Consider the following 57671-nt stretch of genomic DNA (forward strand, 5'->3'; position numbering starts at 1 on the left):
TCGCTGGCCGCCGCCGCGCAGCGCGGCTTTGCCCGCGTTGCCTGGGGCTGCTTTTTCGGCAAACTGGTCAAGCTGGCGCAGGGACTGCCGCACACCCACGCCCACACTGCCCCGCTGGACCTGCCCCTGCTGGCCCAGTGGTCCGCCAAGGCGGGCGCGCAGTCGGAAACCTGTGCGGCGGTGGCTGCCGCCAACACCGCCGGGCAGGCTCTTGAACTGCTGCTGGCCGACCCGGTCCACCCCGCCGTGCTCCGCGCCGTGGCCGAGCGTGCCCGCGATGCCGCCCACGGCTGGACAGGCGGGGCGGAAAGCGTCACGGTGACGGTGCATCTTTTTCACATGGACGGCAGATGTCTGGTGACGGCATGACCCACGCAACGCCCCCCCACGCCACTTCCCATGCCGGGCAGGCCGACGCCGCGCCTGCCGCGAGGCATCCCGTCACCGTCATCGGTTGCGGGCTGCGCGGCTCTCCCCTGCCGCCCGGCCATGCAGCCGCCCTGGCGCAGGCCCAGGTGCTGGCGGGTGGGGCACGCCTGCTGGAATCCTTTCCGGAACATCCCGGCCAGCGCATCGTCATCGGCGCGGCGCTGGATGCGGCACTGCACGCCATGGACGCGTGCCGGGCGCGCGGGCTGCGGGTGGCCGTACTGGCCGACGGCGACCCGCTGTTCTTCGGCATCGGCGCGCGACTGGCGAACCATTTCGGCCCCGACGCGCTACGGGTGCTGCCCGCCGCATCCTGTCTGCAACAGGCCGCCGCCCGGCTGGCCCTGCCCTGGCAGGACGCACGCTGCGTATCCCTGCATGGCCGCAACGACTACCGCCCCCTTGCGTCAGCCCTGCGCCTTGCCCTGCACCGGGGCGATCCGGTCTGCGTGCTGACCGACGGCCACAACACGCCGGGGGCCATCGCCCGCTTCCTGATCGAGCGCGGGGTGACCGGCCTGCGGCTGCATGCCTTTGCCGACATGGGCAGCCCCGACGAACGCCACGCAACCCTTGCCCTGCCCTGCGACGGAAGCGGCACGGATGCCCGTGCCGCCGGAGCGGGGGAACGCGGAGAACCGGATCGACGAGACATGCCGGACGAATTGGCCCAACTGGACGCATTGGGCGGCAACTGTACTGTGCTGCTGGTGCCCCGCGCCGCCCCCGCCCGTTCTCTCCGCCCCGGTTCCCCGCAGGACACGAGCGGATACGCCACACTGCCCGTGCTGGGCATCCCCGACACCGATTTCGCCGTGCAGGCCCGACTGATCACCAAATGGCCGGTGCGCGCCGCCGGGCTTGCCGCCCTGCGCATCGCCCCCGGCGATACCGTGTGGGACCTGGGCGCGGGCAGCGGGGCCGTTTCCGTGGAGGCCGCAGCCCTGGCCCGCGACGGGCTGGTGGTGGCCGTGGAACGCGACCCGGCCCGCGTGGCCCTGATCGAACAGAACCGCCGCCGCTTCCGGGCCCCCAACCTGCAGGTGATCCACGCCGCGCTGCCGGACTGTCTGGACGACCTGCCCGATCCGGACCGGGTGTTCATAGGCGGCGGCCTGGGGGGAGAAAGACCGGAGGGCGGCGACCACTCGCCGCAGGCGGACCCGCTGCTGGATGCCGTGTGCCGCCGCCTGCCCCCCGGCGGTCGGCTGGTGGTGCATTGCGTGCTGCTGGGCACGCTGGAACGGGTGCGCGCCGCGCTGGTCCGGCACGGCTGGCCCGCCGAAGTTGCCTGCATCCAGGCCAGCGAGGCGGTTCCCCTGCTGGGCGACCTGCGCCTTGCGGCCCTGAACCCCGTCTTCATCGTGGCGGCCACCCGGCCCGGAGGTGACGCAGCATGACCCGGCGCCCCTTCCCTTCCCGTTCCGGCGGCAACACGGCGCAGCCCAGCCTGCGGCCAGTCCCCCCAATCCCCCCTGCCCTGCCGGTCCTGCCGGTCCTGCCAGCCCTGCCAGCCCTGCCAGCCCTGTCGGTCTCGCCACGTCTGCCCGCTCTGCCAACCCTGCTGCTGGCCCTGTTCATGCTGTTCATGCTGCTCATGCTGCTCATGCTGCCCGTGCCGGGAACAAACCGGGCGCAGGCCGCCGAAATCACCGTTTCCGGCGGCACGCCCGGCACGGCTGCCGCCAAGGGCGCCACCGCGCCATTGCGGGTGTTCATCCTGGACCAGCCGCCATGGAGCTACCTGCACGAGGGCCAGCCGTACGGCGCCGCCGTGGACGTGGCCCGCGCCGTGCTGCACCGCCTGGGGCGCGCCGTGGAGTTCGTGGTCACGCCCTTCAACCGAGGGCTCTCGCTGGTCCGTCAGGGCAAGCTGGACGCGGCTCTCGCCGTCTACCGCACCCCTGAGCGGGAACAGTACCTGCACTACACCACCGTGCCCCTGTACGACGAGGACGTCATCCTCATGGTGCACCCGGACGACAGGCATCTGGCCGCCGACACCAGCGGCACCGCGCGCGATGCCGTCCTGTACGGCGACAAGCCCGTGGCCCTGGCCCTGGGCTACAGCTACGGCCCCACGCTGGACGCCATCATCGCCCGCAAGGGGCTGATCCGTACCAGTTCCTTCTATTCGTTGCAGGAAGGAGTACAGGCCGTGCTGCGCCGCGAGGCGGCTGCCGTGCCCGGCACGGAACCCACCCTGCGCGCGCTGCTGCACCGCCTTGCCCCCGGCAGCGTGCCGGTGCTGCTGCGCCCACCCTACGACTACATTTCCGCGTACATGGCGTTTGCCCCGACCAACGCCAACGCCCTGCTGGCTGCGGATTTCGACGCCACGCTGGGGCGGATGCGCGCCAGCGGCGAATACACACGCATTCTGGACGAAGCCGACAGGACCCTGCATGCCCATCAAGGACAGTGATCATTCAGGCGGCGCAGCCGCCATGTCTCCTTCCGGCTCCCGCGCCGATTCATCCGCGCCAGCCTCCGCCAGCGCGGGGCATGTGTGGTTCGTGGGGGCTGGCCCCGGCGATCCGGAACTGCTCACCCTGAAGGCCCGGCGGATCATCGCCGAGGCCGACCTGGTGCTCTATGCGGGCTCGCTGGTGCCCCCGCAGGTGGTGGCCTGCGCCCGGTCCGACGCGCGGGTGATCGATTCCGCGCCGCTCACGCTGGAACAGACCCACGCCCTGCTGCGCGAAACGGCCCTGGCGGGCGGCACCGCCGCGCGGGTGCACACCGGCGATCCCTCGCTGTACGGCACCGTGCGCGAGCAGATGCGCCTGCTGCACGCGGAGGGCATCGCCTGCTCGGTGGTGCCGGGGGTGACGGCGGCCTTCGCCGCCGCTGCCGCCGCCGGGGTGTCGTTCACCGCGCCGGAGGTTACCCAGTCGCTGGTCATCACCCGACTGGAAGGACGCACCCCGGTGCCCGACGCGGAACAGCTGCGCGAACTGGCGCGCCATGGCAGCGCCATGGCGGTGTACCTTTCCGCCGCCGCCCCGGAACGCCTGCAAGAGGAGCTGGCGGCGGCGGGCGTGGCCCCGCTTACCCCGGTGCTGGCGGCCCACCGGGTGGGCTGGCCGGACGAGGCGCTGGCCTGGACCACGGCGGGCGAACTGGCAGAAACCGTGCGCACGCGCGGTTTTTCACGCCAGACGGTGTTCCTGGTGCTGCCCGGCGAGGCGGCGGGCGAAACCGCATCGCGCCTGTACGCGGCGGACTTCGCCCACGGCTGGCGCGACATCCCCCCCACGCATGAAGGCGGCGGCCGACATTCGGACGATTGAGCCCTCCCGTTGCGTGCCCTATCCGCGAACGTTGTGTGACAATGGCGCGCACGGTTGCATCGCCGTGCGGATGCAGGCATCATGACGGCAGTGTCCGGACACGACGGCAGCGTCCGGACTCCGCATCCCTGGAATCCCCCGCCCGCCAACGGGAGGACCCATGCGTCTCGCCAACATTCCCCGCTCGCTGTCCCGTGGTCTGCTCCGGCTGCTGCTGGCGCCGTTGCGCCCCTCGGCCCGCACCTTCTGGTGCGAGGCCCTCACCCGCCCGCACGGCAGCTTCATAGAGGCTCTGCACGGCTACATCTACCTGCGCTGGCCGCTGTTCTACATCGGCATGGGCACCGGGCGGCATCCGCTGTCCCGCTGGCTGGCCGGGCCGCTGGCCCGGCTGGGCGGACTGCTGGGCGTATGGGGCACGCGCGAGGAATTCGGACCGGAATTCGCCCAGAGCTACCACGGCAAGGTCATGCCGCCGGGCACCGTGCCCCGGCTCATCGCCGTGGAGCGCCCCGTGGCCACCACGGTGCCGGAAACGGTGCTGCCCTTCCGCATGGCGCGCGACATCATCCTCGACAATGCCGACGCCCTGGCCCTGCTGGACTGCCCCTGCCGCCTGACAAAGGAAGACCACTGCACCCCGGTGGACGTGTGCATCCTGGCGGGCGGCCCGGTGGTGGACTTCGTGCTGGAGCACCACCCGGACAAGGCCCGCCGCGTCACCCCGGACGAAGCCATCCATGTGGTGGAGGCGGAAAACCGACGCGGCCACGTCTCGCACGCGTTCTTCAAGGAAGCGGTGCTGGGCCGCTACTACGCCATCTGCAACTGCTGCACCTGCTGTTGCGGGGCCATGCAGGCCCACCGCGAAGGCACGCCCATGCTGGTTTCATCGGGCTACGTGGCCCGCGTGGATGCGGACGCCTGCACCGGCTGCGGCCAGTGCGCGCGCATCTGCCCCTTCGACGCGGTGCGCATGGCCGCAAGGACCACGCAAGGGTGTGCACCGCCGGATGGCGGATCGGGCAACGCTTCCCCGCCGCGCCCCCTTCAGGCTGTCCGGCGCGATGCGGGACAGGATGCGGCCTCCGGCGCACGCCCCGCCGCCCGGCATGCCGCCATCCCCGTCATCCCCATCATTGATGCCGCCGTGTGCATGGGGTGCGGGGTGTGCGAACTGCGGTGCCCCGGCAAGGCCCTGCGCCTGGAACTGGCCCCCGGCAAACCCGCACCGCTGGTGCTGCCGGGCGAAGCGGTCCCGGTGTCGCTGCATCACCCCGATCTGGCGGGGCAAAATCCGCCCGGCACGGGCGGCGGACAGGGGATGGGACAAAACGGGCACGGCGCAAACCGGAACGCCCCCGGCGGCGCGTCTGCTGCGGGGTAGCAGCCGTACGGTCCGATACCCCCGACAGCGGCCAGGGTGGGCAAAAGCAACGAGTGGCGCAACGGGCACACCGCAGCGCGATACCGCCCGCGCTTCACTTTCGCGAGCATCCGCGCTACCATCCGCATATCATTTCGGGACATTGCGCATCATGTCGGCGTCCGTGCGTCCGCAGGCCATGGCCGACGCCACGCGGAACGCTGCCAAAGCCGCCGACACATGCAACGCACCCACCGGAAACGCAGGAGCAACCATGCGGCGCATCGGCAGACGACGTTTCCTGAAGCTGGCCGGAATCACCGCGCTTGCCGGGGCAACCTGGGCACTGGCTTCGACAGGTCCCGCCTTGGCGGCGCAGGACGCCCCCGCCCCGCGCCCGCCTGCCGCGCTGCCGCCGCGCCCTCTGGTCGGGCTGCAATCCGCCGCCAGCTTCGATACCCCCCTGCCCCTGCCGGGCGACCATTCGTTCATGGGGCTGATGGACGGTGCGGCACGCATCGAGCTTTCCGCCACGTCCGAGCCGCGATTACCCGACGGCATCCCCCCTGCCCCGCCATTGTGCTTCCAGACCGAGCACGGCAGCCGCCCCTACTGGAACCCCACCCTGGCCATTCAGCACGGCGCCTCGCTGCGGGTGCGCCTGGTCAACCATCTGGACGCCCCCACCTTGCTGCGCTGGCACGGCCTGATCGCCGACTGGCGCATGGGCGGCCACCCGGTGATGATGCTGCTGCCTGGCGCCAGCCTTGAATACCGCGTACCCGTGCGCAATCGGGCGGGCGTCTACCCCTACCATGCTATCGCCCCGGGGTTTTCGGGCCGCCAGACCCATCAGGGCATGGTGGGGCTGTGCATCGTGGACGATGAGGAAGAACGCGCCGCCCTGGCCGCCATGGACATCGAACCGCTGGGGGCAGGCGGCACCGGAGCCTTCCGGGCCACCCTGCCCGCACCGGGCAGCGGCCCCTCGGACGTCCCCCTGCTGTTCCAGGACCACCGCCTGGACCGCAACGGCGTGCCGGTGTACGCGCCCGGCCTGGACGACCGGATATCGGGCCTCATCGGCGATGTGCTCGCCGTCAACGGCGTGGCCGGCGCCCGGCTGGACGTGGTCACCCGCATGTACCGTCTGCGCCTGGTGAACATGTGCAACGCGCGCATCCTGCATGTGGGGCTGGCCAGTCCCGACGGCGCGCCGCAACCCTTCACGCTGATGGGCACGGACGGCGGCATGCTGGAGCGCCCGCTGCCCTTGCAGCGCCTGTTCCTGGGCCCCGGAGAGCGGGCGGACGTGCTGGTGGACCTGCGCGCGGCAAACCCCGGTGACGAGTGGCATCTGATCAATCTGCCCTTCGATCCCATGCGCCGGGCCGAAGCGGCATCTGGCGGGACCGGAGCTCCCGGTGAAGGCGAGGCGACACGCCTGCTGCGGCTGCGCGTGATGCAGCGCGTGGACTATACCCAGCCCCTGCCCGTACGGTTGTGCGAATTCCCGGCAATGCCCCCCCTGCCGCAGGGACCGCCGCGCCGCCTGCACGTCTCGCGCGGCGAGGTGCTGGGCCGCCCGTCGTGGCTGCTGAACGGCCAGCCGTTCGCCCTGCGCCACGATACGAGGGCCGACCTGCCGGACGACTTTCCGGCGCCGCGCGTGCCCGAACGCACGACCGAGGTATGGGAGTTGTCCAACGACGCGGTGTCTATCCCCCATGCCCTGCACCTTTCGGGCTACCAGTTGCGGGTGCTGGAGCGGCGCGACAGTCCGCCCCAGGTGGCGGCCCTGGCCGTGACGCCCTCGGGGTGTTCGGCCACCGACACCGGCATCAAGGATACCGTGCTGGTCTGGCCCGGCGAGACGGTGCGGGTGCTGGTGGACTTTCGCGATGCCCCGCCCGAGACGCAGCGCGCCGCGCTGTATTCGCGCGTGCTGGAATGTCTGGATGACGGGATGGTGCAGGATGTCGCCGTGCCCTGAGGCTGCCGATGCCACCGCAGGCAGCAGCGCCGACGCCCCGGTGGCCGCTCCCGCCAAAGGCATCGGAGCGGGCGCCCGGCAGGAGCGCGATGCCCCGGCACGGGGAGAGGCCCGCCGAAGGCCCACCGGCGTGCTCCGCTGGCTTTTGCTGGCCGTGGCCCTGCCTGTGCTGGCCGCCGCACTGGCCCTTCCCCCCGGCGCACGGGCCGACGATGCCCCGGCTGCCGCCCACCCGGCAGGCGGCGCCGGATCAGCCCTTGCGCCCCGGCACACCCCGCCTGCCTCCCCACCGCTGCATGTGCTGTGCGATGAAGACCTGCCGCCCTACGCCTACAAGGAAAAGGGGCCGCTATCCGGGGCGCGCGGCATCTATCCGGAACTGGCCGCAGAGGCGTTCCGCCGCATGGGCCTTGCGGCAACCATGGTGCCCACGCCGTGGGCCAGGGCCATCGCGGAACTGAATCGCAAGGACTCCGAGGGGGATTCCGGAGGGAAAGCCGGGGAACGCGTTGCGGTGTGCGGCCTGTACGCCACAACCCAGCGCCGGGCGATGCACGACTTTTCCGCACCACTGTTCGAAGAACGCCTGCACCTGCTGCTTCCGGCAAGCGCGGCGGTACCCCAAGCCCCTGCGGGATATGGCGAAGCGGCCCCTGCGGGATATGGCGGAGCGGCCCCTGCGGGGCTGGGCGGGACGCCCCTGGCCGCGTTGCGGGGCATGCGGCTGGGCGTGGTGCGCGGGTGGAGCTACGGCGACACGCTGGACGCCGCGCGCGCGACGGGCGATCTCATCACCGAGGAAGCGGGCAGCGAGGCCCAGAATCTGCTGAAGGTGGCCGGGGGGCGGCTGGACGGCGCCATCATCACCCGCGAAGGGGGCCTGTGGCTGCGGGAACGGCTGGGGCTGACCCGTCTGGTCATCATGGCCCCGCAACCGCTGGCGGTCATGCCGGTGCACCTGGCCTTCCGCAGGCAGGACGGGCAGCGCCACCTGCTGCGCGCCTTCGACGCGGCCATCCGGGACATGAAGGCCGACGGCAGCTATGCCCGCATCGTGGAACGCGCCCTGAACAGCCAATAACGGCAGACACGGCTGCAGCCGTGGGCGGCGCCAGCCGCGCAACGGCCTTGGCCCTGCCACCGGCCACCCCCAATGCGGCCACGCCGCACCGGAGCATGCGGACAAACGCCGTGCCTCCACGCCGTAAAGCCCGGACCGGCAACGCAGGCAGTGGCCCCGCTCCGGCACGGACATCCATCGGCACGGCCCACACGGGTGCGCACTGGCCCATACCCGTCCACACGGCCCACCCAGGTCCGTACTGGTGCGCACTGGTCCGTATCGGCAACCGCGGCAGGGCGGCCTGACGCCCTATCTGCGCAGCGTGGCCACCAGCCGCAACGGGTGCAGCAAAAGATCCAGCCCGTCGCAAATATGGCGCACGGCCACGTCGGCGGCGCACAGCGTCTGCACCGAGGCGCCCTCGTCCCCCAGCACCGCCACGGAAAGCCCCGCTTCCAGCAGCATGAGCAGGTCGTTGCGCCCGTTGCCCATGGCCACGGTGCGCAGCGAACCAAGGTCTGCCACGTAGCGCCGCTTGGCCTCGTCCTGCATGCCGGGCGGCAGCACGTGCAGCCGCACCGGCAGCCCGGCCAGCGCCGATGCCACGGAACCGAAGGTGTCCGCCGTGACCACGTGCACGGCCAGTTCACCGGCCAGCCGGGTGATGCGGTCGGCCACGCCGTCCACCAGCGCGCCGGATGCGGCGATGGTGCCGTTGTAGTCCAGAACCAGATGGTCCAGTTCAAGGGCCTCGCGGCCCGGAATCTCCAGTCTGAGCATTCGTCTACCCCGGTTGCGCGTCCCTTTCCGGCGGGCACAAGGGCACACTCACGGTCCCTCCCCGTTGGTGCCACCCGCGCGGTGCGCGCTCCGTCCCTGTAGCCGGTTGCGCCGGGTGTGGCAACGCGTGCGGACCCGCCCGCCGGAATGCCCCCGCGCCCGGCGCATCCGGTCCGCCCGAAGCACGCCGCACGCCCGCGCCCGCCCGGTTGGCGCGCTCCCGCATGCGGGCCATTTCCCGCTCCTTCCCACTGGACAGCCCCCGCACTGGGGGCTAGAAACCGGACGACGCGCCGCCTCCCGGCGCGCATCCCCGAAAAACACCCCTTCGTGACGGAGGAACCATGGCGTCCATCACCGGCGCTCTCATACTGGCAGCGGGCAAGGGCACCCGCATGCATTCCGACAAGCCCAAGGTATTGCAGTCCATTCTTGGCGAACCCATGCTGCGCTTCGTGTACGATGCGCTGGAGCCGCTGTTCGGCGGCAACCTGTGGACCGTCATCGGCCACAAGGCCGACATGGTGCGCGCAGCGTTCAAGGGCGAGGACCACCGCTTCGTGGTGCAGGAAAAACAGCTGGGCACCGGGCACGCCCTGCAGGCCGCGTGGGAAGAACTGAAGGCCGCGGGCCTTGAGCGCGTGGTGGTCGTCAACGGCGACACCCCGCTGCTGCCCACCTCCACCGTGGCCACCTTCCTGAAGGAGGCCATGGACGCGGACGTGGCCTTCATGACCCTGACCCTGCCCGACCCCGGCGCGTATGGCCGCGTGGTGCGCCACAACCGCCGCGTGGTGGCCATCGTCGAGGCCAAGGACTACGACGAAACCCTGTACGGCCCGGAACCGGACGAAATCAACGCGGGCATTTACTGCCTGCGCATGGACGCGGTGGAAAAGCTGCTGCCCCGCCTGACCAACGCCAACAAGAGCGGCGAATACTACATCACCGACCTTGTGGGCCTGGCCGTGGCGGAACGCATGGACGTCATCGGCGTGGAATGCGGGCAGGATCCCAACCTGCTGGGCGTCAACGACCCGGCGGAGCTGATCCGGTCGGAAGCGTTGGTGCGCGCGCGCATCGCCCTGAACTGGATAGAAAAGCGCGTGCTCATCCACGCGCCGGAAACCGTGCGCATCAGCCCGCGCGCGGTGCTTGAGCCGGGGGCGGAAATCTATGGCCCCTGCGAAATCTACGGGGCGTCGCGCATCGCGCGCGCGGCCGTCGTCCATTCGCACTGCTGGCTGCGCGACGCCGTGGTGGCCGAAGGCGCCGCCGTGCACCCCTTCAGCCACGTGGAACAGGCCGAAATCGGCCCGGACTGCGTGGTGGGCCCCTACGCCCGCCTGCGCCCCGGCGCGGTGATGGAGGAAGGCGCGCGCGTGGGCAATTTCGTGGAAATGAAAAAGGCCCGCCTGGGCAAGGGGGCCAAGGCCAACCACCTGACCTACCTTGGCGATGCGGAAGTGGGCCCCGGCGCCAACATCGGCGCGGGCACCATCACCTGCAACTATGACGGGGTGCACAAGCACAAGACCGTCATTGGCGAAGGGGCGTTCATCGGCAGCAACAGCGCGCTGGTGGCCCCGGTGACCATCGGCGCGGGCAGCCTGGTGGGGGCCGGTTCCGTCATAACCAAGGACGTTCCGGACGATTCGCTGGCCATCGCGCGGGGCCGCCAGACGACCCTGCCGCGCCGCAGGAACTCTTGATTTCACGCCGTGAAACGGCTAGTTAACGGACATGGAACTGATTGACCTGCTTGAAACCCGCGTCACGGCGCTCCTGTCGCAGCTCGAAACCCTGCGCGAGGAGAACAGCCGCCTTCGGGAAGAGGTAGAAGGCGGACTTTCGGCGCTGGCGGAAGAGAACCGGATACTCAAGGAAGCCCTTGACGAGGAGCGCACCGTGAAAGATGCGGTGTTGACGCGCATCGACGCGCTGCTGCTTCGCCTCAAGGACCAAACCGGCGACGCCTAGGCGCGTCGAGGCCCCATGCGTACTTACAACCTCACCGTCCTGGGGCTTGAGGTTTCCTTCAAGGCCGAGGCCGACCCCGCAAGGGTCGAAACCGCCAAGGCCCTGGTGGAAGAACGGTTCAACAGACTGAAGTTCCACGGAAGACAGCTCAGCAAGGAGAAGCTGCTGACCTTTCTGGTTCTGGGACTGGCGGACGACCTGTTGCAGTCTACCCAGCAAAAGGACGAAATGCGCACCCGCATGGAAGCCCTGCTGGCGAAAATAGAGGAATCCGCGTAACTCCCGTTGCGCGGATGCATAACGACCCCTGGAGTGTGCGTGATTGATTTGCCATCGCTGACCTCACAAGAAACAAACAGGGAACCTGTACGGCGGACCGGTGTGCATACCCGGCCCCGCGCCGGGAAGCCTGAAGGCCCGCCCGAGGTTCCCACCCTGACATAGTCAGGTCCTGCTTTGGCACGTCACACGGCGCTCCGGGGCTCGCTCATGCCCCCTCGCCCCCAACATGGCCCGCCCGTCGGGGAATCCGCGTTTAGCACAAGAGTGCGCGGACCCCGGCGACGCGACCGTCCGTCCCCTCCTTGCCCGAGCTCCCGTCTTCCCCGTGCTCATGGAATCGGCACGGTGACCTGGTGCGTCCTGACGCCGCGGCACTGACCGCCGTCCCCACCCCCGAAGGGAGAGGGCGGCCCGCGCGGCCCCAACGGCGCGCCCGGCCCGATTGCCGGACGCTACATCGGACGCTGGTCCGACACCATAACGGGAGTTGCAGTATGGGGCTCATCGAAATCATCTACGTCGTCGTGGGAGCGATCATCGGCGCGGCATCAGGCTATGCCCTGCACCGCTACGTAAGCTCCAAGCGCATCGCCGATGCCAACGAACTCGCCAAGCGCATCGTCGAGGAAGCCCGCAAGGAAGCGCAGGCCCAGAAGAAGGAGATTCTGCTTCAGGGCCAGGACGAAATCTTTCACCAGAAACGCGAACTGGAACACGAGTTCAAGGAACGCGAACGCGAACTGAAGGCGCGTGACCGCAAGATGCAGGAACAGGGCGAACGCCTGGAGGAAAAGCTCGAAAAGGCCACCGAAAAGGAGCACGAGGTGCTGGCCGCCGAAAAGGAGCTGACCCGCCGCGAACGTCACCTGGCCGGCATGGAGGAACAGATTTCCTCCCGCATCGATGAACAGGAACGCCGCCTGCAGGAAATATCCGGCCTGACCGCCGAAGAAGCGAAATCGCGTCTTTTCGAAGACATCGAATCGCGCACCCGTCACGAAGCCGCCAAGATGATCCGGCTCATCGAAACCGAGTCGAAGGAAACCGCCGACCGCAAGGCCAAGGAAATCATCGCCAACGCCATCCAGCGCTACGCGGGCGACTACGTGGGCGAGCAGACGGTGACCGCCGTCACCCTGCCCAGCGAAGACATGAAGGGCCGCATCATCGGTCGCGAAGGGCGCAACATCCGCGCGCTGGAAGCGGCCACCGGCGTGGACCTGATCATCGACGACACCCCCGAGACGGTCATCCTTTCCGCCTACAGTCCGCTGCGCCGCCAGGTGGCCAAGATGGCCCTGGAACGGCTGATCCAGGACGGGCGCATCCACCCCGCGCGCATCGAGGACATCGTGCGCAAGTGCGAGCAGGAGCTTGAGGTGCAGATCCGCGAGGTGGGCGAACAGGCCACCTTCGACGCGGGCGTGCACGGCATCCATCCGGACATCGTGCGCCTGCTGGGCCAGCTGAAATACCGCACCAGCTTCTCGCAGAACGTGCTGCAACACTCGCTGGAAGTGGCCGCCCTGTGTGGCATGATGGCCGCCGAGCTCGGCATGGACATCAAGAAGGCCAAGCGCGCGGGCCTGCTGCACGACATCGGCAAGGCCGTGGACCACGAGGTGGAAGGGCCGCACGCCATCATCGGCTCGGACATCGCCAAGAAGTACAACGAGAGCAAGGAAATCATCCACGCCATCGCCGCCCACCACGAAGACACCCCGCCCAAGTCGGCCCTGGCCGTGCTGGTGCAGGCCGCAGACGGCCTGTCCGGCGCTCGCCCCGGCGCCCGCAAGGAACTGCTGGAAAACTACGTGAAGCGGCTGGAAGACCTGGAGAACATCGCCACCGGCTTCGACGGCGTGGCCAAGGCCTACGCCATCCAGGCGGGCCGCGAGATCCGGGTCATGGTCAACTCCGACAACGTGGACGACGACCAGACCTACATGCTGTGCAAGGACATTGCGGGCAAGATCGAAAAGAACCTGACCTACCCCGGCCAGATCCGGGTCACGGTCATCCGCGAACGCCGCGCCGTGGGCTTCGCCAAGTAGCCCGCGCGGCCTTGCCGCCCCCCGTTCCCCTTCGCAGACACGATGAAAGCCCGGCCAATGGCCGGGCTTTTTCGCGTCTTGCCTGTTGACGGGGCAGGCGGCCCGGAGCTCGTCAGCGCAATACTCCTTATCCTATATTTATTCTGGTTGCGCCTTCCTGAATCCTGACCGCCGCAGGGATTCATTGTCGCATCGTGCGGCGACGGGAACCGCCCCTGGCAGGCACAGGCCGCGCCGGGGGCGGTTCCCACCATTTTCGGGGACAGCAGGCCGTTGCCCGATCATAAGCTATCCCTCGCCGCGCGCCACCGACAAGGATGCTCCGGCGAACGTATCGTCCTGCACGTTGCCGCCCGACAAAACACCGCCAATGTCCTGCAGACATCGGCGGCGACATGGCGCGGAGGCAGCCCCTCCGCAGCCCGAAAAATGGCCGTCACGGTTCCAGATAGCGCTGCACGATGCGGCGCAGGGTGCCGTCCTCGTCCATGTGGCGCAGGGCCCCGTCCACGCGGCGCACCGTCTCGTCCGGCACGGTGAGCGGCCAGAACACGTGCACCGGCAGTTCCAGCCCCACGCGGACCGTGCGTGTGCGCGTCGGCACGGCGGGGTCCGGCAGGCGCAGGGCGCCGGCCTCGCCCACCAGCGCCACCTGCACCCGGCCCGCTTCCAGCTTGCGCAGGCACAGCGCCTCGCTGGGCGCGGGGTCCAGGTTCCAGCCGCCGTCCACCAGGGCCCCATCCAGCGGCGGCCCGTAGTTCCACCCCTCCACGATGCAGGTACGATACGGCTTCAGCTCGGCCACCCGGGTGGCATGGAACGTGGCGTCCTGCGGCAGCACGGCCACGATGCGTTCCAGATGCAGGGGCAGGCTGACCCGCCACTGCCCGCGCGCGCGGGTGGTGGAAAAGACGCCCCCAAGGGCCGCCTCGCCCATTTCCAGGGCGCGCAGGGCCCGCGTCCACGGGACAACGCGAACATCCAGTTGCACGCCGGATCGGCGCGCGGCCTCGCGCAGGATTTCCGGATACATCCCGGCGGGCTGTCCGGCGTCATCGCGGTAGGAAAGGGGAAAGTGCTCGTCGTTGCACAGCACCACTGAGGGCGCGGCACTGCCCGCCGCCGGATGCATCAGCAGCGTCAGCACCATGACCACGACCATGCGCAAGGCCGTCATGAATCGGTGCGGCAGCAAATCCCATGGCAGCATCATGGGTTCCCCCGACGGTATGAAAACGCCCCGGCACTTGCCCCGCCGTGCGCGTTTTCGGTGGCAGGCGCCCGTCACGCCCTTCCCCCCGGCGGAGTGACATGCCGGATCCCCTTGGGTGCTCCCGGCGGCGTGCCGCTGAGTGTTCGCCCAGTATTATACTGAGCTATGATGCACCGGAGTTATTGTCAATGCTGCGCCCCTCAGGCGAACAGGGGCAGGTCGGGCAGGTTCTTGCCTGGCCCGTCTGCCTCATCAGGCTCATCAGGCCCATCTGATCCACCCGGTCTTCCTGACATGGCAACGGCCTTTTCCAGCAGCGCGCGGATGGCGGCGCGCCCCTCGTCACGCAGGTCCAGGCTGAAGTCGTTCACGAAGGTGCGGATGTGGCTGTCGGTCACCTCATCCGACATTTCCTGGGCATGTTCGCGTATCCACGCGCGCGAGGCCGCCGGATTGGCGTTGGCGTATTCCAGGCTGCGCCGGATGGCGTCCTGCACGGCAAGTATGGTGGCCTCGCCCAGGTCCCGCCGCGCGGCAATGGCCCCCAGCGGCAAGGGCAGCCCGTAGGCGGATTCCCACCACTGCCCCAGGTCCAGCACGCAATGCAGGCCGTAGCCGCCGTAGGTGAAGCGGCCCTCGTGGATGACCAGCCCGCAATCGGCCTTTCCTGCGGCCACGGCGGGCATGACCTGGTCGAACACCATTTCCTCGCGCGGGCCTTGCAGCATGCCGTGCAGGGAAAGCAACAGGTTGGCCGTGGTCATGCGGCCCGGGATGGCCACCCGCGCCCCGGCCAGATCGGCGGGCGACAGCGGCTCGCGCGCCACCAGCAGCGGTCCGCAGCCGCGCCCCAGCGCCGCCCCGGCATTGAGCAGCACGTAGTCGTCCAGCACATGGGCCATGGCCGCCAGCGACAGCTTGGTCACGTCCAGCGTGCCCGCGCGGGCGCGGCCGTTCAGCACCTCCACGTCGGCCATGAACAGGTCGAACCCGCAGGGCAGCGGAATGCATCCCCTGGCCAGGGCGTGAAAGATGTAGGTGTCGTTGGGGCAGGGGGAAATGCCCAGCGACAGGGTGCGCGCCGGGGACAGGGAAACTGCCGGAGTGTGCTGGTTCTGCGAAGACATGGAAGCGACCTTGCGGGGCCGCCCGGATGGCCGGGCGGGTGGGAATGGACGAGGGAATGATGGGCAGTAATGCCAGATGAAATGGTCAGGCCCGAAGCCCGGTGCAATGCACGAAAAATGGACAGGCCCGGTGCGCCGGGCAGTCGCCCCGGCGTGCCCACGGTGTTGACACGGGGCCACGGCGGGTCGATACTCCGCCTTCCGTCAGCGGGATGCAAGCCCCTGACCGGCAAGATCGGACCCGATCAGGCCACTCGGTTCGGGTTGGCCCCGGACAGGAACCGCTGCCTCGCTCACCATCCGCAAGACATTTCAGTCCCGCCACACCGGAGGACACATGCTCGACGCTGCCCATTACGCCCGCCTGGGCCTTGGGACCGCCTTCGAAAAGGTGATGGAAGGCGCGCGCCTTTCGCCCGAAGAGGGTCTGGCGCTGTTCCACTGCCCGGACATCACCGCCGTGGGGGCTCTTGCCCACCACGCGCGCACCCGCCTGCACGGCGACAGAACCTATTACGTGCTCAACCGGCACGTCAATTACACCAACATCTGCGTCAACGGCTGCCTGTTCTGCGCCTTTCAGCGAGAACGCGGGCAGGCCGGTTCCTTCGCCCTGACGCCGGACGACATCCTGCACCGCGTGCTGGACGACCGGGGCACCCCGTTTTCCGAGGTGCACATCGTGGGCGGCTGCCACCCGGACCTGGGCCTTGCCTGGTTCGAGGACGTCATCCGCCGCATCCGTGCAGCACGCCCCCAGAGCATCGTCAAGGCCTTCACCGGCGTGGAGATCGCCCACTTCGCCAGCATGGAAGGCATCAGCACGCTGGACGTGCTGCGCCGCCTGCAGGACGCGGGCCTGGCCATGATGCCCGGCGGCGGTGCCGAAATCTTCGCGCCGGAAGTGCGCACCAGAATATGCCCGCGCAAGGCCACGGCGGACGAATGGCTGCGCGTGGCGGGCGAGGCGCATTCCCTCGGCATCCGCACCAACTGTTCCATGCTCTACGGGCACATTGAAACCTTCGAGCACCGCGTGGACCATCTGTGCCGCCTGCGCGAACAGCAGGACACATCCGGCGGGTTCACCTGCTTCATCCCCCTGCCCTTCCTGACGGAAAACAGCCTGCTCAAGCTGCCGCCCGAACGGGTGGGCGAACACGTGGGCCTCGACCGGCTGCGCACCGTGGCCGTAAGCCGCCTGATGCTGGACAACATCCCCCATGTGAAGGCCTACTGGGTGATGATGGGCGTCAAGATGGCCCAGACCGCCCTGTACTTCGGGGCTGACGACCTGGACGGCACCATCGTCGAGGAACGCATCGGCCACGACGCCGGGGCCGATTCCGCCCAGTCGCTCACCGTGCCCGAACTGGAACTGATGATCCGCCGTTCCGGCTTCACCCCGGTGCGCCGCGATTCGCACTTCAACCCCGTGGCCGACCCGGACGCCATCCGCAACGATACCGGGCACGCCGATACGCCGGAGGTCCGGGCATGAGCGCCGCCACTACCGCCGCCACCGCCACCAACAGGCCCATCATGCCGGGCGGCTCGTCCATCAATGAGCCGACCGGGGTCCGCGCCGTGGCCGAACGGGTACTGGACGGCCAGCGCCTTACCCGCGCCGACGCCGACCTGCTGTACGACCACGCCGGGCTGCACACCCTGGGGCATCTGGCCCACGCCGTGCGCCTGCGCAAGCATCCGCAGCCCGTGGTCACCTACGTGGCCGACCGCAACATCAACTATTCCAACATCTGCGTGTGCGCCTGCCGCTTCTGCGCCTTTTTCCGCGCCCCCGGCCACCCCGAAGGGTACGTGCTGACGCGCGAGGAACTGGGCAGGAAGATTGAGGAAACCCTGGCCCTCGGCGGCACCCAGATCCTGCTGCAAGGCGGCCACCACCCCGATCTGCCCCTGTCGTTCTACGAGGGCATGATCGGCTGGATTCGCGACACCTATCCCGCCATCCACATCCACGCCTTTTCGCCGCCCGAAATCGTCTTTTTCGCGGAGTTCGAAAAGATCACCGTGGCCGAGGTCATCGCGCGGCTGCGTGCCGCCGGGCTGCACTCCATCCCCGGCGGCGGCGCGGAAATCCTGGTGGACGAGGTGCGCACCCAGGTTTCGCCCAACAAGTGTTCCGCCGGGCGCTGGCTGGGCGTGATGGAAGAAGCCCACACCCAGGGGCTGCGTACCACCGCCACCATGATGTTCGGGCACGAGGAAGAGCCCCGCCACCGCCTGGACCACCTGTTTGCCGTGCGCGAGGTGCAGGACCGCACCGGCGGGTTCACCGCATTCATCCCGTGGACCTTCCAGCCCGCGCACACCAATATCCACCGCGACCCGGAACCCGCGCCCGCCTACCTGCGACTGCTGGCCCTGTCGCGCCTGGTGCTGGACAACGTGGACAACGTGCAGGCCTCGTGGGTGACCATGGGGCCGCAGGTGGCCCAACTGGCCCTGTACTTCGGCGCCAACGACTTCGGCTCGCTCATGATCGAGGAAAACGTGGTGGCCGCCGCAGGCGTCAGCTTCAGCCTCTCGCGCCGCGAAATCCACAACTGCATCCGCGCCGCCGGGTTCACCCCCGTGCAACGCACCATGAACTATACCCCCGTTTCGCCCCAACCCGTGGTGGAAGGGGAGATACAGGAGTTGTAAAGGCAACAACCGGGGAAGGGACCCTTTGCGGCAGCCGTTAGGTGAGCGCGAAGCGTGAACCTTACGGATGGCGACCGCAACGCGTAAAAGGGTCTCCTTCCCCCGTACCCCGCTCTGCTGTCTTCATCCGTAATGCTCGAAGACTCGCATAACGGCTGAAGCTCCCCCCAAAACTTTTTAATTGGGGGGATACGGAACATCAGGCTTCCTCTTCTTTATCAAAAAACGCCCCAAGCCCCCCAATATGGGGGTGCAGGGGGCAAAGCCCCCTGCCCGCCGGAGGCGTAACAAACAGCCAAACCGGCAGGGGATACAAACGCGATACATGCCATGAACAAAGCTACCACCACGCCGTCGTCATGCGCGCGCCCGCTGCGCCTGGGCCGCATCGGGTACCTGAACGTGCTGCCCATCTACCATCCGCTGGAGTCGGGCATCATCCCGCACGAGTACGAACTGGTGGCCGGGCCGCCTGCGGTGCTGAACAACATGATGGCCCGGGGCGACCTGCACGTGTCGTCCAACTCGTCGGTGGAGTACGCGCACCGGTGGAGGAACTACCTGCTGGTGCCCGATCTCGCCATCGGCAGCCGGGGGCCGGTGCAGAGCGTGCTGCTGCTGTCGCGCCGCCCGGTGGAGGACCTGGCCGACCAGCCGGTGCTGATCAGCGCCGAGACGCACACCTCTGCCGCGCTGCTGCGCCTGCTGTTCCGCGATTACTACAAGTTCCCGGTACGCTACGAGGTGGGTTCGGCCACCGGACGCATCGCGTCGGGCAACCCGCCGGAGGCGTTCCTGGCCATCGGCGACGAGGCCCTGCGCCTGCGCAACCACCCGGAGTTCCCGTACCGGCTGGACCTTGGCGAGGCCTGGCGGCAGTGGACCGGCCTGCCCTTCGTGTTCGGGGTATGGGTGGTCAGCCGCGCCGCCGCGACAGCAGGCTGTTTCGCCAATGACCCGTGCGAACTGTTGCAGCGCGCCCGCAACTGGGGCGAACTGCACATGGACGTGATCCTCGACCTGACCTTACAGGGCTGCCCCCTGACGCGCGAAGAACTGCGCCAGTACTACCACGGCCTGGTCTTCCACATGGGCTTTCCGGAAATGGAAGGACTGCGCCTGTTCTACCACCGGCTGGCCGAGGCGGGCGAAATACCCGTGGCGCCGGAACTGGAATTCTTCAGCATGTAGCGCATGGCGGCCCCGCGAACAGGACGCGGGGCCGTTTTGCGTTTGCGACCCGCCATGCATACCAGCGGAAACCCCACGCAACTCGCCAGTCAGGATACGCCCGTCGCGTCGCACCCCGCCCACACCCTGCCCGTGCGGATTCTGGGCCTTGACGTTACGGCCACCCCCGGCCCACGCAAACCGCTGACCCTGGCGGTGTGCGACCTTGCGCCGGGGAGCGGGAACGCGCCGGATAACGGAATGCCGGACAGGCCAGGCTTGCCAGACTGGCCGGACTGGCCGGACTGGCCGGGCCTGCTCGGCGCACCCCCCGTGCTTACCCTGCACGAACTGCGCGAACTGCACGCGCTGGGCGACCTGGACCGGCTGTTCGGTGGGTTGTTGGATGCGGGCTTCGCGGGGGGCGATGTTCCGCCCGACGCGGGCTGGGTGCTGGGCATCGACGCCGCGCTGGCGCAACCGCTGGAACTGGTGGAACAACTGGACTGGCCACGCGACTGGGCCGGATATGCCGCCCTGTGCGGAACCATGGACCGCGCCACGTTCCGCGATCTGTTGCGCGGGGTGTCCGCCGCCCGGCCCGCCGGGCAGAAGTACCTGTACCGCGCCTGCTGCCGCCGCGCCGGGGCCGCCAGCCCCATGAACACGGTGCGGCCGCCCGTGGCCCTGATGTTCCACGCCGTGGCTCCGCGTCTGGCCGCGCACCAGGTTCACGTGCCCCTGCTGCGCCCCCTGCCCGATCTGTCGGCTTCGCCCCGTGCGGCGCTGGAAACCTACCCCGGCTGGCTGGCCCGCCAGTTGATAGGCCGTACCCCGTACAAGGGTGGCGAGAGTTCAGACCGGGCAGCCCGGCGCAAGGCCCGTACGGACCTGCTCGGGAGCCTGGCGGGGCTGGCCGGATCGACGAACGCCACCGGCCTTCCCTTTCTGACCATCCGTTGGAACGCGGACCATGCCGCCCGCATGCTGGACGACCCGGAAGCGGACCTGCTGGATGCCCTGCTCTGCGCCGTGCTGGCCGCAGCGTCCACCCTGCGGCCCGGCTATGGCCTGCCAACACGATCGGCCCCGCCGCGCGGCATCACCGCCGCCCAACTGGGCGTGGAAGGCTGGATCGCCGGACTGCCGCCTGTGGCATAGTCTCGCCCCCTGCATCCCCTCCGCAGATACTGCGGCGCACCCATGCAAAAAAACGGCGCGTGACGATCATCCGCCACGCGCCGTATCTGCGCAAAGTTCGGGGTGCCCTCGCGGGGTCAGCCCCGTGTGTTGCCCGCCTCAGTCTGCGGCCATTGTCCTGACGGCAACCTGTGTCCGCCTACCAGCCCGCTCCGCCGCTGAACAGATAGGACAGCATGGACCAGGTAGCCCCCAGCAGCCCAAGCAGCAACAGCCCCAGAAACAGGCGCAGAACGCATCCTGCGGCGGCCAGCAGTCCGCGCACCAGCAGCCAGCCGAGCACCAATGCCACGGCGGTCACGAATATCAGGCTCAATATCTGCACCGTCATCCCTCCGTCCGTTAACGGCGCAGCGCGCCCTGATTGTCATGCATCCTCATGCGCCGCCGCATCGGAATCTTCAGCCATCTCGCCCGGACGGCATACCCGCGCGCCCGAACCGCCAGTTCCGCCAGTTCCGCCAGTTCCGCCAGACGCACCCGAGGCACCGGACAGGCCCAGCCAGATGGCGAACAGGGCGATGCCCGCCCCGGCCATACCCCATCCGTCGGTGGGCCGTTTGAACAGCACGATGTCCCACATGAACGACAACGCGGGCTGCACCAGCATCACCAGCCCCGCCAGCGAGGCGGGCAGGCGCGGCAGCCCGGTGGACAGCAGCACCCAGCCAACGCCCTGGCACAGCACGCCGTAGGCCACCAGGTAGCCGCCGCTGGCCGCATCTGCAATGGCAAAGCTGTCGCCGCGCACCAGAATGCCCGCGCCGCTCACCGCGGCGCAGGCCAGTGAAATGACCGCCATGTTGGCCACCGGCGAAAGCATGCCCGCCATGCCGCGCGACTGGCGCAGCAGCAGGATGAACCCGGTGTAGAACAACGCCGTGGCAAAACCGTAGCCCACCCCGGCCAGCGAATCGCCCACCACCAGCCCGCCATCCGTCGATGTGGGCAACAGGTCCGCCGGGCTGACGCCCAGCAGCAGCCACAGCCCGGCCAGGGCCAGCGGAATGGCCGCCATGTGCCGCCCGGACAGCTTTTCGCCCAGCAGCAGCGCCCCGGCAATGGCGATGAAGAATACCTGGAAATTGCCGATGATGGTGGCCAGCCCCGGCCCGATGAGCAGGATGCCCCGGTGCCAGCACTCCAGGTCCAGCGCGAACAGCACGGCGGCTCCCACCATCACGCCCCACACGCCGGGCCGCGCGCGCAGCCGTTCGCGCCGGGCCAGGGCCACGCACAGCAGGGCCAGCCCGCCGAAGAACATGCGGTAGAAGGCAGACTGGCTGGGCCCCACCTGCACCAGCTTCACGAACACGGCGGAAAAGCTGATCAGCACGCCGCCCCCGGCAACGCGCAGCAGCCCGCCCGCATCAAGGCAGGGGGAACGGTGTGTACTCATGCGGCCCCCCATACTGCGAAGCCGGGTGAAGCGCAAATGGTGTCGGTGCCCCAACTGGCATCAGGCAGACGCCGGGCTGACCCCGGGCAGACGCCGGACAGGTGACCGGCAGCCCCACGGCCCGTTTTCCGGGTTCCTTCCCGGCGGAAACGCGAAGGCGGCACGTCCCGCCGGGGGACGTGCCGCCTGATGTCCGCATTGCGTGCCCTTTGCTATCCGGGCGCCTATTCCGGACGCCTATTCCGTACGGCTTACGGTGACCTTGGCGGGCCGCAGCAGGCGTTCCTTCAGTCGATAGCCGCGCTGCATCAGCGCACACACGGTGTTTTCCGGCAGGTCGGGGCGCACTTCGGCCCCGATGGCCTCGTGAATTTCCGGGCTGAACGGTTCGCCCGCCTCGCCCACGGGTTCCAGGCCGTGGCGCTTCAGCGCGTCCAGCAAGAGCTTCTGGGTCATCTCCACGCCGATCAGCATGTCCTTGCAGGCCGCGTTGCCGCGCCCGTACTGCAGGGCCAGGTCCAGGTTGTCCAGGGTGGGCAGCAGGTCCGCCAGCACCACTTCTGCGGCGTAGCGCACCTGGTCGTCCTTTTCGCGCTGCAAGCGCTTCTTGAAATTGTCCATTTCCGCCAAGGCGCGCAGGCGCTGCTCGTCGGCCTCGGCCCGCTCGGGACATTCCGGACACAGACGGGCGGCGCACTGTTCGCGCAGGCCGTCATCGTCGATCACCACGGCGGAACCCGCAGCGGCCTGATTCCGCGAGGAGGCATCGGCCTCGGTACGCAGGGCCTCGGCCTCGGGGCTGATCTCCACATTGTCCTTGAACACATTGCTGGGGGGCATGTTCCTGAATCTCCTTGAAATCCTGAAGCGTGACGTCGTCGTTGAAATATCCCGCCGGGGCGGGTCGCATGTATCGGGCGCTGTCCGGAAAATGGCCGGGATTACGGCAGTCGGGAAGGGGCTGCGGCAAACCGTTCGCTGAACAGTTGGGTGAGCGCCCGCGAAACGCACTGCACCACCGGAACGATCTTGGCGTAGTCCATGCGCAGCGGCCCCACCACGCTGACCACGCCGCGCGGCGCGTCCCCACCGTACGGGGCGCTGATCACGCTGCACCCGCGCAGCCCGTCGGGCGCGCCGTTGGCCACGTCCTGACAGAAGGTGATGCGCACGTCGCGTTCGGACAGGGTGCGGTCCAGAAGTTCCAGCAGGCGAGAGCGTTCCTCGATGGCGGCCAAAAGGTCGCGCATGCGGCCCACATCGGTGAATTCCGCGTGCTCCAGCATGTTCAGCGTGCCGTTGACGATGAGTTCGCGGTCGTCACCCATGTGTTCGACGGCGCGGCGCGACAGGGCCAGGGCGCGCACGCACATTTCTTCCAGCCGCGACCCCGCGCGGGCCAGTTCGTGGCCGATGCGATCACGCGCTTCGGACAGGGACAGCCCCCGGAAATGGTCGTTGAGATAGTTGCCGAAGCGCACCAGTTCATCCTGCCCGTAGCGCTCGTCCACGCGCACGGTGCGGGTGCGCACAAGGCCGCCTTCCAGCATCAGCACGGCCAGCACCAGCCCTTCGGCTGCCGGGGCGAATTCGATGCTGCGCCAGCGGGCCTCGTCCTCGCTGGGGGCCACCACCATGCCCAGTTGCCGGGCATGCCCGGACAACAGGTTGGCGGCGCGGCGCAGGATGCCGGAAATCTCCAGTTCCTGCCGCGAAAGCTCGTCGGCTATGGCCTCCCGCTCGACACTGCCCAGCGGCAACGGTCGCAGCAGGCTGTCCACATACAACCTGAAGGCGCGCGCGGTAGGCACCCTTCCTGCGGACGTGTGCGGCTGCTCCAGATACCCGAGGTCGGTCAGGTCGGACATGGTGGCGCGCATGCTGGCCGGGGAAAGATGCAGACCGGAGTGCTCGGCCACGGCGCGAGACCCCACGGGCGAGGCCGAGGCGATGTAGCTTTCGATGATGGTGGCGAGCACCTGGGTTTCGCGCTGTCCGAGGCTGGGCATGAAGGCTCCGGCATCATGAGGATGCAGTTCTTGCAGTAGCACAAACGGGTAACAACGGGGGTGGGGGCTGTCAAGGTTGGCAGGGGTATGCCCGCCCCGTTCCGCCAGACCGACACGCCGGAACAAGGCGGCGCCGGCGTGCCGGACGCGCCGCACACGACGTATCGGACCGAACCGGTCCACCAATTGTGACATATTTCACAATGACTTTGCCAAGAAGACCTGAATGCACCGTAATACACTGTTATTTCAGACTGATAACAAAAACGAACCCACCACTGCCATTTTCAGCCTTCGCAAAGGTACCCCACTGTATGCGGCATGTTGTGCCCACTCACGACTAGTGCATTATTTCACATACATTGACACAGTTCCGACAACACACTACAGTGCCACCTGTCACCGGGGAGTGGAAATGCATCATGGCATGCATCACTTACCCTGCCCCACATAGCAAACCCCATACGGCCCGTAATGCGCCCATCCTGCCGGGCATGTTGCGGCTGGTGAGCAACTGTTTACACGCTCACCTGTAGGGGGCTGTAATGCTTGCCGAAAAAACACCCACGCCTGCCTTGAATTTTTCATGACATTGTGGCATCTTGTGCCTCGTCCGCATGTCTGGAACCCGGAAAAACCCGCGCGATTCGGTTCTCCGGTACCCGTGTTTGCGTCCCCCTTCGGGGTACGTTGCGGGTTCACCAGCGAAGCGCCCGCATGGGAGCCTCGTTGACACGCCGGGTGGCTGCGGTTTATCCAGCGGGCAGAGTCTGCCCATGGGCGACCATCATTCGGATAGAGGCAGCGGATCGCTGCTTATCATCGGCCGGCGCATCGCCGCACGATGCGAAGGTCAGGCGTTTGTCGTGCATCCCTTTCACTGCCAAGAACCTGTCCAAGGAGGACACGCATGGCTGAAGTCACTTACAAGGGCAAGAGCTTCGAAGTCGATGAAGACGGCTTCCTTCTTCGCTTTGATGACTGGAGCACCGAGTGGGTTGAATTCGTGAAGGAATCCGAAGGTATCGCGGACATCACCCCCGATCACCAGAAGATCATCGACTTCCTGCAGGACTACTACAAGAAGAACGGCATCGCCCCGATGGTTCGTATCCTCTCCAAGAACACCGGCTTCAAGCTGAAGGAGATCTACGAACTGTTCCCCTCCGGCCCCGGCAAGGGCGCCTGCAAGATGGCCGGCCTGCCCAAGCCCACCGGCTGCGTGTAGTCCATACGGCCCATTGTTCACGAAAGGGCGGGAGCGCAAGCTTCCGCCCTTCTCATTTCCCTGGCCTGGCCACGCAACGCCGTTGCGCCACGCCGCAAAGGGCGGGAGCTTGCGCTCCCGCCCTTTGCGGCTTTCAGTGGCACGCCTGGCCAGTTCAGGCGCGCCGGTTGCGGGCTTCGTACTGCGAAGCGTGGTTGCTTGTGGGAAGGACGACCGGAATCAATGTTCGGTGCCGTCCTCAGCGGCGTCGAACAACGTGTTCAGCGCCTCTTCGCGGCACAGGACGCTCGACGCCATGGCGATGCTGAACGTCGAGTGGGCCTTCTTCCACAGGGAAAGTATCTGCTGCACGGAATGAACCATGGACAGCAGCACCGATGCAGGCACGATGTACGCGCCGTCCGGTGTGCGTTCCAATCCGTCCAGCGATACGGAAAGGCCCGTCAGTTCCTTGCCCACGTTACCCAATAGGCCGTCAATGTCATGCTTCACGTTGCGAACCCCATTCTGCGAACTTGGCGCCGTGCGCGCTCGCGCCGACGCCGCTACTGGTCTAGCAGGGGCACCCCGCGCCGGTCATTTATATTTTCCCCGCCGGGCCAGCGGTGCGCGGCCGCACAGCTTGACGCGGCCCATGCCGCGCAATACACCGGGGAATACGCCATGTTCGATTATACCAACGCCACCACCGATGCCATGTCCTGGCTTGCCGCTCTCTCGCCCCTGAGCGAGCAGGATCTGTGCGACCTGTGCCTTGCCTTGCGCACGCGCGGCCCCGGGCAGCGTTTTTGCTGCACCCAGGACGCCAGCCTCCTGCTGCTTGAAGCACAGGGAGCGGATACCCCCCTGCTGCTGCTGTCCGACAGGGCCGCGCGCAACCTGCTGGACTACCTGGTGACCGGCTACCTGCGCGACAAGCCTCGCGGGCTGCGCGCCTGGCATGCGCGCGAATACGGCGGGCACGACTAATCAGCGCCTTCCATATCTTCTGCCTGCCTTTACATTCCCCCCTTACGCCCGCCACGGAACCCCACATACAAGGGCCGCCCCCCTTCGGAAGCGGCCCCGGTGGCATCTCTTGTCACGCCGGTACCCGGCCCGAACCCGGGACCGGAACCGGCGGGCTACCTGCGCAGCACTTCGGCGTCCCAGCCGCGTTCCAGCGCTTCCAGCCAGTCGGCGGGAATCTCGGGCACGGCGCGTTTTGCCAGCACGTCGGGTGACAGGGTTGCCTCGCCCATCTTCATGGCGGCGAAGCGCGCGCGCCATTCCTCGGGCAGACGCCCCACCTCGATGGCCGGAAAATCGCCCCACCAGGCCGGGTCCATCTTGGCCAGCTGCGCCTCGGGCGACAGCAGGAAGTTGGCAACCACCATGGCCCCCGCCTTGTTGGGTGCGTTGAAGGGAATGGCCACGAAATGGGTGTTGAAGATGGACCCGTCGTCCAGGACCACGGTGCGCACGGTGGCCGGGTAGGTGCCGTCATCGATCAGCGCCTGGGCGTGGGCCGGGTGGTACGAGACGGAAAAATCCACCTCGCCCCGCGCGAACAGCGCGTCCAGCGCGGCGGCATCGCGGGGGTAGGCGCGTCCGGCCTGCCACAGGTGCGGGGCCAGGTCGCGCAGCCACCCCCACAGGACAGGCGCCTTGCGGCCCAGCAGGTCCTTGTCCAGCGGACGCATGTACTGTGCGTGGCCCCCGGTAAGGGCATAGAAGGCCTGGCGGATGAAGGCCGATCCGGTGAAGTCCGGCGGCTGGGGATAGGTGAACCGTCCGGGGTGGGCTTTCACCCATTCGCCCAGTTGGGCCATGGTGCGCGGCGGTTCGGGGATGCGGGCGGTATCGTATTCCAGCACCAGCTGGGCGCGGCCATAGGGGGATTCATAGCCGTCCACGGGATAGCCGAAATCGGTGGAGCTCTGCACCGGGTCGGTCAGGGCCATGTTGGGCAGGGCCGGGGCATACGGCCCCCACAACACGCCGCCCAGCCGGGCGTTGCGAAAATTCTCGCCGTTGATCCACAACAGGTCCATGCTGCCCGTGGCGCGGCCAGCCGACTTCTCCGCCAGCAGCCGATTGACGAACACCGGGGCCTCCATGGGCACCCGCACCAGGGTGATGCCGTACCGGCGCGCCAGTTCCGGCGCGACGAAGCCATCCACGTAGCGGTTGGCCGTGGCCATGCCGCCGTACATGTGAAAGCGCACCGTGGTGCCGCGCGCGGCGGCTTCCACCTCGGACCAGGGGAGTGACGCGGGCTTGGGCAACGTCGCGTCTACGGCCGCGGCAGGCCGCCCCAGACACAGCACGGCCAGCAGCACAAGCGCCGCCATGCGGAACAGAGGGAACAGGTGGGACTGAAGGAACCGGGGAAGCAAGGGGACGGAACGGAACGGTCGGAACGGGTGGCGCGCGGTGGCCGGACGGCCGGAAGGCGAGCGGAACGGATGCATGTACCCTCCCTGTGGGTGCCTGACTGTGTCTGGATATCGTGCGGGGAGCAGGCCCGAACCACGCCTGAATCGGGCCCAACCAGGCAGGATCATGCCGGATCAGACAGGATCAGGCCAGGGCAGGCCAGAACCGGACCAGAACCGGGCAGAACCGGGCGGGGAGCGGTGCCGCCCTACTCCGGCGGGCTCTGCTCCGCCTGCCGTGCCGCCCTTTTGGCGATTTCGTACAGCGTGGGGTCCACCCCCACGAAATCCACCACCTCGCGCTCGCCCAGGCGCAACCGCTCGCGCCAGCGGCGCAGCACGGCGTCGTCGGGCACGGCGAAGGCCAGCCCCTGGGCACGCAGTTCATCGCGGGCCTCGGCCTGCGCCTCGGCGGCCTGGGCGCGCGCCTCGTCCACATGGTCTTCCCAGGCGTCGCGCAGCACGTCACGCATGTCCTCTGGCAGGCGTTCCCAGAACGTCCGGCTGACCAACGGCACGTACATGGCGAAATAGGCGCGGTCCTCGAACACGTGGGTCACCCCGTAACGCCACAACTGGCCGGACACCGCCGTCTCGTGGGTGGTCATCAGCCCGTCCAGGTTGCCGCCCTGCAGCCAGTGCGGCAGGTCGGGCCAGGGCACCACCAGGGGGCGTGCGCCCATGGCCGCCAGACGCAGTTCGTTGGCCGGGCCGCCCGCCACCCGGATGCGCAGGCCCGCGAGGTCTTCGTGCCGCCGCACGGCGTGGTCCACCAGGTACAGGTTGGCGTGCCCCAGTTCCAGCCAGCGACCCAACACGGTGACGCGCAGGTTGCGCTCGATGCGCGAATCGATGATGCGGCCCGTCGGGCCATCGGCCACGGCCAGGCTGGCACGGGCCGGGGCGCCGTAGAAGACGGGCAGCATGAACACGCCGCAGTCGGGCACCACGGAATGCAGCACCCACGTGCCCGGCAGGGCCATTTCCACGCGGCCAAGGTTCAGCGCCTGCAACACGTCGCGGTCGCGGTACAGGCTGGCGCTGTCGTACACCTCCACCCGCAGCCGCCCGGCCAGACGTTGCCGGACGTCATCCGCAAAGCGGCGCAGGGCCTTGACCTGGAAATGCGTGGGACCGTTGTCCACGGAAATGCGCAGCACCGGCACGCTGTCCTCGGCGCGGGCGGCTGGCGGGGAATCGACGGAAGGGTCGGCGAGGGACTCGGAAACAGGCGATGCGGAGGGGGAAGGGGCATCCTGCGCCCGCGCGGGCGGTACGGCGGCAACCAGCAGCGCGCACAGCGCCATGGCCAGACAGGCGACCAGTGCAGCGACACGCGGCGCAAAGCGGCACCGGGATACGTGACTGTCGGGCAAGGGACGCGCGGTGCGCGCCGGGCAGCGGCGCACCGACGGGGCTCGCGGAACAAGGTCGGTCATGCAGCCTCCCCCAAGGCGGTCTCGAAACGATGCTTGCGTGTCGGCCAGTATGCCACAACAGCCTGCGTCAGTACACCTTTCTCCGGGCAAACTGGCCACCGAGCACGGTGAAGGTGTTTTCCACGATGAACAGCGCCTCGGGGTCCACGGTAAACACCAGTTCCTCCATGCGCTTCAGTTGTACGTTGTTGGTCACGGTCATGACGATTTCCCGGTCGTCGCCGGAATACCCGCCCCGCCCTTGCAGGAAGGTTGCCCCCTGTCCCAGTTCGGAAACCAGATCGTGCCCGATGCGCCTGCTGTGCTCGGAAATGACGAACACCACCTTGCGCTGGTTGAACAGGGCCAGCACGTATTCCATCGTCACCGCCGCGATGAATACCTGGATCAGCGAGGCGATCACCGTGTCCACGGGCATGGAGACGAGGCTGGCGGTGAACAGCACCGCGTTGAAGCAGAAGCCGAACCGTCCGATGCCGAGCCCCAGGCGCCGATGCAGGATGATGGCCGCCACGTCCAGCCCGCCGCCGGACCCCAGCGACCGCAGCATGATGCCGCCCCCTGCCCCGCAAATGACCCCGGAGGCCACGGCGGCGTACAACTGGTCGTGCACGCCAAGGTCCACCCCCTGAAACACTTCCGCGAACAGCGAGGTGGCCAGCATGCCGTACAGGCTGTAGAGCAGAAAACGCCGCCCCACGTGCAGCCAGCCCAACGCGAACAGCGGGATGTTGCACAGCAGGTACCAGGCCGCCGGAGACAGCAGGTGGGTGTGGTACCAGGAAAGCAGCGCGATGCCATAGATGCCGCCGGTAAGAAACCCGTGCCGGGCCACGATGCCCTGCGCCCCAAGGGCAAACAGCGCCGACCCCACGGTGAGCAGCAGCAGGTTCCAGCGGACGGAATAGGCCAGTTCCTTGCGGGTGAACATGCAAACCTCCCTGCCCGGCCCGGTGCCTGAACGCACACGGCCGACATGAAAAAAACAGGGGCGCGCCCCGCCATGCGGCAGGCGCGCCCAGCTCAGCCCGATTCAGCCAGATTCGGGCCAATCCAGCCCAGTCCTCCGCGTACCGTCGAGACCGTCAGACCATCAGACCGGGGGCGCGTTGGCCGTGCCTCTACCCCGGATGCGGCGCGCGGGCAAGGGTGCGGCCTGGATCAAATGCAACGGAAACGCCGTCCGCCGCCTGCTGCGGCACGTCATGCGACGTCCGACGTCATGCGATGATCATTTTCAAATTCAACATGTTACATCAGCATGACATTACGAAGACCACCGCACACCGCTACGGCAAGATCCTTGGCGCACCCGGCAAAGATGAAAAGATATACCACGAATGGCGCGCCATAGACAGCGGGACGGCAGCGGGACAGGAGCCGCATGCAGGGAGGCGATGGGGCAGCGTCGGCCGGGCGCAGGCGATGAGGGAAAGACGGGGAAGGCTGGAACGGGTCGGCGTGTCCGAAGGTCAGGGGCGGTCGCAGTCGGGCCAGACCAGGCCGGGCACTTCGGTGCGCAGGGTGCGGCACAGGGTGCGGCCATTCTCGGCCATGAACAGCGCCTCGTTTTCCAGGCGCAGGCGAAAGCCGGTGGAGTCGACGCGTGCATCGCCCCCCTGACGACAGATCGCCCCACCACCGTCCAGGGTACGTTCCAGCCGCGAGGCGGATTCGTTGGCCCGGCGAAACGCACTGCGCAGCATTTCCTGCTTGGGGTCGTTCTCCACCAGCAGCAGCCGTTTCATGGCCGCCTCGGACGCCCGGCGCACGCCCCGCACGCTGTCCATGTCCCGGACGATGCGATCACACACCGGGCCTTCGCCATAGGCATCCGCAAGCTGCGCGCCGGTGCGAATGAACTGCTGCACGGCATCGGCATCCTGCCCCAGGGTGCTGCCCGCCGCGTGGACGATGGGGCCGGGCAGCAGCAGGCACACGGCCAATGCACACGCGGCCAGGACATGTGGCACGGGCATCCTCGGGGCGCCCCCCCGGGTGACCATGCCGCCTTTCCTTGCCAGGCATGGCGCCATGCCTGGAGCCGGGCCTGGAGCCAGGGCGGAAATGCAGCCAGCACCGTCGCGGAGCAAATGTAAAGTTTTGTAAAGATGCGCGGGCATTCAGCCCCTCTATATGCCCCGCCCTGCGAATGCAACCCTCTGCTCCGTTTGTGCTCCTGCCCTGCCCATTCCATCGGTTCCGCCGTACGGAATCGCACGGCGTGCGCGGTGGGCCGCAAACGCAGCAGCCCCCGGCGTGGGGGCGCCGGGGGCCGTGCGTGAGAATACCTTCGGTAGGAGAGAGCGTCGTCTACAGCAGCTTCAGCAGCATGCGCGTGGCCACAACGATGAGCAGCACGGCAAAGATGCGCTTCAGCCGCGCGACCGGCAGGTTGTGCGCCAGCCGGGCTCCCAGTGGAGCCGTCAGCACGCTGGCGCAGACAATGCCGACCAGGGCGGGGAGGTAAACGAACCCGAAGGTGTTCGCGGGCAGGCCCTGGGTAGCCAGCCCGTTAACTATGTAGCCCACGGTGCCGGACACCGCGATGGGAAAGCCGATGGCGGCGGAGGTGCCGATGGCCGTGTGCATGGCCACGTTGCACCAGGCCATGAACGGCACCGACAGCGTACCGCCGCCGATGCCCACGAGGCTGGACACCCCGCCGATGACGTTGCCCATGCCGAACATGCCCATGGCGCCGGGCAGTTCGCGCGAGGCCTTGGGCTTGATGTCCAGCAGCATCTGCGCCGCCACCCAGTACAGGAAGCAGACGAAGAAGCCCTTGAGGAAATTCGTGGAAAGCTGGGCCACCACCCACGTGCCGATGAGCGTGCCGGTGATGATGCCGGGGGTGATGCGCCACACCACGTTCCACAGCACGGCCCCGCGCTTGTGGTGTGCCCGGAAGCTGGAGATGGAGGTGAACATGATGCTGGCCATGGACGTGCCCAACGCCAGATGCTGCAGATGCTCGTTCGGAATGGACTGCCATTCGAACGCGAAATTGAGCATGGGCACGATGACCAGCCCGCCGCCCACGCCGAGCAGCCCGGCAAGAACGCCCGCCAGGGCGCCGAGAATCAGATAGACCGCGAGGGAAAGAAGCATGTCTGGTTCTCCGCGTTGCGGGCAGTGCGCGGCCCGCGTGGTTCCGGCCATGGCGCGCGGCGTGCCGCCGGACACCGGGTTGCCGGACATCGGGGTGATGGTCCGGCGGCAGCCTGCTCAGGCAGCCGCCGGACCGGATATCCGTCAGGATTGCACATGCGGATGCTCGCATGTTGGCGCGCCAACATGCGAAAACGCCATGTGCAACTACATGCGCAGGGCATGGCGGCCAATGGACGCCACATTGGCGCTGCCGGTCAGCACCATGGCCTGCACCAGCTGGCCCTTGATGGTATCCACCAGCATGACCACCCCGTCCTTCAGGCCGCCCACGGCGGCAATGGAGAAGGGGCGGCCCAGCATCACGGCGTCGGCCCCCAGGGCCAGCATCTTGAACACGTCCACACCGTCGCGCACGCCGCCGTCGGCCAGGATGGCGATGCGCCCCTTCACCGCGTCGGCGATTTCGGGCAGCACCTCGGCGGTGCCGGGGGCATGGTCGAGCACGCGGCCCCCGTGGTTGGACACCACGATGCCGTCAGCGCCCACCTCGACGGCCAGGCTGGCGTCGATGGTGGTCATGATGCCCTTGAGGATGAACGCCATGCCCCTGGCCTTGACCTTGGACACGATGCGCGAAAGTTCCGCCGGGGTCTTGGGGCCCACGGGGCGGCCCATCTTGCGCAGGGTGACGAGACCCGCCGCGTCGATGTCCATGCCGATGGCCGGGCAGCCCAGTTCCATCGCCCGGTCGATCTTTTCGTCCAGTTCCGCGCCATCCCACGGCTTGATGAACGGGATGCCCCGTCCGCCCGCGCCTGTGATGGCCGCGAAGCCCGCGTCGATGATGAACGGGGGCACGCCGTCGCCGGTGCCGCCGATGATGCCGCGTTCGGCGCAGCCGCTCACCACGGCGGCCGCGTAGTCTTCTTCGCTCACGCCGCCGCCCATGTTGAAGGATACGCCGCCGATGGGCGCTGCCAGCACGGGCATGTCCAGGGCGATGCCACACACGGTGGTGGAGGTGTCGGGCTCCTTCACGTCGTGCACCAGGCGCATGTTCAGGCGCACGGCGGCCAGGGCATCAAGGTTGGCGCCAAAGGTTGCGCCGGTGCCCAGGCCGCCCATGCCGGGCACCTCGCCCGAGCAGGCCTTGCCGTTGCACACCGGGCAGACCCGACAGTAGCCCTTCATCAGTTGGCGTGCCTTGTCGCGAACTTCCTTCATCATGTCCCTCCGTTGCCAGGCGAACATGGGCGGCGCGGGCCGGGCCCGCACCGGGCGCGGTTCGCCCTGGGCGTCGTTGGCGTGATGCGCGCCCGAGACACCGGAACGCGCGGTGAGTGGTCTTGCCGCCTGCGTGGTCATGCGTGGTTGCTCATGGGGGGTCATTCCCCCGACCATTCGAGGGCAATTTCCTCGACGTGCAGAATATGTTCGTGCATGGCGCGAAAGGCCGCCTGGGGGTCGCGCGCCTCCATGGCGGCGAGAATGTTGGCGTGGGTCTCGACGGCCCACTGGCGGCGGTCTTCGGTCTGCAGGGTGAAATCGCGGCTGTCGGTAAGGATGTCGTGCAGGCGCGTCAGCACTTCCTGCACCACCGTGTTGCGGGTGGCGCGGGCGATGATCATGTGGAATTCCACGTCGGCGTCGGACCCGGTGTTGCCGCCGCCTATCTCGGCGATCTGGGCATCCAGGGCGCGGCGCAGGGCCGCAAGGTCGCCGTCGCTGACGTGGGCCGCGGCCAGCGCGGCGATCTGCGGTTCCAGCAGGCGACGGAATTCCAGCACCTCGCGCAGCTTGGCGCGGCGCTGCTCGATGATGGCGGCCAGCGGCTCGATGAGCGTTTCTTCCGTGTCGTCCAGCACGTAGGTGCCGTCGCCAAGGCGGCTGGTGACGATGCGCTGCTGCTCCAGCGAGCGGATGGCCTCGCGCACGCAATGGCGCGAGACCCCGAACAGTTCGGCCAGACGGCGTTCGGGGGGCAGCTTGTCGCCGGATTTCAGTTCGCCCTTCTCGATGAGGTCGCGGATCTGCCCCACGATTTCCTCGTGCAGGCGGATGCGGCGCGCGGGCTTGAAGGCGGGGGTCATCTGCGCTTTCACGCAACGGCCCTCCCGGGCAGTGGGGTGTGCGAACGGATTGCAGAATTGGTACAACCATTCACTGGTTGAACCAATTCACCCGAACATGCCCCCCCTGTCAACGAAAATCCGCGCCGGATGTGGTCCGGCGGGCAATGCAACCGGTCGGGCGTCATGAGCGGACAAAAAACGCGCGGCCCCGAAGGACCGCGCGTTACACCTTGAATATCTATCTGTCTCAGCCGCAAAACCGCGAAAGCTGCTGGCACGTCGCAAGAGGGACTATTTCACGCCGCCGATGACCTTCCCCTCCGTAATGAACGAGATGCCCTGCGACGACACGGTGCCGATCATCACCCCCTGGGCCAGGGGTTGCGACACCGGTCCGGCGGCGCGCCACACCACGATGAATGCGGGGCCGGAACCGCCCAGGGTGTCCGATTCTTCCACCACGAACTGGGCGGAACCCAGCGGCGGCAACTGGCGGGGGCTTTCCAGGTAGCTGCGCACCGTCTTGCCCTGTTCGTCCACGTAGCGCACCTCCATCAGGGTGATGGGCACGCGCTGGTCGGTGTTGCGCACCGAAAGCATGGTGGTGATGTTCAGGGTGCGGCCCCGATTGCCATAGACCACCGAGGAATACACCGGCACGTAGATGGTCTGGCCCACGGCCATTTCCGCCCGGGCCTCACCGGGAAGAACGGACAACGCGGGCAACGCGGACAACGCGGACAACGCGAGTTGGGCCGTTTGGGCGGTCGCCGCCCGATACTGCGTGGGCACGGGCAGCGCGGCAAGGCCGCAGCACAGCGCAAGGCAGGCGGTCACACGCAGGGCAGCCCCGCGCATGCGCGCAATCATGGGCCGTAGCCCAGCCAGGCAGGACAGACAGGACAGGCGGGACATGTGAAACGCTCCTTGCGCCGCCGGTCAGCGGCTTTCCTGCACGTGGTCCAGCGCCTGGCGGAACAGGTGCAGCACGTGGTCGTCGTCCAGGGAGTAGAAGGCGTTCTTGCCGTCGCGGCGCACCCGCACCAGCTTGGCCGCGCGCAGCAGGCGCAACTGGTGGGAAACGGCGGACTGGCTGTGCCCCACCACGGCGGCCAGGTCGCACACGCACAACTCGTCACCGGCCAGCGCCTCGAGAATGCGCACTCTGGTGCGGTCGCCCAGCAACCGGAAGGTGGCGGCCAGTTCGGCCATGTCCTCGTCCGGGGCCATGCGGGCGCGTACCCGCGCGATGACGTCGGCATGCTCGCAATGCTGCTGACATACCGGGGCCTCGGCAAGGTCAAGGTCGCCCGCACCCGACCCTGCGGCCCTGCCGGGCACGCATGCGGCCTTGCGGGCACGGGCGCGTCCGGAACGGGGCGCCGCGCCGGGGCTGGCGGGTTGCGTGGCGTCTGGGGCGTCTGGGGCGCTCACCGGTTGCGGACTCCTGCGGCGGCATGCCGCCTGTTGCGGGCCGGGCCCACAACGCAGGAAATCGCGGCGGGCAACGGCCAGTGTCGCAAGGCTACCCGGAACACCGGGACGACGCAAGGCCCCCGGCGCCATACGAAAACGGGCCGGACGCATGCGCCCGGCCCGTTGCGGATGTCGTGTACGTTACGCCTGCGGCGTGTCCGCGTGCTACGAGGGCGGGCCTTCGCCGCCAGCCATGGCGGCGGCTGGCATGCCGCCGTCGCCCGCCAGGGGTACGCCGCCGATGGCGGCCCCGGTGGCGGCCAGTTCTTCCACCGAGAAGATGCGGTTGCCATCCAGGATGATCACGAAGCCGTCGTTGCGGTGCCCCATGCCCTTGATGAAGTCCTGCCGCACGGCGGTGCCCATGCGCGGGGCTGGCTCTATGGCGTCGGACGGAATCTCTATGACCTCGCGCACCGAATCCACCAGCGTGCCGATGACGGCGGCCTCGCCCTCGAGTTCGGCCTCGACGATGATGATGCAGGTGTTCACCGTGTCGGTCGTCGGCTCCATGCCGAACTTGCGGCGCAACTCCAGCACGGGCACGGCGCGCCCGCGCAGGTTGATGACCCCGCGCATGAATTCCGGCGTACGCGGTATGCGCGTGATGGCGGTCAGTTCAAGCACCTCGCGCACGGTGCCGATGTCCAGCGCGAACACCTCTTCGCCAAGGGTGAAGGTCAGATACTGGCTGCTCTCGTACATGCTGCCTCCCGAAGCTGGCCAGCGCTAGAAGCGCTCGAACTCACTGTCATCCGCATCGGAATCCATGTCCAGTGCGATGTTGCCGCCCTTGCCGGACACCGCCTTGCGCGGGGCCTGGCCCGCAACGGCGCGGGACGCCGCCTTGGGCTGCGCCCGACGCGGTGCGCGCACCATGCCGTCGTCCAGCGCCGCCACGCGGAAGCGCGAGACGGTGGCCTGCAACTGCTCGGCCTGGCTGGACAGTTCTTCGGACGTGGACGCCATTTCTTCCGAGGCGGAAGCATTCTGCTGGATGACCTGGTCGAGTTGGGCAATGGCCTTGTTGACCTGTTCCGCGCCCACGTTCTGCTCGTTGCTGGCGGCGGCGATTTCCTGCACCAGTTCGGCGGTGCGGCGGATGCCCGGCACCATCTTGGTCAGCATTTCGCCGGCATGTTCGGCCACGGCCACGCTGGACGACGACAGATCGCTGATCTCGGCGGCGGCCTGGCCGCTGCGTTCCGCCAGTTTGCGCACTTCTGCGGCCACCACGGCAAAGCCCTTGCCGTGTTCACCGGCGCGGGCAGCCTCGATGGCCGCGTTCAGGGCCAGCAGGTTGGTCTGGCGGGCGATTTCCTCGATGATGGAAATCTTGGCCGCGATCTCGCGCATGGCGCCCACGGTATCGCCCACGGCCTTGCCGCCGCCTTCCGCATCGGTCGCGGCCTGCATGGCGATGGTTTCCGTCTGGCGGGCGTTTTCCATGTTCTGGCGGATGTTGGCCGCCATTTCTTCCATGGACGAGGATATCTCTTCAATGGACGCGGCCTGCTCCGTGGCCCCCTGCGACAGGGTTTCGGCCGAGGCGGAAAGTTCCTCGCTGCCGGAAGCCACGTTTTCGGCGCCGGAGCGCACCTCGGTGATCACCGAGACAAGGCCGTCCACCATGTCCTTCATGTCGGCGTACACGCCGCGCAGTTTGCCGCTGCCCGCGTTGAACGACACGTCCAGATCGCCCGCGGCGATGCGCCGGGTAACGGAGGCCAGGGCGGCAGGGTCCGCCCCCAGTTGAGCCATGACCACCCGGATCAGCAGCCAGGCAATGGCCACACCCGCCGCCACGGCCACCACGGCAAGGACGCCGGTCAACAGTTGCGCCTGATCGTTGGATGCCTGCACGCGGGGGCCGATTTCGCGCTGTTCCGCCTCGTAGCTGTTCTGGATGGCATCGCAGGCCTGGGCGATGGCCGGCCCGAGCTTGGACAGGCGTTCGAAGAATATCGCGTCGCGCTTCAGGGCCGCGGCGGACATGCGCTCGAATGCGGAAAAATAGTCGGTGCGCTGCTGGTACAGTTCACGCGCCTTGTCGCGCAGCGCCGGGTTGCGCACGTCGGCAACAAGCCGGCTGAAGGCCTCACCCACCACCACGGACTCCTGCTTGGCCCGCTCCAGCCATTTGACGTCGGTGTCGGCCATCATTTTGACCACGATCACCCGCAGTTCCAGCATGGCGCGAATGACCGCTTCCGCCCGGGCGGCCCCCACCGTGTCCCCTTCGCGCTGGGCCGCCTCCGCCAGTTGGGAAAGAGCCTGCACACGCTGCGGCCCCATGGTGTTCAGGGCATCGATTTCGGCATGGCGTGCCTGGTTGAACTTCTGCAGTTCGACCACCCCCTCGCCATACTGGGTGAACGCCTCGGCCACTATGGCCAGTTGCTTGCGGCGCTCCGGGTTCTTGATGGACTTGTCCGCCTCGTCCAGCCCTTTGGCCAGGTCCGCGCGGGCTTCCTCGTATGAACGCAGCGCAGCTTCGGACGAGGAATTCATGTAGCTGAACACGCCCAGGCGCATCCGCAGCATGTCCGCCAGAATGCCCCCGCTCATGAGCGAGCCGCGTGCCGTGCGGCGGTAGTCCGTGAAGCCGAACGTGGCGTCCGACAGCGCCTTGTAGGAAATGCCTCCCATGGCAACCAGCAGTACGAGTACAAGGCCGAAACCCAGAATCAGCTTTTTGGCGAGCGTCATGTGTTTCTCCCGTCCGGAACGTTGACGTCACGGCATCGCGGGGCGGCCGTATCACCACCCGGAACGCCGTCGGGCCGGGGCTGCCCGAACGCATCCACCGAATGTATCCGCCGAATGCATCGGCGGGCGCCACGTGAGGACGCACCCGGCAACGGCCTTCGGCGGACGCCTTCGAACAGGGAATCCCCCATCCGGCCCCTTGTCCAACCCAACCCCGCTCTGGTCAGGCGGCACGATACTGCCTGACCAGCCTAGTCATGCCCCCGCATGCGCGACATGATTTTCACGTTGCCGTCAGGCTGACGTGCCCCCGCACAACCTGACCGCAAGCTGCACGGCCCGTTCGTCATCTGGCGTTGCCAGCAGATCGTCGAACAGTTCACCCGGCAACACCGCCGGATCGTAGTCCAGCGTAAGCGTGGAGGAGAACACGTCGAACCGTGTTCCGCGCAGCCCCGGCCATGTATCCGGCGTCAGGGCGCGCAGTTGCGCCGCGGCCGGATGCCGCAGGACGGCAAGGTCCACCTTGAGCCGCAACCGGCCGGGAATATGATCGGCAACTTTCAGAAATTTCCTAAGGTCCGCAAGTACACGAGGGTTCATATTTCGTTGCATTCTCCTGTGCTGCACGGCGATACGGGGCACCACACCCTACGCCGCAGGCCCCGCAGACGCAAGCGAATGCAAGAAAACATGTTCCCCCGCCATCATTTGCGAGCCTATACCCCCATGCATCGCAGCGCCACCCATGCGGCAGCGCATCGGCGCCCAGGCAACGCACCGCCACATGCCGACGCGCCCGCCCCCGACCACGGCGGCGGTACCTTCGCACACTCCGGCGCACACTCCGGCGCACACTCCAGCCTATCTCCGGCATTCCCCAACGGCATGACCGGCGCGCATCGCACCGTCAGGACGCATCCCGCGAACCGGGCACGCCCTGCCCCGCCACCGGCTGCGAAGGGGGGGCCAGGCGGCGGCGCTGCGCCACCGAGGCCACCTTGCGCAACATGGAATCCATGTCGAAGGGGATCAGGATGTCATCGTCGATTCCGCGCTTCATGCACTGGATGGACAGCCGCACCTGGTCGGGGCGGACCATCAGGATCACCCCCATGTGCGGGGCCAGCCGCCGCGCCGAGTCCAGCAACCCCAGCGGGCAGGGCGGGCCTTCGGCGCAGCCGAACAGGAACACGCTGAAGCCGCCGGTGGCCAGCAGGCGGCGGGCATCGTCCGGCTCCGCCGCCACCACGCAGGCACTGCCGCCGCCACCCAGCAATTCGGCCACATGCCGGGCGAAGGCGGTATCTGTATCGAACACCAGCACCGAGGTCATCCACATGGTGCACCGGTCCCTGTATCGTTATCCCGTTAGTGCGTTGACTGTTGCCGCACCAGTCCGTTGCCCCGCCGCGATGCACGGGAACAAGCGCCCCGCCCTGCACCGTTCAATCCCATCCTGACCGGGCATCGCTTGCGCCGGGTGGGGAATGGCGCCCGGAAGCAGTGCTTACACGCCCCGGCAACAGTGCTTCGTGAAAATGGTAGCAATGTCTGTTCCAGAAGTCGTTACTTCATGGTTGCAGCATGTTGCCGAATGGAAGCACCGGCAGTGTTGGCCGAAATTCAACCGGTGCACGCGGCAACACGCAGCCGCTGCATCATAATGCAACATTTTGCAGCGCAAACACCGGCCCCCGGAGGGGGGAATCGCCACGGGCAACGGCACTCCGCCACGGACAAGGCACAGCCGCGCCCCCCCTGGGTACGCCGGGGTCGGACATGCTCTCGGCAAAAAAAAGGGAGGAAGGGAGGAAGGAGGCTGGAAAAAAAGAAGGAGCCACGACAGACAACGGCAGCGCGGCAATGAAAAGTGGTCGGCAGCGCCCCGCTGGCGGCGGCACCCGCCTCCGGAAATCAAGGCCTGTCGCCCGTCAGCCGTTACACCCCGCCGAGCACGGCATCGGCCTTCAGGGTATCGGCCAGCAGCGCCCCGATGATCGCGTCACGCCCCCCCACCACGCCATCCAGCACGGTGATGCGCTTCCAGGTGAGGTAGTCGTGGAATTCCTGCTCGATGCCGCAGCAGACCACGGTGGTGACATTTTCCGTCAGGATGATCCGGCACAGTTCCTCGGCCGAGGCATTGGCCAGCACCATGGTGCGCGAACGCGCCAGCCCGCCCTCGCTGTCGATGCGCCCCAGCCACGCCTCGGTGGCCTTGTCGAAACGGGGCGCCACCGCGTCGCGGTGCAGGGCCACCAGCACGTTGCCGCGCGCGCCTCCCCGCCGGGCCGCCCTGGATGGCGCCATGCCGTTGTCGTTGCTGCTCATTGGTCCAACCCGTACTGGCGCATCTTGCGCCACAATGTGGTTCGCGCCCAGCCCAACGCCGTGGCCGCCGCGCCGCGCCGCCCGCGCGCCCGCACCAGCGCCTCCATGATCAGGCGGCGCTCCGCCTCGGCCCACGTGGCATCCCCCTGGGAGGCCTCGGTCGGGGGAACTTTCCGGTCATGGCTCACGGCGGAACCGGGCGCGCCGAGAGGGGCGGGGCAATCGGAGCGGCCAGGCTGGCCCGCATCCGCAGTGCCGGAAGCCGGCCAGCCCCGCCCGCCGCCAGGCGGGGTCTGCGCCCCCACCATCGGCACTCCCTGCCCCGCCCGCAGGCCAGCGTATGCGCCGCCCCAATCCGACGCCTCGGATTCTCCGCCTTCCTCCAGCAGGTAGCGAGGCAGATGCGGCAGATCCACGTGGGTTTCCTGGCACACGTTGACGCAATATTCCACAATGTTGCGCAATTCACGCACGTTGCCGGGGTAGGCGTGTTGCTGCAGCACCCGTTCCGCCGCCGGGGTGAAACCGGCCAGCCGCTTGCCGAACATGCCCGCGTACACCTTGAGATAGTGCGCCAGAAACAGGGCAATGTCGTCGCCGCGCTCGCGCAGGGGGGGCAGGTGAAAGCGCACCACGTTCAGGCGGTACAACAGATCCTCGCGAAAGCGCCCCTCGCGCACCATGCGCCGCAGGTCGCGGTGGGTGGCGGCCATGATGCGCACATCCACGTGCACCCCGCGCGTGGAGCCCAACGGATGGATGACCTTGTCGTCCAGGAAGGTCAGCAGCTTGACCTGCAATGGTAGGGGCAGGTCGCCCACCTCGGTGAGAAACAGCGTGCCGTTGTGGGCCAGCCGGAAGCGACCGGGCTTGTTTTCCGACGCCCCGGTAAAGGCGCCCTTCTGATGGCCGAACAATTCCGATTCCAGCAGGCTTTCCGGCAGGGCGCCGCAGTTCACCTTGACGAACGGCCCCTTGGCCCGGTTGGAGGCATTGTGCAGCGCCTCGGCCAGCAGATCCTTGCCTGTGCCCGTTTCTCCGGTGACCAGCACGGAGGAATCCGTCTGGGCGATACCCGGCAGCAGCCGGAACACCCGCTCCATCTCGGGGCTGTGCCCCAGCATGTCGCCGAACCCTTGCGGCCACTCGGGCCGGGCCTCCACCGGACGGAACAGGCGCAAATCTTCCAGCGTCTCGAAGTAGCCCACCCGGCTGCCGTCGGGGGCGGTCAGCGCGCCGCAGGTCACCCGAACGGGAATGCGCGCCCGGTCGGCGTTGACGATGTCCGCCTCGCGCGCCACCGGGGCCACGGCAGCCGCAGGCGACTTGTCCACCACGTCCAGCGGGCAGCCCCCGGTGCACAGGCTGCACCGGAACACGTAGCGGCACGGCAGGTTCCGGGCCCGCTCGCGCGACATGGCCGTGAGGGCGCAGGCCGCCTGGTTCAGGAACACCACCCGCCGCTCGGCGGAAACCAGCGCCAGCGGCAGGGGAATGCGGTCCAGCAGGGTGCGCGCCGCCACCGGCTGCTCGAACAGCCCCTGCAGCAACGGTCCCAGCGTTGCGGCCATGTCCTGCGTCGTTCCTTCGGCCATTCCTGCTCCCCTTGCCCGCCCTGCCCGGCATGTCCGGCCTATCTGCCCTGCCCGGCATGTCCGACATGCGCGGCATGCGCGGCATGCGCGGGGCCAGGTCGGCTTCCCGGTTCACCCTGCCCGCCCGCCTCATATCCGCTGCATTGTGCAACGGTGCGCAACACAGCTGGTGCATAATGTTGCAAAACTTTTCACAGCGCTATCCCATTCCGTGCCCCGGAGCAAGCATGACCTTGCATAGGCAAATTAATACACCGAAATAACAAGCCAACCTAGCCATGTGAATTATGGAACGAAGCTTGCTGACTCTCTGACCATGAACCGACGCAGCGCGAGCGCACACCACTGGGGACCGTGTCGCCACCGCCGTCGTTTCCCAAAGGGAGCACATTCATGGGGATCAAGACCAGACTGTATCTGCTGCTCGCTTCCGTTCTCGTGGCTCTGGCCGCCATCGTGACCGCCAGTTGGGTGGGCTCGGCCAAGGTCGAACGGGCCCTGGAACTGCGCGCCCTGGCCGTGGACGCCAACACCGAGCTGTTGCAGGCCCGCCGCCAGGAAAAGAACTTTCTCATGCGCAAGGAAATGCAGTGGGCCGACAAGACCCGCAAGCACATCGGCACCGTGGATTCGCTGTTGCAGCGCATCGCGGCGGCGGACCCCGGCAACGCCGCCATGTGCGACAAGGGGCGTTCCGCCCTTTCCCGCTACAACGCCTCGCTGGACGAAGTGTTCCGCACGGTGGCCGAAACCGACGCCATGATCCAGGCGGGCCGCGCCGTGGAACCGGCCCTGGCCGACATCCGCAAGGCGTATGAAGACAAGGCCGACGACATCTCCGGCCTGGTCAAGACGGTGAACACGGTCATCGAGGCGGGCATGGGCGTGCTGATCACCCTGTTCGTGCTGGCCGTGATTTCGGGCATCACCCGTTCGCTGGCCGCGTTGCAGGCCTTCTCGCGCGAGGTGGCGGCAGGCAGGCTGGACGCCACGGCCAGCGGCAGCATGGCGGGCGAATTCGGCCTGCTGCGCGACGACCTGACGGCCATGGTCGGCAGGCTGAAGGAAACCCTGCACGACTGCTCCGCCAAGGGCGACGAGGCGCGCCACCAGGCCGAGCAGGCCCGCGCCGCCATGCAGGCGGCCACCACGCGCGAGCAGGAAGTGAACGCGCTGGTGGACACCATGCGCCGCGTGGCCGCAGAGGCCGCCGCCATCGCGGGCGACCTGACCGACGCCTCGCAGGAACTGGCCGCCCAGACCCAGCAGGTCAGCGCCGGGGCCGAGGTGCAGCGTGCCCGCATGGCCGAGACGGCCACCGCCATGGATCAGATGAACGCCACGGTCATGGAGATCGCCCGCAACGCCACCCTGGCCGCAGACGCCTCCAGGTCCACCCGCGAAGAAGCCCAGAAGGGCGCGCAGGTGGTGGAAAACGCCGGGCGGTCCATCTCGCGCGTGCATGAAATCGCCACCCGCCTGCGCACCGACATGCAGTCGCTGGGGCGCGACGCCGAATCCATCGGCGAGGTCATCAACGTCATCAACGAAATCGCCGACCAGACCAACCTGCTGGCGTTGAACGCCGCCATCGAGGCGGCCCGCGCCGGTGACGCCGGACGCGGCTTTGCGGTCGTCGCGGACGAAGTGCGCAAGCTGGCCGAAAAGACCACCAACGCCACCAAGGAAGTGGAAACGCGCATCTCGGCCATCCAGACGGCGGCCCAGCGCAACGTGAACAACATGGATACGGCCACCCAGGCCGTGGCCGACGCCACCGGGCTGGCCGACGAATCGGGCGGGGCGCTGCGGCGCATCGTGGAATTCGCGGACAACACCGCCGGGCAGGTACAGTCCATCGCCGCCGCCAGCGAAGAGCAGTCCGCCGCGTCGGACCAGATCAGCCGGGCCGTCACCGAGGTCAACGACGTGGCCACCGAATCGGCACAAGGCATGGAGGCGGCCAGCGAGGCGGTGCGCGCCCTGGCCATGATGGTCCAGCGGCTGCGCACGATCATCCAGCAGATGGACGGCAGCAAGCGCTGACCGCCACGGATTCGCGCCTTCTGCATGCACATGGGGCATGGCCGGAAACTCCCGGTCATGCCCCGTTCATCTTGCGGAGTATCGCGCCTGCCGCATGCGAGCCCCGCCCTTGCAAAGCCTACCCCGCGGGCAGCGCCGCATACGTGGCGGGCAGCCACGAATAGCCGCCATCCCTCGCCCGCAGCCGACCGATGCCCGGAAACGGCAAGTGCGCCCCGGCCACCCAGTGCCGCTCGCGGGCGGCGCGGGCCATGACCTTTTCGCGCGCGGGAAAGGCCTTGGCCTGGTCCGCGTCGAAGTCGATGGTCACCCCCGGGCGGGGAAACTGCACATCCATGCAGTGCACCACGTCGCCCCAGCACAGCAGGCTGGCGCCGCCCGATCCGATGCGAAACCCGTAGTGCCCCGGCGTATGGCCCAGGATGGGTTCCGCCGCCACCCCGGGCACTGTCGTTTCGCCCGCCCTGAAGGGGCGCAGCGTCCCTGCGGCACGGTACGGCTCCACGGCGGCACGCAGCGCGGGCAACACGACACGCTGCCCCTCGGTGACACGGTTCTCCGCACCGGCGCTGAGCCAGTAGGCCACTTCCGCCTCGTGCACGCGCACCTCGGCACCGGTGAACAGGGGCTTGCCCGATCCGTCCACCAACCCCAGGGCATGGTCGGAATGCAGGTGGGTGAGCAGCACGGTGTCCACCTGTTCGGGCCGATACCCTGCCTCCGCCAGACTCTGAGGCAGCAGCCCGGCCTTGTCGCCGAAGTAGGCGCCTACACCGGTATCGACAAGGATCAGGTTGCGCCCGGTGTTGACGAGAAACGCGTTGATGGCGGTGGGTATGCCCGCCTGCGGGTCGACATAGGCGTCGTCCAGCAGCCTGTTCACCTCGGCCTCCGGCGCGCCGTGCAGAAACTTCGACGGGATGCCCACCCCGCCGTCATACAACGCGGTAACCTCCACGTCGCCCAGCAGCATGCGAAAATAGCCGGGCGCCTGCCGCCCCACCCTGGGCACGGGCGCCGCCATGGCCGGGGGCACGGCTTTGCCCAGCGCGGCACCCGCCACCGCCAGCAGGGCCCCCTGCATGAACCTGCGTCTTCCTATCATGTTCCTGCCTCCTGTTCGCCATGGTGCGCCTTGCCCGGAGCGGGCGATGCCGGAACTCCGCGCGGCGATGGCGCGAACCCGGCAGACATGTACATGACGAAATAGCAGCTGACGCATTTTACTCAAGTACGCACCATTTTGTTTCATTGTACCCAAAAGGATAGCAAGGAACAAAATGCATACCTGCCATGCCACGCGGCCACCAGGCAACGCGTGCAAGTCGGCACGAAATGCGGTGGCACGCGCGGCACTGCCAGGGGCCGGATGCAACGGCAAGAGGGGATGGGGACAATACCGGGCGGCTGGCGCGGGATTGTCAGGGAGCAGAAAAGGCAACAGGCCCGGTGCACGGGGCACCGGGCCTGTCCTGCGTCGTCTCGCCTGTTCCGCCGGAGCGGAACCGGGAAGCGGCGGACGCGCACCGCCTGTCGCTATCGATCCGGGACTGCCGACTCACCGGACCGTGCAAGGGCGGATTCGCCGTGTGGAGGCAGGCGATGTGGAAATTCGTACCGTGCAGAAAGGCGGCAACAGGGAGGAGAGGGTGGGGCCAGGGGTGTGGGCGTCCCTGGCCCCGCAGGGCAAGAGGGAGAACCGAACAGGCATGATCGGCGGGGCCGGGAGCAATGGCCCCGTTGTTCTCGTCTCTCAAATCGCCCCCGGCAGGGCGGCGGCCCGCCGTTGGGGACGTGGGTACTCTCGTCTCTCCATGCATGGGTGCGACAGGGCACCCATCCCGGCCCATGGCCGGTCGCGGCAGTTGCTGCGGCGTGGGTCCGGCTGAAACACAGACTGTGCAACCAACCAGACACAATTCCTGCTTAGTCGAGTTCCCGACAGGAGTCCAGCATTTCGCCGCAGGTTTTTGTGATTTTTTTATTTAGCTATTGCACAATGTTAGAGCGCACTCTCCACTACTTCCGGCAGAAGTGGCCACATGCTTTTGCGGCAATTCCTACTCCGCAAGGCGGATGACCACTTCCGCGCCCGGCGAATAGCCCTTCAGTTCCGCCAGCATACCCTTCAACGCGCCGGAAACGATGCGCGCCACAAAGGGATTCAGTCCCAACTGGTGCCCGTTCACCGCCACCGTCAGCGGCCCGTCCACGGAACAGCAGTCGCCCGGCACGGCCTGATGCGCCACCACCATGCGGGCAAACCCGGCACAGTCCTGCTGGCCGCAGGCCCCGCAGTCCAGCCCCGGCAACACAAAGCCCTGCTCGGCCACCAGTTCCGCCAGTGCGTCCACGCTGCCCGCGTCGAACCGGGGCAGTTCCGGCGCGCCCACCGCGCCGAAGGTGGCCAGCGCCAGCCCCCTGTCCAGGGCCTGGGCCTCGCCCGCCTCGCGCAGGCACAGCACGCGCGGCAGCCAGCCCAGGCTCTTGCCGCCTTCAACCAGCAGCACGTCGGCCCGCACCAGCGGCAGCAGGTCGGCAAGATGCCGCCGGGTAGACCAGAACACCGCGCATTCGCCCTCGGCAATGCCGATGACCGTGCGCCCCGGCTTCATCAGCCGTGCGGTGTCGGTTTCCGCCTTGTCCAGGTTGTGGTGGGTATGCTTTGCCACGGCAACGGTCAGGCCGCGCGCCTCCAGCGCATCGGCCAGCAACGCGGTACAGGTGGTCTTGCCCGAATTCTTGAACCCGATGATGCTCACTGCCTTCACGGCGTCCTCCGTATGGCTGATGCGGCCAGTGTGATCAGTCCGCCCGCTTCCGCGCGCTGTTCCGCGTGTCGTTCCTTTGCATTCCATCCTAGCGTTGCCCCGGTTCCGGCACAAGCCGGGGCGACAAAAAGGAGCGCCGTCCGCCCGCCCGCATTTCCCACACGGGAACGCGGGCGCACGGACGGCGCGGGCTACCACCTTGTGCGCTGCCCGGCGCCATGTACACAGCCAATCGCCACGTGCATGACCTACGGGCACCGCCCGGCGCGAAGCAGGCGGGAAACCGCTCCGCGCCCAAGGAGGCAGGGATGATGGGAAAACATCGGCCCGCCGCGCGCTGTCGAAAACGCGGCGCGGCGGGCCGGGTTGTGTTGTCAGTCTACGTTACGCGCGCGCCCGGAACAGCCTGGCGAACAGCTGCTTGCGGGTGAGCGGGCCGGATTCCAGCTCGGCCACGGCGTGCTCGAAGTAGCTCTTCGGGTCACGCTGGAACAGGTACACCACACGCACGTCGTTGGGGTCGCCCAGGACGGCGTTGGGGTGCTTCTTCTTCACCTCGGCCAGACGCTTGTTGGCCAGTTCGGTCATTGCCGCCTCGTCGCCGAAGTTCATGCACCCTGTGGGGCAAGTCTTCACGCAGGCGGGCAGCAGGCCGTTCTGCACGCGGTCGTTGCACATGTCGCACTTGGACAGCAGGCCGGTGGCCTCGTCGCGGCGCGGGATGTCGTACGGGCAGGCGGAACGCACCATCTCGCCGTCCACCTTGGCGGTGAGCTCGGTGAAGATGACGGCCCCGGTCTGTTCATCCTTCAGCACCGCGCCTTCCAGGTCCACGTCTGCCTGGCCCTTGCAGGGGGGCTCGACGCAGTGGCGGCACTGTTCGGGAAAGAACAGCCAGTCCAGCTTCTTGTCGAACACCCCTTCCTCGAAGCGCACCGTTTTAAGGGTGACGTACGAGAGGTCCGGCGGGTTCTGGTGCGAACCGGTGTTGCGGGTTTCCTCGGCGGGCAGGTTCTTCCACTGCTTGCAGGCTATCTGGCAGCCGCGGCAGGCGGTACACCGGGTAAGGTCGATGAAGAACATCTTTCCCATGACTACTTACCTCCCACCTTGCGGATATCGACCATGAAGGCCTTGGTCTCGGGGATGCCGGTGTTCGGGTCGCCCGCAGACGGCGTGAGCAGGTTGGCCGTGTCGCCGCCGTTCTTCGGCACCATCCACCCGTAGTGCCAGGGCAGGCCCACCATGTGGATTTCCGCGCCCATGACCTTGTAGGGCTTGATGCGCTCGGTGACGATGGCCACCGCTTCCAGCGAACCGCGCAGGCTCGAAACCTTGACGCGGTCGCCATTCTTGATGCCGCGCACCTTGGCCAGTTCCTTGCTGATTTCGGCGAAGATTTCGGGCTCCGCTTCCACCAGCCATGCGCAACGGCGGGTCATCAGGCCGGTCTGCCAGTGCTCGGTGACGCGGTAGGTGGTGCCGATGAAGGGGAACTTCGGATCGCACACCGCCGCCTTTTCGCCCTCGATCTTGAAGGCCACCGGGTTGTGCAGCTGCTTCGAGAACGGGTTCTTGGAAACCGGGCACTCCAGCGGTTCATAGTGCTCGGGGAAGGGACCTTCCTCGCGGCCGGGGCCGTACAGGGCGCCGAAGCCGTGCGTCTGCATGATGAAGGGGTGCTTGGCGCCGGGGTCGCCGCCGCCGTCCACCACGTCGCCCACCCACTTGCCGTCCTTCCATTCGATGACGGCCTTGGCCGGGTTCCACGGCTTGCCGGTCTTGTCCACCGAGGCACGGTTGTAGATGATGCGCCGGTTCACCGGCCAGCTGAACGACCAGTTGGGGAACAGGCCGATGCGCGCCTGTTCCGGCGTCTGCGCGCTGTCGCGGCGGGCCATCATGTTGCCCGCGTCGGTGAACGACCCGGCATGCAGCCAGTTGCCGGAACAGGTGGAACCGTCCGCCGTCAGGAAGGCGAACGAGGGCACCTGCTGCCCGGCCTTGAACTGCTTGCCGCCCACTTCCGTGTCCTTCAGGAAGTAGCCGTTCATCAGCTTGGCCGTCTTGGCCGGGGAGAACTCGTTGTGTTCTTCCCAGTCCTTGATGTTCAGCTTCAGGATGGCATCGGCGTGCACGCCGCCTTCCTTGGCGTACAGTTCGCGGATCTTGTGCATCATTTCCAGCATGATGTCGCCGTCGGGCTTGGTCTGGCCCCAGGGCTTCGGACCGCGATAGCGCCACTGCATCCAGCGGCCGGAGTTGGCGACGGAGCCTTCCTTTTCGATGGACACGGCGCACGGCAGGAAGAACACTTCCGTGCCGATTTCCTCCGGCTTCATGTTCGGGCCCTTCCAGAACGACGACGTTTCGTTCTCGAAGATGTTCACGTTCACCAGCCAGTCCAGCTTGCCCAGGGCGCGCCGGTTCTTGTTGGCGTTGGCGCCGCCGCAGGCGGGGTTCATGCCCCACGCAAAGCAGCCCTTCACGTCGCCCTTGTCCATCTTGTCGAAGATGTTCAGCCAGAAGTAGTAGGTGGCGGGCTTGGTGGCATCGAGCTTGGGCATGACGGCATAGGCGTCCGCCGGGGCAAGGTCCGGATACAGGGCCTTCAGGTAGCTGGCCATGTACTTGGGCCGGTTCTGCCACCAGTTCACGCTCATGGGGTCTTTGGACTGCGGAGTGGCCGCATTGTAGGCGTCGAGCGTGGCGGCCTTGGTGGTGGGGGTGGGGTTGTACCCCGGCCAGATGTGCGACAGCAGGCCCTGGTCGGTGGAACCCTGCACGTTGGATTCGCCGCGCAGCGCGTTCACGCCGCCGCCAGCCACACCGATGTTGCCCAGCAGCAACTGCACCATGGCCATGGAACGGATGTTCTGCACGCCCACGGAATGCTGCGTCCAGCCCATGGCGTACATGATGGTGCCCGCCTTGTCCGACTTGCCCGTGGCCGCGTAGGCCTTGTAGACCTTCAGGACCAGGTCCTTGGGCGTGCCGGTGATGTCGGCCACCTTGTCCACGGTGTAGCGCTCGTAGTGCTTCTTCAGCAGGTTGAAGACGCACCGGGGGTGCTTCAGCGACGGATCGCGCTTGGGCACGCCGTTCTCGTCAAGCTCGAAAGCCCACTGCGACTTGTCGTACTTGCGCTTGTCCGCGTCGTAGCCGCTGAACAGGCCGTCCTTGAACGAGAACTTCTCGCTCACGATGAGCGAGGCGTTGGTGTACTCGCGCACGTACTCCTCGAAGTACAGCTTGTTATCGAGGATATACTTGATGAGGCCGCCAAGGAACGGAATGTCCGCGCCCGACCGGATGGGGGCGTAGATGTCACACTTGGCGGAAGTACGCGTGAAGCGCGGGTCCACGTGAATCAGCGTGGCGCCCCTGTCCTGCGCGCGCAGCACCCACTTGAAGGAAATGGGGTGGTTTTCGGCAGCGTTGCTGCCCATGATCAACACACAATCACTGTTCGCGATATCGTTCCAGTGATTCGTCATCGCACCTCGACCGAACGACTCTGCCAGAGCCGGTACAGTGGGGCTGTGTCAGATCCGCGCCTGGTGTTCGATGAACACCAGGCCGAGGCTTCTGAGGATTGCCTGGTAGGCCCAGCATTCCTCGTTGTCCATGGCGGCGGAGCCGAACGACGCGATCGCTTCCGTCCGGTTCACCGCATCACCGGCCGGGTTGGCCAGTTGGAAGGATTCGTCGCGGGTCTTCTTGACGCGCTTGGCGATTTCGGTCAGCGCCCAGTCCCATTCCACTTCCTTCCACTCGCCGCTGTTGGGCGCGCGGTACAGGGGCTTGGGCGAGCGGGCGTTGTTTTCACCCAGCTGAAAGATGGACGCGCCCTTGGGGCACAGGGAGCCTTCGTTGATGGGATGGTCCGGGTCGCCTTCCACGTTGACGGCACGGCCTTCGCCATTCTTGGCGGTGTGGACGATGAGCCCGCAGCCCACCGCGCAGTAGCAGCAAACCGAGGTGGTCTGCTTTGCCCACTGGAGTTTCTGGAGTTCGGCCCGCGCCACCGAGGGCGCAAGGCTGATCCCCAGCCCGCCGAACGCGCTTGCCAGGGTGGCCCCCGCGCTCAGCTTGAGAAATTGCCTGCGATTGACAGTCATCGTGCCTCCTTGCGTACCGGTTACACCGTTGCCGCAGGGCGTCCTGATGCGGATGCGCCAGTGGCGCCCCGCCTTCAGCGCCCCCTGATCTCCCGACCCAGCTCCACCAGCAGCGCGTAGCCTGCCCGACGGGGCGCAAGCCCCGCATGGCGACGCCACGCCGCGTGCGACCGGACATCGCGCGGCCGCCGCACGGGAATCCATGCCAGCAGTCGGGCGCGCGACGCCACGGGCGCCAGGTCGTGTCCCAGGCCCGAGAACGGCAGCGGGGTTTGCCCCGGCACCTCATGTGTTGCAGGGTATGCGAACATGGTAGTCCCCTTTCCCTGTGAAGGTCCGGCGGCATGCCGGGCCCCTGCCCCCTCCGCGCCGTTCCCGGCGGCGCAAACGAGACATCTTTCCTGTTACAGCAGGGTGTTAGACGTGACCACGCAAGGCGGCAACGGGCGTTTTCCTGCGCACGGTTCTGCACCAGGGCCAGATTTTTTGTGCCATCATTCGCACCCGTTACATGATGTCAAAAAGCATATAATTACGCTTTGACACCAAGCCGCACCGCACCCGACAACAGCGGCACTCTCGCAACATGCCGGAATACAAAAGAGAAGGCCCGCACCCGGAAAACCGGGCACGGGCCTGAAAATCACGAATCTGGTGTAAAACGGTAAGGAATTACCAGAGGAGGGATCCGCGAGGGAAAGCTCAGTCCAAGCATTTCCGGGGGGGTGTTTCTGGATTAGGATTTTCGTTCATTGGCAAGGAAAACGAGCCTGCCATGAGGGAGTGCGGCAACCGTTAGGCGAGTTTGCGAGCCTTACGGATGGCGACCGCAACGCATACTCTTATCGTATTCGACCGAGCCTTAGCCGTTAGGTGAGCGAAGCGAACCTTACGGATAAGGACAGCAGAGCTATGGCAGGCGAAGTTTGACCGCGTTGCGCACGATGACCGTAAGACTCGCGCTACGCGCTCACCTAACGGGCACGCTTCGCGCCCTTCGGGTCGGATGCCAATGGACGAAAAGACAATCCAGAAACACCCCCCTACGGGCGGGATTCATCCAACTCCGGCACATCAGGCACCATGTCGCACAGATAGCGCACCAACGTGGCGAACAGGTTCTCGCGCCGATGGTTGAAGCGGAATTCCAGTTCCTTGAGATACAACGGAAAACGCTGGGCCGACACGCCCTTGAAGGCTCGCAGCCGCCCCCCGGCGAATCTCCAGAACTCGCCCGGAGGCTCGGACGGACCGTCGGCCCGCCGCCGGATGTATTCGTAGGGCAGAGAATCGTCGCCGCACAGCACCAGGGCGTCGTAGTGTCTATAGGGCGCGGTGTGCACCAGGTTGCCCGCCCGTTCGATGCGCAGATGAAAATTGTGATTGAAGTGGAACACCGTCTCGGCGGACAGGCCGGAAACAAGGTCGATGAACACCCACCCGTTGCGTTCCAGGATGCCGAACACGGGGATGGGCACCTGCCCGCCCCCGCCCTTGGGCTCGCCGGTCAGCTTCTTGCCTTTCAGATAGCTGCCAAGGCCGGTTTCCGGCCCCAGCAACTGGCGGGCGTCGGGGGCGTGGGCCAGGATGGCAAAGCGCGCCGTGGTCACGGCCTTGTAGGCCGCGTTGTACGAAAGGCCCAGCTCGGCGGCCAGGGTGTGCACCGTGGCCTCGCCCGCGTACAGGTGCAGCAGGCGCAGCCAGGTCAGCGGCGTGAGGTTGCCGTTGTTGATCCAGCGACCGGAAAAGGGATGGAAGGTGTACTTGCAGCCCGCGCAGCGCCAACGCCCGGCAGACAGATCATACAATCGCCCGCCGCCGCAACGGGGGCAGAAACTGCGCCCGCCCGGCCAACAGTGCTCCAGCAGATGGGCAAGGGCCGCCTCTTCCGAGGCAAGACACGGCTCGTCCAAGGCGAAATCCTGCCCTTCGGGGGCAGGGGACGACTGTTCGGGCAACAATTTCATGTCCTTCTGGTAGCCCAAGTCACCCCGTGCGCGCAATGCGCCCTCGCCCCGCTCGACCCGACTCACCCTGTCGCGCGCCCTGTCGCGCGCCCTGTTCCGGCCCCCGTCACGCATGTCGCTCACGGCAGCGCCCCTGCCGCCGCCAGCACGCGGTCCAGGAACTCCGCCGGAGTGCCGGAAAGCGCTCCGGCATGGGTGAACAGCACCCGGAATCCGTCGGCCTTGCGCCGCAGCACCCAGGTGAACGGCACCGGCAGGCCGCCTAGCTGACCGTGCAGTGCCAGTTCCGGATCGGCGAACAGGGGAAAGGTCAGCCCGTGCCGCTGGCGAAAGGCCTGCACCAGATTCCAGTCGTCACCGGCGGCAATGCCCACCAGTCGCACCCGCCCGGCCAGATTGTCCGAACTGCCCGAACTGGCCGAGTTGGAGGAACTGGCCGAACCGGCGGACGCGATCAGCGCATGCAGCGCGCGCAGGGCCGGGGCTTCTTCCTGGCATGGCGCGCAGAACCAGCTGTACATGTTCACGATGAACACCTGACCGCGCAAATCCGAAAGATGGGCAGGCAGTCCTTCGGGGGCTTCAGGCGCATGTTCGGGCATGGCCACGTCCGGGCCGCCGGTCCATCCGGCATCCGGCGAGGGGACGCCAAGGGCGATGTCCGGGAAGCGCGCACCCGTCGGCCAGACAGCCGACCCGGCTGTTGCCGTACCGTCCGTCCCGGACCCGGACTGCTCCAGCGGCGCGGCAGCCTGTCCCGCCCGGGCCGACTGAACCGGAATAACGACAAGCGCCAGCAGACAGACCGCCGTCAGCACGCCGCAACGCAACCATGACCGCGCGCTCCCACGCGGCCAGGCCCCCGCAGTCATGGGCGAAAAAAACAATGCCATCCGGACTCCCGTGTACGACGCGGCAGGTGGTGCGCGGTGCCGGGCCGCGCTTCGCGGCACCATCATAAAGTGTAGCCATGCTCCACGCTTCTGACAACGGTCAGCGCAGCGCACCGTCCCCAGCCGCCAGCCACTGTCCTTTTCCTGCCATTCCGGTTGGTTTTGCGCCACATGGCGAAACTGCGCGCGCTCCGTTTCGGGGTCGCGCACCCTTGAACTTTCCACCATCGTCAGGCTACAGTCCGCACGGCGCGGCCCCTTGTCGCGCTGCGCCCCGGAATCCACCCCGGACTCCGAGGGGCAACGCCCGAGAGCAGGGAGAGCAAGTGTGACCACGCGCACCGCAGCATCGCGCGCCGCCGCCCGGCATCCGGCCCCCTCGCGCCGGGCCGGGGGAATTTTCCGGTGCGCATCGGGCACTCCGCCCACGCCTGCCGTGCGGCCTGTTCCCGCGCCCTCCTCCGCGCTCTGCTGCGTGTTGTCACGCCCCCTCCGCCGCCCTGCATGGCGCCGCCTGCTGGCGCTGCTGCCCGTACTGCTCCTGCTGGCCCTGCCCCCCCTGCTGGCCGCCTGCAACAGCGACAGTCCGCGCCAGCAGGAAAACGCGGCCACGCCGGGGGTCACCGGCGACACCATCCATCTGGCCTCGTCCCTGGCCCTGACCGGGCATGCCAGCTACCTTGGCGTGCAGACCCTGCGCGGCGCGCTGTCGTACATCCACCACATCAACGACACCGGCGGGGTACACGGGCGGCGCATCACGATCACCGCGGACGACGACGGCTACGATCCCCCGCGCTGCCTGGCCAACACCCAGCGGTTTCTCATCGATGGCGACGTGTTCGCCCTGTTCAGCTACGTGGGCACCCCCACCACCATGCGGGTATTGCCGCTGGTGGAAGAGGCGCGCATCCCGCTGGTGGGCATGTTCACCGGGGCCAACGGCCTGCGCGAGCCGTTCAACCGTTACGTGTTCAACGTGCGTGCCTCGTACTACCAGGAAACCAAGGCCGCCGTGCGCCATCTGGTGCGCGACCTTGGGCTGACGCGCATCGCCGTGTTCTACCAGTACGACGCCTATGGCTTCGACGGGCTGACCGGCACGGAAATAGCCCTGCGCGAACTGGGGTTGGCCCCGGTGACGCGCGGCTCGTACGTGCGCGGCACCACCAAGGTGGAGGAAGGGTTGCGCCGCATCCTGGCCGCCAACGCCCAGGCCGTGGTCATGGTGGGCACCTACGAGCCTTCGGCCCGGTTCATCCGCCTGGCGGAACAGGCGGGCCTGCGCGCGGTATTCCACTGCCTGTCGTTCACCGGGGCCGAGGAACTGGCCCGGCTACTGGGCAATGCGCCGGTGAACCCGGTGACCATGTCGCAGGTGGTGCCGCCCCCGCGCGCCAAGGAAACCCCCGACCTGCTGACCGCCGCCGCCGACTACGTGCAACTGCTGCACCGCTACTTTCCCGACGAGACGCCCAACACCATCGGCCTTGAAGGCTACGTCAACGCGCGCATCCTGGTGGAAGGGCTGCGCCGCGCAGGCCGCGACCTGACCCGCGAAGGCTTCGTGCAGGCCCTTGAATCGCTGCGCGACTACCCGCTGGGCGGCAGCACCTACGTGTCCTTTTCGCCCGAGAGCAGGCAGGGCATGAACCAGGTGTACTTCACCCGACTGCACGACGGGCAGTTCGAACTGATTCGCGACTTTGGCGAAGTGCGCCCCCTGCCTGCGCCAGCCCCCGAGGCCGGGCCTGAATCTGCGGTCGGACCTGACGCTGCGGTCGGGCCGGATGTTTCGCCTGATCCGGATTCCGTTTCTCGGCCTGACCTTGCGATCGGCGCGGGTGGCGGATCAGGAACGGATTCCGCCCCGAGTCCCGTTCCGAGCATTGTCCCGAATTCTGGCCCGAGCCAGGGCCCGAATCCTGCGCGGACCCCCGTGCTCTCCCCCGCACCGGGCAGCGCGGAGGCACGGTCATGATCCTGCGCCGCTTCCAACGCCTGGGGCTGCAACAGAAGTTCTTCATCACCATTCTTGTGGTGATCATGGCCATCAGCGGCACCATCGCCCTGTTGGCCCGGTGGATTCTGGTGTCCGGCCTGACCGCGGAACTGGAACTGCGCGGCGCGGCCATCGCCCACAGCGTGGCGGCGCGCGGGGCGGGCTACATCCTGGACAACGACGTGCCGCAACTGGTGGGGCTTATCTTCGACGAGGCCCAACTGCGCGAGCGGCACCAGTTCATCGCCTACATCTTCGTCACGGACCCGCAAGGCGCCGTGCTGGCCCACACCTTCATCAAGCCCTTCCCCGAATACCTGCGCATGGCCAACCCCCTGCCCGACGGGATGGCCAAAAGCGTGGAACTGGTGGACGTGATGGGGGTGTCGGCCTACGACATCGCCGTGCCGGTGAAGGAGGGGCTGTACCGCATCGGCGACGTGCACGTGGGCCTCAGCAAGGACCACATGGACAGCCTGGTGGGCAAGCTGCGGGTGACCTTTCTGGGGTTCATCACGGCGGTGGTGGTGATCACCTTCTTCATCAGCCACTATCTCGCCCGGTACATCACCGCACCCGTGACGCGCCTGACGCGCATTTCCGACGATCTTTCACGCGGCAACTTCAACACCGCCGTGGACCTGGACGTGCCCGACGCGGGCTGGGACATCCATGACTGCCCCGCCTACAGCAACACCGACCTGCCGTGCTGGCACTTCGACGAGCAGCGCCGGGGCCCGCGCCAGACGCCGGAGCGGCTGCACAGCTGCCCCACCTGCGTGTTCTACCGCAAGCGCGGCGGCGACGAGGTGATCCAACTGGCCGACTCGTTCCGCAACATGGTGTGGTCCATCCGGCTGTACCGCAAGCGGCTGCAGGAGTCGGAGGGCAAGTACCGCTCGTTGTTCGACAGCGGGCCGGACCCCATCTTCGTGGTGGACTGCACAGACCTGTGCATTCTGGACGCCAACCCGCGCGCCGTGGAAATGTACGGCTACACCCGCGAGGAACTGCACGGCCTGCCGCTCACCGCGCTGGGCGGCGACGTGATGCGCGAATGCAGCGCGGTGTTCGACACCGTGTTCGATGGCGGCGATGCGGCGGGCGGCTGCCTGAACATTCCCAAGGCCATGCAGGTGCGCAAGGACGGCAGCGTGTTCCACGTCAACCTGCATGCCTGCCCCATCAGCTATCGCGGGCGGCCCGCCATCATCGTGTCCACCACCGACATCAGCGAAATGATGGACAAGGACGCCCAGATCATCCAGGCGGCCAAGATGAAGTCGCTGGGCGAAATGTCCGCCGGGGTGGCCCACGAGTTGAACCAGCCGCTCAACGCCATCCGCATGGGCAGCGACTTCCTGTCGCTGGTCATCGAGCAGGGGCTGCCGCTGCCGCAATCGCGCCTGCACGAGGTTGCGCGCGACATCTGCACCCAGGTCGACCGCGCCACGGAAAT

The 57671-nt window shown here is 67.5% G+C and carries 49 protein-coding genes, 1 other RNA gene and 2 pseudogenes (2 of these 52 only partly in view); 21 read left to right on the top strand and 31 right to left on the bottom strand.

Features of this window, described 5'->3' with window-relative positions; genetic code table 11:
• From cbiD to DESTE_RS06270, 7 genes are all read left to right on the top strand, one after another.
• Window positions 1-369 carry the 3' portion of a cobalt-precorrin-5B (C(1))-methyltransferase CbiD gene (gene cbiD, locus DESTE_RS06240; RefSeq protein WP_084559379.1) on the top strand. The gene continues 1116 nt to the left of window position 1, outside the view, so the window shows 369 of its 1485 coding nt (coding positions 1117-1485); its start codon lies beyond the left edge, outside the window; its stop codon occupies window positions 367-369.
• On the top strand, window positions 366-1829 hold the full coding sequence (locus tag DESTE_RS06245) for a bifunctional cobalt-precorrin-7 (C(5))-methyltransferase/cobalt-precorrin-6B (C(15))-methyltransferase (RefSeq protein ID WP_035066110.1): 1464 nt from the start codon (window positions 366-368) through the stop codon (window positions 1827-1829). Before cbiD ends, DESTE_RS06245 begins: the two co-directional genes overlap by 4 nt.
• Window positions 1826-2854 (top strand): substrate-binding periplasmic protein, encoded by a 1029-nt coding sequence (locus DESTE_RS17155; RefSeq protein ID WP_051384348.1) that lies wholly within the window; start codon window positions 1826-1828, stop codon window positions 2852-2854. The genes DESTE_RS06245 and DESTE_RS17155 overlap by 4 nt, the downstream gene beginning before the upstream one ends.
• Window positions 2835-3722 (top strand): precorrin-4 C(11)-methyltransferase, encoded by an 888-nt coding sequence (gene cobM / locus DESTE_RS06255; protein WP_425411684.1) that lies wholly within the window; start codon window positions 2835-2837, stop codon window positions 3720-3722. The genes DESTE_RS17155 and cobM overlap by 20 nt, the downstream gene beginning before the upstream one ends.
• Window positions 3723-3882: 160 nt before the next feature.
• Window positions 3883-5109, top strand: coding sequence for an ATP-binding protein (locus DESTE_RS06260; RefSeq protein WP_051384349.1), 1227 nt, complete (start codon window positions 3883-3885; stop codon window positions 5107-5109).
• Window positions 5110-5362: 253 nt separating this feature from the next.
• Window positions 5363-7081 carry a multicopper oxidase family protein gene (locus DESTE_RS06265; RefSeq protein ID WP_035066113.1) on the top strand — a complete coding sequence of 573 codons (1719 nt, stop codon included), beginning with the start codon at window positions 5363-5365 and terminating at the stop codon, window positions 7079-7081.
• The gene (locus DESTE_RS06270; protein WP_035066116.1) at window positions 7065-8162 is read left to right on the top strand and encodes a substrate-binding periplasmic protein; all 1098 of its coding nucleotides are present in this window, start codon (window positions 7065-7067) and stop codon (window positions 8160-8162) included. The genes DESTE_RS06265 and DESTE_RS06270 overlap by 17 nt, the downstream gene beginning before the upstream one ends.
• A 291-nt stretch (window positions 8163-8453) precedes the next feature.
• Here DESTE_RS06270 and DESTE_RS06275 read toward each other — a convergent pair whose 3' ends face one another.
• On the bottom strand, window positions 8454-8924 hold the full coding sequence (locus DESTE_RS06275; protein ID WP_035066118.1) for an HAD family hydrolase: 471 nt from the start codon (window positions 8922-8924) through the stop codon (window positions 8454-8456).
• A 344-nt stretch (window positions 8925-9268) separates the two neighbouring features.
• On the opposite strand from DESTE_RS06275, the gene glmU reads away from it, so the two are divergent.
• The 5 genes from glmU to rny all read left to right on the top strand — a co-directional run bounded on the left by glmU (window position 9269) and on the right by rny (window position 13240).
• Entirely contained in the window at window positions 9269-10636 is a 1368-nt protein-coding gene (gene glmU, locus DESTE_RS06280) for a bifunctional UDP-N-acetylglucosamine diphosphorylase/glucosamine-1-phosphate N-acetyltransferase GlmU (RefSeq protein WP_035066121.1), read from the top strand.
• Between the two features lie 31 nt (window positions 10637-10667).
• Window positions 10668-10904, top strand: coding sequence for a cell division protein ZapB (locus tag DESTE_RS06285; protein WP_035066125.1), 237 nt, complete (start codon window positions 10668-10670; stop codon window positions 10902-10904).
• A 15-nt stretch (window positions 10905-10919) separates the two neighbouring features.
• Window positions 10920-11183 (top strand): cell division protein ZapA, encoded by a 264-nt coding sequence (gene zapA, locus DESTE_RS06290; protein ID WP_012612325.1) that lies wholly within the window; start codon window positions 10920-10922, stop codon window positions 11181-11183.
• 22 nt (window positions 11184-11205) lie between these two features.
• A non-coding RNA gene (ssrS, locus tag DESTE_RS17540) (6S RNA) lies at window positions 11206-11391 on the top strand.
• 289 nt (window positions 11392-11680) lie between these two features.
• Entirely contained in the window at window positions 11681-13240 is a 1560-nt protein-coding gene (rny, locus tag DESTE_RS06295) for a ribonuclease Y (protein WP_035066128.1), read from the top strand.
• 436 nt (window positions 13241-13676) lie between these two features.
• Here the strand turns inward: rny and DESTE_RS06300 are convergent, their stop codons facing one another.
• Entirely contained in the window at window positions 13677-14453 is a 777-nt protein-coding gene (locus tag DESTE_RS06300) for a substrate-binding periplasmic protein (RefSeq protein WP_245590757.1), read from the bottom strand.
• A gap of 200 nt (window positions 14454-14653) precedes the next feature.
• A complete protein-coding gene (locus tag DESTE_RS06305) occupies window positions 14654-15580 on the bottom strand; it encodes a 1,4-dihydroxy-6-naphtoate synthase (RefSeq protein WP_245590758.1) in 927 nt (308 codons plus the stop codon).
• A 337-nt stretch (window positions 15581-15917) separates the two neighbouring features.
• Here DESTE_RS06305 and mqnE point away from each other — a divergent pair, with 337 nt between their 5' ends.
• The 4 genes from mqnE (at window position 15918) to DESTE_RS06325 (ending at window position 20581) form a co-directional block, all read left to right on the top strand.
• The gene (gene mqnE / locus DESTE_RS06310; RefSeq protein ID WP_035066134.1) at window positions 15918-17081 is read left to right on the top strand and encodes an aminofutalosine synthase MqnE; all 1164 of its coding nucleotides are present in this window, start codon (window positions 15918-15920) and stop codon (window positions 17079-17081) included.
• A gap of 41 nt (window positions 17082-17122) precedes the next feature.
• Window positions 17123-18250 carry a cyclic dehypoxanthinyl futalosine synthase gene (gene mqnC / locus DESTE_RS06315; RefSeq protein ID WP_035069876.1) on the top strand — a complete coding sequence of 376 codons (1128 nt, stop codon included), beginning with the start codon at window positions 17123-17125 and terminating at the stop codon, window positions 18248-18250.
• Window positions 18251-18580: 330 nt separating this feature from the next.
• Window positions 18581-19441 (top strand): menaquinone biosynthetic enzyme MqnA/MqnD family protein, encoded by an 861-nt coding sequence (locus DESTE_RS06320; protein ID WP_035066137.1) that lies wholly within the window; start codon window positions 18581-18583, stop codon window positions 19439-19441.
• A 54-nt stretch (window positions 19442-19495) separates the two neighbouring features.
• A complete protein-coding gene (locus DESTE_RS06325) occupies window positions 19496-20581 on the top strand; it encodes a DUF429 domain-containing protein (protein ID WP_084559380.1) in 1086 nt (361 codons plus the stop codon).
• 178 nt (window positions 20582-20759) lie between these two features.
• Here the strand turns inward: DESTE_RS06325 and DESTE_RS06330 are convergent, their stop codons facing one another.
• From DESTE_RS06330 to hrcA, 4 genes are all read right to left on the bottom strand, one after another.
• Window positions 20760-20951, bottom strand: coding sequence for a hypothetical protein (locus DESTE_RS06330; RefSeq protein ID WP_245590759.1), 192 nt, complete (start codon window positions 20949-20951; stop codon window positions 20760-20762).
• 36 nt (window positions 20952-20987) lie between these two features.
• Window positions 20988-22019, bottom strand: coding sequence for a DMT family transporter (locus DESTE_RS06335; RefSeq protein WP_035066140.1), 1032 nt, complete (start codon window positions 22017-22019; stop codon window positions 20988-20990).
• A 237-nt stretch (window positions 22020-22256) separates the two neighbouring features.
• Window positions 22257-22859, bottom strand: a complete 603-nt coding sequence (locus DESTE_RS06340) for a nucleotide exchange factor GrpE (RefSeq protein ID WP_035066143.1) — start codon at window positions 22857-22859, stop codon at window positions 22257-22259.
• 101 nt (window positions 22860-22960) lie between these two features.
• A complete protein-coding gene (hrcA, locus tag DESTE_RS06345; RefSeq protein ID WP_035066146.1) occupies window positions 22961-24028 on the bottom strand; it encodes a heat-inducible transcriptional repressor HrcA in 1068 nt (355 codons plus the stop codon).
• 910 nt (window positions 24029-24938) lie between these two features.
• Here hrcA and DESTE_RS06350 point away from each other — a divergent pair.
• Complete coding sequence (locus DESTE_RS06350; RefSeq protein ID WP_007523442.1) at window positions 24939-25256, top strand: TusE/DsrC/DsvC family sulfur relay protein; 318 nt, start codon at window positions 24939-24941, stop codon at window positions 25254-25256.
• A 219-nt stretch (window positions 25257-25475) separates the two neighbouring features.
• On the opposite strand, the gene DESTE_RS06355 is transcribed toward DESTE_RS06350, so the two are convergent.
• The gene (locus DESTE_RS06355; RefSeq protein WP_035066149.1) at window positions 25476-25748 is read right to left on the bottom strand and encodes a hypothetical protein; all 273 of its coding nucleotides are present in this window, start codon (window positions 25746-25748) and stop codon (window positions 25476-25478) included.
• Window positions 25749-25919: 171 nt separating this feature from the next.
• Here DESTE_RS06355 and DESTE_RS06360 point away from each other — a divergent pair, with 171 nt between their 5' ends.
• Window positions 25920-26225 carry a hypothetical protein gene (locus tag DESTE_RS06360; RefSeq protein WP_035066152.1) on the top strand — a complete coding sequence of 102 codons (306 nt, stop codon included), beginning with the start codon at window positions 25920-25922 and terminating at the stop codon, window positions 26223-26225.
• Between the two features lie 155 nt (window positions 26226-26380).
• Here the strand turns inward: DESTE_RS06360 and DESTE_RS06365 are convergent, their stop codons facing one another.
• The 16 genes and pseudogenes from DESTE_RS06365 to DESTE_RS06435 form a co-directional block, all read right to left on the bottom strand.
• Window positions 26381-27709, bottom strand: coding sequence for an ABC transporter substrate-binding protein (locus DESTE_RS06365; protein ID WP_035066156.1), 1329 nt, complete (start codon window positions 27707-27709; stop codon window positions 26381-26383).
• Window positions 27710-27882: 173 nt separating this feature from the next.
• Entirely contained in the window at window positions 27883-29112 is a 1230-nt protein-coding gene (gene dctP / locus DESTE_RS06370; protein WP_084559381.1) for a TRAP transporter substrate-binding protein DctP, read from the bottom strand.
• 67 nt (window positions 29113-29179) lie between these two features.
• Complete coding sequence (locus tag DESTE_RS06375) at window positions 29180-30043, bottom strand: YitT family protein (RefSeq protein WP_035066160.1); 864 nt, start codon at window positions 30041-30043, stop codon at window positions 29180-29182.
• A gap of 541 nt (window positions 30044-30584) precedes the next feature.
• Complete coding sequence (locus tag DESTE_RS06380) at window positions 30585-31085, bottom strand: hypothetical protein (RefSeq protein ID WP_245590760.1); 501 nt, start codon at window positions 31083-31085, stop codon at window positions 30585-30587.
• A 340-nt stretch (window positions 31086-31425) separates the two neighbouring features.
• Complete coding sequence (locus tag DESTE_RS06385; protein ID WP_035069880.1) at window positions 31426-32223, bottom strand: sulfite exporter TauE/SafE family protein; 798 nt, start codon at window positions 32221-32223, stop codon at window positions 31426-31428.
• 207 nt (window positions 32224-32430) lie between these two features.
• On the bottom strand, window positions 32431-33450 hold the full coding sequence (locus DESTE_RS06390; RefSeq protein WP_035066166.1) for an alpha-hydroxy-acid oxidizing protein: 1020 nt from the start codon (window positions 33448-33450) through the stop codon (window positions 32431-32433).
• 161 nt (window positions 33451-33611) lie between these two features.
• Window positions 33612-34328: a FadR/GntR family transcriptional regulator gene (locus tag DESTE_RS06395; protein ID WP_035066168.1), complete on the bottom strand. Its 717-nt coding sequence runs from the start codon at window positions 34326-34328 to the stop codon at window positions 33612-33614.
• Window positions 34329-34589: 261 nt separating this feature from the next.
• Complete coding sequence (locus DESTE_RS06400) at window positions 34590-35213, bottom strand: DUF3124 domain-containing protein (RefSeq protein ID WP_084559382.1); 624 nt, start codon at window positions 35211-35213, stop codon at window positions 34590-34592.
• A 24-nt stretch (window positions 35214-35237) separates the two neighbouring features.
• Entirely contained in the window at window positions 35238-35549 is a 312-nt protein-coding gene (locus DESTE_RS06405; RefSeq protein WP_245590904.1) for an ArsR/SmtB family transcription factor, read from the bottom strand.
• 390 nt (window positions 35550-35939) lie between these two features.
• Entirely contained in the window at window positions 35940-36479 is a 540-nt protein-coding gene (locus DESTE_RS06410) for a chemotaxis protein CheW (RefSeq protein ID WP_035066172.1), read from the bottom strand.
• 24 nt (window positions 36480-36503) lie between these two features.
• Window positions 36504-37385 (bottom strand): annotated as a pseudogene (locus tag DESTE_RS18670) (methyl-accepting chemotaxis protein); the annotation flags it as partial.
• 705 nt (window positions 37386-38090) lie between these two features.
• Window positions 38091-38483, bottom strand: a pseudogene (locus DESTE_RS18675) (CHASE3 domain-containing protein); the annotation flags it as partial.
• Between the two features lie 294 nt (window positions 38484-38777).
• Window positions 38778-39086: a hypothetical protein gene (locus DESTE_RS06420; protein ID WP_035066176.1), complete on the bottom strand. Its 309-nt coding sequence runs from the start codon at window positions 39084-39086 to the stop codon at window positions 38778-38780.
• A 307-nt stretch (window positions 39087-39393) separates the two neighbouring features.
• Window positions 39394-39825 carry a DNA-binding transcriptional response regulator gene (locus tag DESTE_RS06425; RefSeq protein ID WP_035066177.1) on the bottom strand — a complete coding sequence of 144 codons (432 nt, stop codon included), beginning with the start codon at window positions 39823-39825 and terminating at the stop codon, window positions 39394-39396.
• Window positions 39826-40424: 599 nt separating this feature from the next.
• Window positions 40425-40817, bottom strand: a complete 393-nt coding sequence (locus tag DESTE_RS06430; protein WP_051384351.1) for a hypothetical protein — start codon at window positions 40815-40817, stop codon at window positions 40425-40427.
• Window positions 40814-42412 (bottom strand): sigma-54 interaction domain-containing protein, encoded by a 1599-nt coding sequence (locus DESTE_RS06435; protein ID WP_051384352.1) that lies wholly within the window; start codon window positions 42410-42412, stop codon window positions 40814-40816. Before DESTE_RS06435 ends, DESTE_RS06430 begins: the two co-directional genes overlap by 4 nt.
• Before the next feature lie 393 nt (window positions 42413-42805).
• Between DESTE_RS06435 and DESTE_RS06440 the strand changes: the two genes are divergently transcribed.
• Complete coding sequence (locus DESTE_RS06440; RefSeq protein ID WP_035066179.1) at window positions 42806-44458, top strand: methyl-accepting chemotaxis protein; 1653 nt, start codon at window positions 42806-42808, stop codon at window positions 44456-44458.
• 118 nt (window positions 44459-44576) lie between these two features.
• On the opposite strand, the gene DESTE_RS06445 is transcribed toward DESTE_RS06440, so the two are convergent.
• The 7 genes from DESTE_RS06445 to DESTE_RS06480 form a co-directional block, all read right to left on the bottom strand.
• Window positions 44577-45563, bottom strand: a complete 987-nt coding sequence (locus DESTE_RS06445) for an MBL fold metallo-hydrolase (protein ID WP_035066182.1) — start codon at window positions 45561-45563, stop codon at window positions 44577-44579.
• Between the two features lie 955 nt (window positions 45564-46518).
• Complete coding sequence (locus DESTE_RS06450) at window positions 46519-47250, bottom strand: molybdopterin-guanine dinucleotide biosynthesis protein MobB (RefSeq protein WP_281172068.1); 732 nt, start codon at window positions 47248-47250, stop codon at window positions 46519-46521.
• A gap of 363 nt (window positions 47251-47613) precedes the next feature.
• A complete protein-coding gene (locus DESTE_RS06455; protein ID WP_035066189.1) occupies window positions 47614-48321 on the bottom strand; it encodes a 4Fe-4S dicluster domain-containing protein in 708 nt (235 codons plus the stop codon).
• A 2-nt stretch (window positions 48322-48323) separates the two neighbouring features.
• Window positions 48324-51350: a formate dehydrogenase-N subunit alpha gene (fdnG, locus tag DESTE_RS06460; RefSeq protein WP_084559383.1), complete on the bottom strand. Its 3027-nt coding sequence runs from the start codon at window positions 51348-51350 to the stop codon at window positions 48324-48326.
• Window positions 51351-51424: 74 nt separating this feature from the next.
• Entirely contained in the window at window positions 51425-51661 is a 237-nt protein-coding gene (locus DESTE_RS06470) for a hypothetical protein (protein WP_035066198.1), read from the bottom strand.
• Window positions 51662-52393: 732 nt separating this feature from the next.
• Window positions 52394-53317 carry a transposase gene (locus DESTE_RS06475; RefSeq protein WP_198015381.1) on the bottom strand — a complete coding sequence of 308 codons (924 nt, stop codon included), beginning with the start codon at window positions 53315-53317 and terminating at the stop codon, window positions 52394-52396.
• A 119-nt stretch (window positions 53318-53436) separates the two neighbouring features.
• A complete protein-coding gene (locus tag DESTE_RS06480; protein WP_156925280.1) occupies window positions 53437-54210 on the bottom strand; it encodes a TlpA family protein disulfide reductase in 774 nt (257 codons plus the stop codon).
• A gap of 328 nt (window positions 54211-54538) precedes the next feature.
• Between DESTE_RS06480 and DESTE_RS06485 the strand changes: the two genes are divergently transcribed.
• Window positions 54539-56191 carry an ABC transporter substrate-binding protein gene (locus tag DESTE_RS06485; protein WP_245590761.1) on the top strand — a complete coding sequence of 551 codons (1653 nt, stop codon included), beginning with the start codon at window positions 54539-54541 and terminating at the stop codon, window positions 56189-56191.
• On the top strand, window positions 56188-57671 hold the 5' portion of the coding sequence (locus tag DESTE_RS06490) for an ATP-binding protein (RefSeq protein WP_035066201.1). The gene runs 577 nt beyond the window's last position; only the first 1484 of its 2061 coding nucleotides appear in the window; the start codon lies at window positions 56188-56190; its stop codon lies off the right edge, out of view. Before DESTE_RS06485 ends, DESTE_RS06490 begins: the two co-directional genes overlap by 4 nt.

The organism is Nitratidesulfovibrio termitidis HI1 (assembly GCF_000504305.1).
Lineage (GTDB): Bacteria > Desulfobacterota > Desulfovibrionia > Desulfovibrionales > Desulfovibrionaceae > Cupidesulfovibrio > Cupidesulfovibrio termitidis.

Bases quoted from the DNA above. Each gene is read 5' to 3' on its own strand.
- DESTE_RS06440 (WP_035066179.1), top strand. From the start codon at position 42,806: ATGGGGATCAAGACCAGACTGTATCTGCTGCTCGCTTCCGTTCTCGTG.
- DESTE_RS06435 (WP_051384352.1), bottom strand. From the start codon at position 42,412: ATGGCCGAAGGAACGACGCAGGACATGGCCGCAACGCTGGGACCGTTG.
- DESTE_RS06445 (WP_035066182.1), bottom strand. From the start codon at position 45,563: ATGATAGGAAGACGCAGGTTCATGCAGGGGGCCCTGCTGGCGGTGGCG.
- DESTE_RS06390 (WP_035066166.1), bottom strand. From the start codon at position 33,450: ATGAAGGAAGTTCGCGACAAGGCACGCCAACTGATGAAGGGCTACTGT.
- DESTE_RS06360 (WP_035066152.1), top strand. From the start codon at position 25,920: ATGTTCGATTATACCAACGCCACCACCGATGCCATGTCCTGGCTTGCC.
- DESTE_RS06410 (WP_035066172.1), bottom strand. From the start codon at position 36,479: ATGTACGAGAGCAGCCAGTATCTGACCTTCACCCTTGGCGAAGAGGTG.
- DESTE_RS06305 (WP_245590758.1), bottom strand. From the start codon at position 15,580: ATGTCTTCGCAGAACCAGCACACTCCGGCAGTTTCCCTGTCCCCGGCG.
- DESTE_RS06430 (WP_051384351.1), bottom strand. From the start codon at position 40,817: ATGAGCAGCAACGACAACGGCATGGCGCCATCCAGGGCGGCCCGGCGG.
- DESTE_RS06265 (WP_035066113.1), top strand. From the start codon at position 5,363: ATGCGGCGCATCGGCAGACGACGTTTCCTGAAGCTGGCCGGAATCACC.
- DESTE_RS06375 (WP_035066160.1), bottom strand. From the start codon at position 30,043: ATGTTCACCCGCAAGGAACTGGCCTATTCCGTCCGCTGGAACCTGCTG.
- DESTE_RS06320 (WP_035066137.1), top strand. From the start codon at position 18,581: ATGAACAAAGCTACCACCACGCCGTCGTCATGCGCGCGCCCGCTGCGC.
- DESTE_RS06340 (WP_035066143.1), bottom strand. From the start codon at position 22,859: ATGCCCCCCAGCAATGTGTTCAAGGACAATGTGGAGATCAGCCCCGAG.
- hrcA (WP_035066146.1), bottom strand. From the start codon at position 24,028: ATGCCCAGCCTCGGACAGCGCGAAACCCAGGTGCTCGCCACCATCATC.
- DESTE_RS06455 (WP_035066189.1), bottom strand. From the start codon at position 48,321: ATGGGAAAGATGTTCTTCATCGACCTTACCCGGTGTACCGCCTGCCGC.
- DESTE_RS06285 (WP_035066125.1), top strand. From the start codon at position 10,668: ATGGAACTGATTGACCTGCTTGAAACCCGCGTCACGGCGCTCCTGTCG.
- DESTE_RS06350 (WP_007523442.1), top strand. From the start codon at position 24,939: ATGGCTGAAGTCACTTACAAGGGCAAGAGCTTCGAAGTCGATGAAGAC.
- DESTE_RS06400 (WP_084559382.1), bottom strand. From the start codon at position 35,213: ATGTCCCGCCTGTCCTGTCTGTCCTGCCTGGCTGGGCTACGGCCCATG.
- DESTE_RS06270 (WP_035066116.1), top strand. From the start codon at position 7,065: ATGTCGCCGTGCCCTGAGGCTGCCGATGCCACCGCAGGCAGCAGCGCC.
- DESTE_RS06365 (WP_035066156.1), bottom strand. From the start codon at position 27,709: ATGCATCCGTTCCGCTCGCCTTCCGGCCGTCCGGCCACCGCGCGCCAC.
- DESTE_RS17155 (WP_051384348.1), top strand. From the start codon at position 1,826: ATGACCCGGCGCCCCTTCCCTTCCCGTTCCGGCGGCAACACGGCGCAG.
- zapA (WP_012612325.1), top strand. From the start codon at position 10,920: ATGCGTACTTACAACCTCACCGTCCTGGGGCTTGAGGTTTCCTTCAAG.
- DESTE_RS06330 (WP_245590759.1), bottom strand. From the start codon at position 20,951: ATGACGGTGCAGATATTGAGCCTGATATTCGTGACCGCCGTGGCATTG.
- DESTE_RS06425 (WP_035066177.1), bottom strand. From the start codon at position 39,825: ATGTGGATGACCTCGGTGCTGGTGTTCGATACAGATACCGCCTTCGCC.
- DESTE_RS06480 (WP_156925280.1), bottom strand. From the start codon at position 54,210: ATGGCATTGTTTTTTTCGCCCATGACTGCGGGGGCCTGGCCGCGTGGG.
- DESTE_RS06335 (WP_035066140.1), bottom strand. From the start codon at position 22,019: ATGAGTACACACCGTTCCCCCTGCCTTGATGCGGGCGGGCTGCTGCGC.
- cobM (WP_425411684.1), top strand. From the start codon at position 2,835: ATGCCCATCAAGGACAGTGATCATTCAGGCGGCGCAGCCGCCATGTCT.
- DESTE_RS06325 (WP_084559380.1), top strand. From the start codon at position 19,496: ATGCATACCAGCGGAAACCCCACGCAACTCGCCAGTCAGGATACGCCC.
- mqnE (WP_035066134.1), top strand. From the start codon at position 15,918: ATGCTCGACGCTGCCCATTACGCCCGCCTGGGCCTTGGGACCGCCTTC.
- DESTE_RS06470 (WP_035066198.1), bottom strand. From the start codon at position 51,661: ATGTTCGCATACCCTGCAACACATGAGGTGCCGGGGCAAACCCCGCTG.
- DESTE_RS06475 (WP_198015381.1), bottom strand. From the start codon at position 53,317: ATGAAATTGTTGCCCGAACAGTCGTCCCCTGCCCCCGAAGGGCAGGAT.
- dctP (WP_084559381.1), bottom strand. From the start codon at position 29,112: ATGACCGACCTTGTTCCGCGAGCCCCGTCGGTGCGCCGCTGCCCGGCG.
- DESTE_RS06385 (WP_035069880.1), bottom strand. From the start codon at position 32,223: ATGCTTCTTTCCCTCGCGGTCTATCTGATTCTCGGCGCCCTGGCGGGC.
- DESTE_RS06245 (WP_035066110.1), top strand. From the start codon at position 366: ATGACCCACGCAACGCCCCCCCACGCCACTTCCCATGCCGGGCAGGCC.
- DESTE_RS06420 (WP_035066176.1), bottom strand. From the start codon at position 39,086: ATGAACCCTCGTGTACTTGCGGACCTTAGGAAATTTCTGAAAGTTGCC.
- rny (WP_035066128.1), top strand. From the start codon at position 11,681: ATGGGGCTCATCGAAATCATCTACGTCGTCGTGGGAGCGATCATCGGC.
- DESTE_RS06300 (WP_245590757.1), bottom strand. From the start codon at position 14,453: ATGATGCTGCCATGGGATTTGCTGCCGCACCGATTCATGACGGCCTTG.
- glmU (WP_035066121.1), top strand. From the start codon at position 9,269: ATGGCGTCCATCACCGGCGCTCTCATACTGGCAGCGGGCAAGGGCACC.
- mqnC (WP_035069876.1), top strand. From the start codon at position 17,123: ATGCCGGGCGGCTCGTCCATCAATGAGCCGACCGGGGTCCGCGCCGTG.
- DESTE_RS06275 (WP_035066118.1), bottom strand. From the start codon at position 8,924: ATGCTCAGACTGGAGATTCCGGGCCGCGAGGCCCTTGAACTGGACCAT.
- DESTE_RS06260 (WP_051384349.1), top strand. From the start codon at position 3,883: ATGCGTCTCGCCAACATTCCCCGCTCGCTGTCCCGTGGTCTGCTCCGG.